Genomic DNA, 57,671 nt, shown 5'->3' with positions numbered 1-57,671 from the left:
CGACAGGTCAATCTTGCGCAGAGCTGGCACTTCACGCCCCGGATAGGTAAAGGTCACATCACGGAATTCAACATCACCTTTAGCGCGCTCAATAACACGTTTCCCTTCGTCTTTCTCTTGCTCAGAATCGAGAATAGAGAACAACGTTTGGCAAGCAGCCATACCGCGCTGGAACTGAGCGTTGACGTTTGTCAGGGATTTCAATGGGCGCATCAGAGCGATCATTGAAGAGAAGACCACGGTGATGGTACCGGCTGTCAGCGTTTCCATCACACTCGGGAAGCTTGCTGCGTAAATCACAAAAGCCAGAGCTAAAGAGGCAATCAACTGAATGATAGGGTCAGAAATAGATGAGGCCGAAACCAGTTTCATACCCTGGCGGCGCATACGGTTACTGACTTTATTAAAACGTTCTGTTTCCACTTCCTGGCCGCCGAAGATCAGCACTTCTTTATGGCCTTTCAGCATTTGCTCCGCACTGGTGGTGACCTGCCCCATCGTGTTCTGCATGTTTTTGCTGATATTACGGAAACGTTTGGAAACCATACGAATCGCGAAGGAAACGATAGGAGCCAGTACAATCAGAATCAAAGAAAGCTGCCAGCTATACCAAAACATCAGCACAAATAGGCCAATGATAGATGCGCCTTCACGCACGACCGTTATCAATGCGCTAGATGAAGAGGAAGCAACTTGTTCGGAATCGTAAGTAATGCGCGAGAGCAGCGTACCAGTGGACTGCTGGTCAAAAAACGAAACCGGCATGCCCATCATGTGGCTGAACAAGCGACGGCGCATGTTCATAACTACCTGCCCAGAGACCCACGAGATGCAATAGCTGGAGACGTAACTCGTCGCACCACGCAGCACCATCAGCCCGATAACAACCAGCGGCATCCATAGCAGCACTGATTTATCAGTTTTTCCAAAACCATCATCCAGTAACGGTTTAAGCAAAGACAGCATATAGGTATCACTGGCAGCGTTTAGGATTAACGCAATACCAGCCACAATCAGACCCGGCTTGAAAGGAGCAATCATCGGCCAAAGGCGGCGGAAGGTCTGCCATGTGGAAAGATCTTTATCGTTATGCATTCAGTAAACCAGCATTAGATGAAATAGCCGCATATTCTACCCATTATCCCGGGATACACCAAACCACTGATGATACCAACGGGGTGAAATTTGTTCTCTGAAGCCATTGATTTGCCATTTATCACTATTTATATCGATAGTCAGCTGGCCTGATTGCGCCGTGTCATACCATTTATATCCTTGCGCCTGGTAGCGTTTAACCACTTTCCCGGAAGGTAAATGCCAGGCGTTATAACGCGATGTAGAGGCAAGTGCAGCACCTCCAGAAACTGCACGCAGCAGCGGTGCAACCGAAGATGTGCGACTACCATGATGAGGAACCTGAATAATATCAGCATGTAAGATATCCCATCGTCTCTTGAGCATAGCTAATTCAGCTTCAACTTCCACATCACCGGTTAACAAGATACGAAAGTTCCCGTCGCTGACCATCACCACACAAGAGCCATTATTACCCGTCTTTACTGGCTGATCTGGAGGCCACAACGCAGTAAACTTCAAACCCCGCCATTGCCATTCCTCCCCTTGAAAACAAGGGTGATGCCCTGCCCAACGCAGTGGACTGTGAATTTTTAACGCTGGCCATTCGCGCTGCAAACTGATTAAACCACCGCGATGATCAAGATGCTCGTGGCTAATGACGACTTGCTCTGGGGTTAGATTATGCCAACGCAGCCATGGAATAATAACTTGCTGAGCCGCATCACCACCGGGCCAGGCGTTCCCGGTATCGTATAGAAAGACCTTTCCTTGCCGGATAATCGCAATCGCCAGACCGTGCCCGACATCTAACATGGTGATTTGCCACGAGCCGTCTTTTTTCTCAGGCCGCATTGTGGAAACAACCAGGGACAGGATCAGCGCTATCACCGAAAACGACGAGCTGCGCCATAACGCCAACCTATGGATAATAATCGCCAGCCAGCCACACAAACTCAAAAGCTGAAAACGGTCATCCACTTCCAGCCAGCCGTCAGGTAATAGCGACAACGATGTAAAAAGTAGCGCCAGCAGACGATCTACACCCCACCACAAATGTTCTCCTATCCACGGGATACTGGTAAGCACTAATCCCGCTAATAACAATGGCACGACGATAAAAGTAATCAGCGGTACTGCGAGTAAGTTCGCTATTAACGCGCTAAGGCTAATACCGTGGAAAATGAAAATTTGTAGTGGCATCAGCAAAACCATGATGCCAACCTGCAGGTGCATTAAAGCGAGTGGATAACGATAAAACCATTTCGTCGTTAGTACACTTTGTGGCAGTGGCATCCATTGATACCAGAAAATGAGTGAGGCAACAGCCAGTGCCGATAGCCAAAAACTGTCTGACAAAACAGTAAGAGGGTCATAAATCAGAATACCCGTGATGCAGCAAAGCCAGACCTCCCACCCGGACCAGCATCGCCCCTGTAGCCGTAGAAAAAGCCAGATAATGACCCCAATCAGCGCTCTGACAGCCGGAGGGTTTCCCCCTGCCAGCCAGGTATAAGCAGCGGCGGCTATGACACTGGCTAAGAGTGGCATTCTGAAATGAACTCGATGTGCAGGAAAACTCAGTTGTATTAAACGAGCGATTAACCAACCCACCATCGCAGCCAGTGAGATGTGCATCCCTGAGATGGCCATAAGGTGTGCCGTGCCGCTCTGGCGAAGCAGGTTTTTCTGCTCATCATTCACTGCCGAGCGGTCACCAAATGCTAATGCCAAAATCACGCCCTGATTGGGGAGTGATTGAGTCGAAAATTGAACAGCGGATAACCATTGAGCCCGTAAACTGCAGCGCTGCGTAATGGGATCAGCCGAAATTATACGTGCACTCAATGGTTGATGTTGTGCAAGAGCATATCTTTGGCTATCAAAACCGCCTTCGTTCAGTTGCCCATGTACTGGCCGCAGTTGCAGTTTCATGCGCCAGCGTTGCCCTGCGCAGACGCTAGCCGGTAAGTAACCACTACGACTCCTGATACCAACAGGAGGAAAAATTACCTTTCCTTCTACCGATACCATTTCCCAATCGTGATTTTGCTTTCCATCAGTTCGGGTCATCACCGCTTCAACCGTAATAGGTTTGCCGGACCATTGTTCGACAGGCATAAGACTAGCTCTGGCGTTCAGTAACGCCCAGCAAAAGCACAACAAACCAAAAGCGATATAGCGCGCAGACAGATGCGGGATGAGTCCAGTGCATACTGCCGCAAAGAGGATGACTGCGATAATTGGCATATCAGGAATATTGGCCAGCCACGCCAGAGGCAGAATGCCAATAATTGCACTGCAACATAATCCGATTGAATTCCTCACGACTACCTCCTTGTTAAAGGCAGTGTGAAGTATTAAAAAATGACGTCAGCTATGGATAATCAGTTCTTCGAGAAGGGTTCCAGGCTTTCGGAGCTGCATGAAAATACAGCCGAATAATTTGCGAGCGGAATCGAAAACTGTGATTTTTGGCATAAAAAAACGGCACCCGAAGGTGCCGTTCTTGAGAATTAAATCCTAAGACTTAATTACCGTAAATGTTGGCGCGGTCACGTAATTCTTTACCTGGTTTAAAGTGCGGAACGTACTTACCTTCCAGATCCACTTTATCGCCAGTTTTTGGGTTACGTCCGGTGCGAGGTGCGCGATAGTGTAAGGAAAAACTGCCGAAACCCCGGATTTCAATACGCTCACCTTGGGCGAGTGTAGAGGCCATATGCTCCAGCATCTCTTTCACTGCATCTTCTACAGCTTTCGCCGGGATGTGAGATTGCTGAGTTGCAAGTCTTTCTATCAATTCTGACTTGGTCATGATTCCTCCGGTTTCCTTTCAGGAAAATTAACTTACACCTATCAATCGAACAAGGGCGGCCGTAGCCGCCCTGATTTAAGTGCTCAGACGATTACTCGCCTTTAGCTGCTTTGAATGCTTCAGCCATAGCGTTAGAGAAGTTCGGTGCATCTTCCTGTTTGTTGTTAACAGTAGCGATTGCATCTTTCTCGTCAGCTTCGTCCTTAGCACGAACAGACAGGCTTACAACACGGTTTTTGCGGTCAACGCCAGTGAATTTAGCTTCAACGTCGTCGCCTACGCTCAGAACCAGAGTTGCATCTTCAACGCGGTCACGGGAAGCTTCAGAAGCACGCAGGTAGCCTTCTACGCCATCTGCTAATTCAACTGTAGCACCTTTCGCGTCAACTGCTGTTACTTTACCAGTAACGATAGTACCTTTCTTGTTCAGTGCAACGTAGTTGTTGAACGGATCTTCTGCGAGTTGTTTAACACCCAGGGAGATACGCTCACGTTCTGCGTCAACTTGCAGAACCACAGCCGCGATTTCGTCGCCTTTCTTGTATTCACGAACTGCTTCTTCGCCTGCAACGTTCCAAGAGATATCAGACAGGTGAACCAGGCCGTCGATGCCACCGTCCAGGCCGATGAAGATACCGAAGTCAGTGATAGACTTGATTTTACCTTCAACGCGGTCGCCCTTGTTGTGGGTTTCAGCGAACAGCTGCCATGGGTTAGATTTGCACTGCTTCAGACCCAGGGAGATACGACGACGTTCTTCGTCGATATCCAGAACCATAACTTCCACTACATCACCAACGTTAACAACTTTGGATGGGTGGATGTTTTTGTTGGTCCAATCCATTTCGGAAACGTGAACCAGACCTTCAACGCCTTCTTCGATTTCTACGAAGCAGCCGTAATCAGTCAGGTTAGTCACGCGACCAGTCAGTTTGGTACCTTCTGGATAACGCTTAGCGATTGCGACCCATGGATCTTCGCCCAGTTGCTTCAGACCCAGAGACACACGAGTACGCTCACGGTCGAACTTCAGTACTTTAACGGTAATTTCATCGCCAACATTCACGATTTCGCTTGGATGCTTAACGCGTTTCCATGCCATATCAGTGATGTGCAGCAGGCCGTCAACGCCGCCCAGATCAACGAATGCACCGTAGTCAGTAAGGTTCTTAACGATACCTTTAACTTCCATGCCTTCTTGCAGGTTTTCCAGCAGTTGATCACGTTCTGCGCTGTTTTCTGATTCGATAACTGCACGACGAGAAACAACAACGTTGTTACGCTTCTGGTCCAGCTTGATGACTTTGAACTCAAGCTCTTTGCCTTCCAGGTGCAGAGTGTCACGTACCGGACGAACATCTACCAGTGAACCTGGCAGGAACGCACGAATACCGTTCAGCTCTACAGTGAAGCCACCCTTAACTTTGCCGTTGATGATACCGACCACAGTTTCAGCTTCTTCGTAAGCTTTTTCCAGCGTGATCCAAGCTTCGTGACGCTTAGCTTTTTCACGGGACAGCAGAGTTTCGCCAAAGCCATCTTCAACAGCGTCCAGAGCAACATCAACTTCGTCACCAACCTGGATTTCCAGTTCGCCAGCAGCATTTTTGAACTGCTCTACAGGAATTGCAGACTCAGATTTCAGACCAGCGTCAACCAGTACGATATCTTTGTCGATAGCAACTACTACGCCACGAACGATGGAACCCGGACGGGTTTCGATTGTTTTCAGGGATTCTTCAAAGAGTTGAGCGAAAGATTCAGTCATGTTGTTAATCTTCAAGGTTCTTTAGTTTAACGTCCATTTAGCGTCCCGCCGAATGGGGTTGTTTCACATACCCCGCCATTGGCTCCATGCCGACAGGGTTTAGGTTACAGGGGTAAAAAACTACCCGATATGTCAGGATACCACTATGGCAATATCATGACAAATATGACAAAACTTACACCAGCGCAATATTCACTATTGAGCTGGTGTTAAAATTTTCTGCGCATAAGTAAGCGCTTGTTTGATGACGTCGTCAATGGACATGCTGGTTGAATCCAGCACCAGCGCATCTGCGGCGGGCACTAACGGTGCTATTGCACGGTTACGGTCACGGTCATCACGTTCTTTAATTTCTGCCAAAAGGCGCTCAAAGTTAACACTAAAGCCCTTTTCCTGCAACTGTAGCATACGTCTACGCGCACGCTCTTCAGAAGATGCGTCAAGGAAGATTTTTACTGGTGCGTCAGGGAAAACCACGGTGCCCATATCACGGCCATCAGCAATCAGTCCCGGCGCTTCTCTGAATGCGCGCTGACGGCGCAGCAATGCTTCACGAACACGTGGGAAAGCAGCTATCTGAGAGGCTGCATTCGCAACTTCCTGAGTACGAATTTCTGCGCTGACGTCTTCTCCTTCAAGGATGACTTCCAGGTTGCCTTCATTGGCAACAAAACGCACATCAAGGTGGGCAGCAAGTGGGACTAGCGTGTCTTCGGAGGTTACATCAACCTGGTGATGTAAGGCCGCCAATGCCAGAACTCGATAAATTGCTCCAGAATCAAGCAGATGCCACTGTAACGCTTCCGCCATGGCTTTACACAGCGTGCCTTTACCTGCGCCGCTTGGACCATCAATTGTTATTACTGGGGCGGGTGCCGTCATCGTACTCTCCTCTTGCTGGAATTACGGACCTAAAATAGAAACGCCGCATATTATACGCTGCCAGAATCCTGACCGTTATCTTTCCTGCCAATTATCGTCTTTAATGAGGTTGAGTGTAGAAGAATTGCGCAACTTGAGGTGGGGCTGGAAAAAACCAGCCCCAAATTCAGAGAGGTAGTTTATTTTTTATCTGCTGCTATGCGGTCACGGACATGTTGTGCACGTTCAACTGATGGCGGATGTGAATCAAACATAGACTTCGATGCACCACCATCAAGCGTTGCAAGCTTATCAAAACTGCTTGCCAGTCCTTGAGTATTTATTTTGCGTTTTTTGAGGAGATCATATGAGAAATCATCCGCTTCTGACTCTTCACTGCGCGAGAACGTCGCATTAATCGCCGCTTCTGCTAAATCACCAAGTTGTGACTGAGATAACTGTGATGCCACTCCGCTGGTTGCAGAAACTGCATCCCTGGCCGCCATAGTGGCATAGGCTGTTTGCAGTTTTTCCTTTGAATGACCCAAGGCTACGTGACCCATTTCATGACCAAGAACACCTTCAACTTCGTTATCGGTCATCATGTCCATTAAGCCGCTGTAGACACGTACACAGCCGTTGGCCATCGCCCAGGCATTGATATCGCTGGTCAAATAAACTTTGTAATTCACTGGTGTTCCGTCGATCTGATTCCCAAGAGCCTTGGCAATTTTGTTCAAGCGTTTGGCATATTTGCTGGATTTACCCGCGAGTTGGTTTTCACTATCTGCCTGCTTACAGGACTGGTTTGCCACTGCCTTAACATCCGCATCGCTGAGTGTTGCGGCTTTGAAGGCCGACATTCCGGACGATGCCAGTTTATCGCCATTCATGTTCTTACACGCTACCAGAGACCCCGCCATTAACACTGCCAATACTACCTTTTTGAAAGTCTTCATAGTTATCTTCCGTTGATGAGCTATACATGAAATAAATCATCGATTTGTTGATCAAATCGGACGTGAGATTAACAGTGGTACAAGCGGGTGCAATGAAAGCGGAGGTACGAAAACGGAGTTGATCTTATGCAGGATATTGAGAATTTACTCCGGCACTCAACGTTACCGGAGCAAGTGGTGGTGCATTACTTGAGGGTGCTAATACGCGCTAACTGTTCGAAATAGTCCGGGAAAGTTTTTGCCGTACATTTCGGATCAAGGATGGTCACTGGAGTATCTGACAACGCCACCAGCGAGAAGCACATAGCCATACGGTGATCGTTATAAGTTCCAATTTCAGCAACTTGCAGCTGAGCTGGTGGAGTCACGGTAATGTAATCCTCCCCCTCTTCCACTATTGCGCCCACTTTACGCAGTTCAGTTGCCATAGCGCTCAAACGGTCAGTTTCTTTTACACGCCAGTTATAAATATTACGTAGAGTGGTCGTACCTTTGGCAAATAAAGCCGTAGTAGCGATAGTCATTGCTGCGTCTGGGATATGGTTCATATCCATATCAATGGCGTTTAATTCGCCGCGCTCGCAGGAGATGAAATCATCACCCCAGGTGACTTTCGCACCCATTTTTTCCAGCACATCGGCAAAACGGATATCGCCTTGAACGCTATTACGACCGATGCCCGTCACTTTTACCGTACCGCCTTTGATTGCACCAGCCGCAAGGAAGTAAGAAGCTGAAGAGGCATCGCCTTCCACCAAATAAGCCCCTGGAGAGGAGTACTGCTGGCTACTACGAATCACAAAACAGCGGTAGTCGCGGTTTTCTACATCCACACCAAAGGTTTTCATCAGATGTAAGGTGATGTCGATATACGGTTTCGATACCAGGTCACCTTTGATAGTGATTTCAGTGTCGTTTTCCGCCAACGGTGCCGTCATTAAAAGCGCGGTCAAAAACTGGCTGGAAACGCTGCCATCGACGGCAACCTGGCCACCGCTAAAACCACCACGCAAACGCAATGGCGGATAATTTTCTTGTTCCAGATAATCAATCTGAGCGCCGCCCTGACGTAAAGCATCAACCAAATGGCCAATCGGACGTTCTTTCATGCGTGGTTCACCGGTCAGCACGATGTTATTGCTACCCAGACACAGTGCCGCCGCCAGTGGGCGCATCGCCGTACCCGCATTCCCTAAGAACAGTTCCAGCTCGCCCGCGGCTTGCAATGGCCCACCCATGCCGGTCACTTCACAACGTGTACGATCGGCTGAAAGTGTATAACTTACTCCCAATGCTTTCAGTGCGTTGAGCATATGACGAACGTCATCGCTATCCAGCAAATTAGTCAGTTCAGTCGTGCCATGCGCCAGTGCTGCAAGCAGCAGAGCGCGATTAGAGACACTTTTTGAACCAGGAAGATTAATCGTGCCGTCGACCAATGCGATGGGTTGTAACGTCAGGGATTCCAGCATGGGGTAAATACTCTCAACTCAAACAGAATAAAAACCCCGCGAACCATGCCGCGGGGAGAATAACAACGAGCAGCAATTAACCGTGGCGACGCTCAAAGTCGATCATGAAGTTAGTTAACGCTTTAACACCTTCGAGTGGCATCGCATTGTAGATAGAAGCACGCATTCCGCCTACAACACGGTGGCCTTTCAATGCGTGTAGACCTGCAGCAAACGACTCTTCGAGGAAGAGTTTATCAAGCGCGCTATCAGCCAACTGGAATGGGACATTCATGCGCGAACGGTTGGCCGGAGCAACATCGTTACGATAAAAATCGCTTTTATCAATCACACCGTATAACAGGCTCGCTTTCTCACGGTTAATTTTGTCCATGACTTCCACACCACCTTGTTCCTTCAGCCATTTAAAGACCAGACCAGAAAGATACCAGGCGAATGTTGGTGGGGTATTAAACATGGAATCGTTTTCATTAAGCACGGTGTAGTCAAGAATTGACGGGCACGCTTTATGCGCCTTGCCGAGCAAATCTTCACGCACGATAACCAACGTCAAACCGGCTGGACCGATGTTTTTCTGAGCACCAGCGTAAATTACGCCGAAACGGCTAATGTCGAGCGAGTGCGACAAAATCGAGGATGAGAAATCGGCAACCACAACCTTATCGCCAAAGTCTGGCATTTCGTGAGTTGCGATGCCGTCGATGGTTTCATTCGGGCAATAGTGCAAGTAGGCACTATCTTCAGAAACCTGCCACTCGCTCATCGGTTTGAGCGCGCGCAGGCCATCAACTGTCACTTTCGCATCAATAACATTTGGCGTGCAGTATTTGTGCGCTTCTTTTACTGCACTACTCGCCCAATAGCCGCCATCAACATAGTCAGCGCTAGTTTTGTCACCCAGCAGGTTTAAAGGTACACCAGCGAATTGGCCGCGACCGCCACCGTGACAGAACAAAACTTTGTAGTTCGAGGGGATTTGCAGCAGAAAGCGAAAATCTTTTTCAGCTTCTTCAGCTACCTGAATAAACTCTTTACCACGGTGGCTAATCTCCATTACGGAGGTGCCTAAGCCTTGCCAGTCGCAGAGTTCACTTTGCGCACGACGAAGCACTTCAGCCGGTAGCATCGCCGGGCCGGAACTAAAATTGTATACCTGAGTCATTTCCCCTCACCACGCTAAGAGCAATAAGATTTTTTCACGGTATCGGTTTTATCATTCACTCGCGGAGGCTGCAATGGTTAATCAGGTGCGCTGCGGGAATGTGCGCAAAATCACACAACAGATTCATCTAATCGATGAATTAAACACCCGATAAATGCCCGTCAGGTCACTCGCGTGGCGGTACTGGCCTTAACCCAAACTTTATGAGCACAGCGCGGGCAAGCAATTTCATCATTTGCATTCAACGCCACGACTTCACTGCAATGGATACAGGCATAATCCGCATCTTCCGGCATTTTAATAAACCGTTCGCAGCAGTGCTCAGGCAAAATCGGTAAACCCGGCCTGACGAGTTTATCAGGAAAGAAATAGACGCTTATCTGGCCGTTGGTTTCAAGTATCGCCAGACGAACTTGCCCGAGATGCTCTACGCCCAGCAAGCGTAGCTCCATAAAAAACTCAAATTCAGTCATGTTTTGCGACTTCATTTTTTCCCAGGAAAACTCCCCCTCTTCGATAATGACGGAAGGTTTTCCTTCAAACAGGTTTTCAAGTTTTTCACTGTGGCTCATCAGCCACATCACCAGACGATAAAGCAGCCCCAATGTGACGAAAACAATCAACACAGGTAGCATCGGTACGTCATGATAAAACGCCACATCGCCTGCCGCCGAGCCAAGCGTTAAGATTATCAACACTTCAAACAACGACATCTGCCGAACGCCACGCCGCCCCGTTATCTTTAAAAACAGGAACACTAATATAAAGGTATAGAGGCTACGAAAAGCGACCTCCCAGAGAAAATCGAGTGGGACGTCGTTTAATGCCATACGTTGAAGATCAAAGCTCTTCATTTTTACCGCCATTACAGTGGGTTACTGACAGTAAGCATAGCCTGTTATGCTATCGCCGCCTGCTGGCTGCTGACAATGGTGTCAGTCGGCTAAAACCCGTATCATTGCGCGCTTTGCGTACGACAAAAGTGAAACCTCATGACTCAAACCTTTATTCCTGGCAAAGATGCCGCACTGGAAGATTCCATCGCTCGCTTCCAGACCAAGCTCGCCGATCTTGGCTTTAATATAGAAGAAGCTTCCTGGTTAAACCCTGTGCCAAACGTCTGGTCAGTGCATATCCGTGATAAAGACAGCGCGCTGTGCTTTACCAATGGTAAAGGCGCGACTAAAAAAGCCGCTTTGGCTTCAGCGCTGGGCGAATATTTCGAGCGTTTGTCGACTAACTATTTCTTTGCTGATTTCTGGTTAGGTAAAACCATCGCCAATGGCCCGTTTGTGCATTATCCAAACGAGAAGTGGTTCCCAATTCCTGAAGATGAGCAACTGCCGGAAGGCATTCTCGACGATCGTCTGCGCGCGTTTTACGATCCTGAGAACGAAGTCACCGCAGGTATGCTGATTGATCTGCAATCCGGCAATGAAGAGCGCGGCATCTGCGCACTGCCGTTTACCCGTCAATCCGATCAAGAAACCGTTTATATTCCGATGAACATCATCGGGAACTTGTATGTTTCTAATGGGATGTCTGCAGGGAACACCGCAAACGAAGCCCGTGTTCAGGGACTTTCAGAAGTTTTTGAGCGTTACATTAAAAATCGCATTATCGCGGAAAGCATTAGCCTGCCGGAAATCCCGCAGGAAGTGCTGGCTCGCTATCCTGGCGTGGTCGAATCCATCGCCACTCTGGAAGCTGAAGGATTCCCAATCTTCGCGTATGACGGTTCATTAGGTGGCAAATATCCGGTTATTTGCGTGGTGTTATTCAACCCAGCAAACGGCACGTGTTTTGCGTCGTTCGGTGCCCACCCTGATTTTGGTGTTGCGCTGGAACGTACCGTGACTGAACTGCTGCAGGGGCGTGGCCTTAAAGATCTGGATGTCTTCACTCCTCCGACCTTTGATGACGAAGAAGTTGCCGAGCATGCCAATCTCGAAACTCACTTTATCGACTCCAGCGGTCTGATCTCCTGGGATATGTTCAAGCAAGATGCCGACTATCCATTTGTTGACTGGAGCTTCTCTGGAACCACAGAAGAAGAATTTGCCACATTGATGGCAATCTTTAATGCAGAAGACCAGGAAGTTTATATCGCTGACTACCAGCATCTTGATGTTTACGCTTGCCGCATCATCGTTCCTGGTATGTCCGATATTTATCCTGCCGAAGATCTGCTGCTGGCTAACAACAGTATGGGCTATCACTTGCGTGACACCATTCTGTCATTACCAGGCAGTGAGTGGGAGAAGCAAGATTATCTCGATCTGATTTCTCAGTTAGATGAAGAAGGCCACGATGATTTCACCCGTGTCCGCGAGCTGCTTGGTCTGGCGACAGGTAAAGACAATGGCTGGTATACGCTGCGTATTGGTGAATTGAAAGCCATGCTGGCACTGGCTGGCGGTGACACCGAACAAGCGCTTATCTGGACGGAATGGACGATGGAATTCAACGCGTCTATTTTCAGCCCTGAGCGTGCGAACTACTATCGCTGCCTGCAAACCCTGCTGCTACTGGCGATGGAAGAAGACCGCCAACCGCTGCAATATCTGAATGCCTTCGTGCGTATGTACGGCGCAGAAACAGTAGAAGCGGCAAGTGCTGCTCTGAGTGGTGAAGCGCCATTCTATGGCCTGCAAGCTGTAGATAGCGATTTGAAAGCGTTCCCTGCCCATCAGGCGTTGTTAGCGGCGTATGAAAAACTGCAACGCGCAAAAGCGGCTTTCTGGAAATAAAGTAACAAAACTAAACTCAAAGGTGCGTAAACCATAATGTTTACGCTATATTACGGGGCGATTTTTATTGCCCCGTGTTTTTATTGGCAGCGTAATAATTTCATTTGTGACTCAATAGTTAAATATTGGTGAAATATTATTATATTAAACTACAAATAATGTTGCCAAATTATAGAAATACTCCATTCTAATTACCCCGACACAGGAGCGTTGAGGCTAAATATCAAATTACATTATAAATTTTAAACTTTATTTTTATCAAAAGTATCAACAACTTAAACTGAAAATCAGGTAAACACCTGCTTTTATCAGGCCTATAAGCTTGGCGAGATATGATCCATATCAAATTTTACTCTATAATGCTTTGTTAGTATCTCGTCGCCGAATTAAATAAGAGAGAGTTAGTGTGAAAGCTGACAACCCTTTTGATCTATTGCTCCCAGCCGCTATGGCGAAAGTCGCCGAAGACGCTGGCGTCTATAAAGCAACAAAGCACCCGCTGACCACGTTTTATTTAGCGATCACGGCGGGGATGTTCATCTCGATTGCCTTTGTCTTTTACATCACTGCGACCACCGGTACTTCGACCATTCCGTTTGGGATTGCGAAGCTGATTGGCGGTACTTGCTTCTCCTTAGGGCTTATCCTGTGCGTTGTCTGCGGTGCCGACCTCTTCACTTCTACCGTGTTGATTGTTGTTGCTAAAGCCAGTGGCCGTATCACCTGGGGTCAACTCGCGAAGAACTGGGTCAACGTTTACATCGGTAACCTGTTCGGTGCTTTGATGTTCGTGGTGTTGATTTGGTTGTCAGGTATGTACATGACAGCAAACGGTGCGTGGGGTCTGAATGTGCTTCAAACCGCAGACCATAAAATGCACCACACCTTTATTGAAGCTGTGTGCCTGGGTATTTTGGCTAACCTGATGGTCTGTCTGGCTGTCTGGATGAGCTACTCGGGTCGCAGTTTGATGGACAAGATGTTTGCTATGATTCTCCCGGTCGCCATGTTTGTTGCTAGTGGTTTTGAGCACAGTATCGCAAACATGTTCTTGATCCCTTTGGGTATCGTAGTACGCAACTTTGCAAGCCCGGAATTCTGGACCGCAGTTGGGTCGTCTCCGGACAATTTCACTCACTTGACCGTATTGAACTTCATCACAGATAACCTGATCCCAGTGACTATTGGGAACATTATCGGTGGCGGCGTACTGGTTGGGTTGACGTACTGGGTAATTTATCTACGCGGTGGTGATAAGCACTAAGTGCTAGCCGTCGTGTAGGGAATAAGAAATCCACATTAGAAGGTAGGTGTTAAATGTCCGAGCTTAATGAGAAGTTAGCCACAGCCTGGGAAGGTTTTGCCAAAGGTGACTGGCAGAATGAAGTCAACGTGCGTGACTTTATTCAGAAAAACTACACCCCTTACGAGGGTGACGAGTCCTTCCTGGCAGGTGCTACTGAAGCAACTACCACATTGTGGGACAACGTCATGGAAGGCGTTAAACAGGAAAACCGCACTCACGCGCCTGTTGACTTCGATACTGACCTCGCTTCCACCATCACCTCTCATGATGCTGGTTACATCAACAAGTCCCTCGAAACTATCGTGGGCCTGCAGACTGATGCTCCACTGAAACGTGCAATTATTCCGTTTGGTGGCATCAAAATGGTTGAAGGTTCTTGCAAAGTATACGGTCGTGAACTTGACCCAATGCTTAAGAAGATCTTCACCGAATACCGCAAAACCCACAACCAGGGTGTGTTTGACGTTTATACCAAAGACATCCTGAACTGCCGTAAATCAGGCGTAATCACCGGTCTGCCGGATGCTTATGGCCGTGGTCGTATCATCGGTGATTACCGTCGCGTAGCACTGTACGGCATCGACTTCCTGATGAAAGACAAATTCGCTCAGTTCAACTCTCTGCAGAGCAAACTGGAAAACGGCGAAGACCTGGAAGCAACAATTCGTCTGCGTGAAGAAATCTCCGAGCAACACCGTGCTCTGGGCCAGATCAAAGAAATGGCTGCTAAATATGGCTGCGATATCTCTGGTCCTGCTAAAAATGCTCAAGAAGCTATTCAGTGGACTTACTTCGGCTACCTGGCTGCGGTTAAATCTCAGAACGGCGCTGCAATGTCCTTCGGTCGTGTATCCACCTTCCTGGATGCCTTCATCGAACGTGACCTGAAAGCTGGTAAAATCACCGAGCTTGAAGCACAGGAAATGATTGACCACCTGGTCATGAAACTGCGTATGGTTCGCTTCCTGCGTACCCCTGAGTATGATGAGCTGTTCTCTGGTGACCCAATCTGGGCGACCGAATCTATCGCCGGTATGGGTGTAGATGGTCGTACTCTGGTTACTAAATCTAGCTTCCGTTTCCTGAACACCCTGTACACCATGGGGCCGTCTCCGGAGCCGAACATCACTATTCTGTGGTCTGAAAAACTGCCACTGAACTTCAAGAAATTCGCCGCTAAAGTTTCCATCGATACTTCTTCTCTGCAATACGAGAACGATGATCTGATGCGCCCTGACTTTAACAACGATGACTACGCAATCGCATGCTGCGTGAGCCCAATGATCGTTGGTAAGCAAATGCAGTTCTTCGGTGCTCGTGCTAACCTCGCGAAAACCATGCTGTATGCAATCAACGGTGGCGTTGATGAAAAACTGAAAATTCAGATCGGTCCTAAAGAAGCGCCAATCATGGCTGACGTTCTGGACTACGATAACGTTCTGGATCGTCTTGACCACTTCATGGACTGGTTGGCTAAACAGTACGTCACCGCGCTGAACATCATTCACTACATGCATGATAAGTACAGCTACGAAGCGTCTCTGATGGCTCTGCATGACCGTGACGTTGTTCGCACTATGGCTTGTGGTATCGCGGGTCTGTCTGTTGCAGCTGACTCCCTGTCTGCAATCAAATATGCGAAAGTTAAACCTGTTCGTGACGAAGACGGCCTGGCTGTAGACTTCGAAATCGAAGGCGAATACCCAATGTTCGGTAACAACGATTCTCGCGTAGATGACATCGCTGTTGACCTGGTAGAACGTTTCATGAAGAAAATTCAGAAACTGACTACTTACCGTAACGCTATCCCGACTCAGTCTGTTCTGACCATCACCTCTAACGTGGTTTATGGTAAGAAAACCGGTAACACCCCAGACGGTCGTCGTGCAGGCGCTCCATTCGGTCCAGGTGCTAACCCAATGCACGGTCGTGATCAGAAAGGTGCTGTTGCCTCTCTGACTTCCGTTGCTAAACTGCCGTTTGCTTACGCTAAAGATGGTATTTCTTATACCTTCTCTATCGTTCCTAACGCACTGGGTAAAGACGACGAAGTTCGTAAAACTAACCTCGCGGGTCTGATGGATGGTTACTTCCACCACGAATCGTCCATCGAAGGTGGTCAACACCTGAACGTGAACGTAATGAACCGTGAAATGCTGCTGGATGCGATGGAACACCCTGAGAAATATCCTCAGCTGACCATTCGTGTATCTGGTTACGCTGTACGTTTTAACTCCCTGACTAAAGAACAACAGCAGGACGTTATTACCCGTACCTTCACTCAAACCATGTAATTCACGGTTTGTCTGAAAAGGCGTAGAATAAAGGCTCCACCTCGGTGGGGCCTTTTCTTATGTCAGAACCTATTTTGCAAGATAACTGCTACGTTTAGGTTATCTTGCAAAATTGATTCGACGCGGCAATCTGTTTAAAGACCGCGCTCAACCTGGTTGATGCCATTGAGCATCAGCCAATACTGGAGAGAACACCGCAATGTCAGTAATTGGCCGAATTCATTCCTTTGAATCCTGCGGTACCGTGGATGGTCCCGGTATTCGTTTTATCACCTTTTTCCAGGGCTGCCTTATGCGCTGCCTGTATTGCCATAACCGTGACACATGGGATACACACGGCGGCAAAGAGGTTACCGTTGAAGAACTGATGAAAGAAGTGGTGACCTATCGACACTTCATGAATGCCTCTGGCGGCGGGGTTACAGCATCGGGTGGTGAAGCTATTTTGCAAGCCGAGTTTGTTCGTGACTGGTTCCGTGCCTGCCGTAAAGAAGGTATTCATACCTGTCTGGATACCAACGGTTTTGTACGCCGCTACGATCCAGTCATTGATGAATTGCTTGAAGTGACTGACCTGGTGATGCTCGATTTGAAACAAATGAACGACGAGATTCACCAGAATCTGGTTGGTGTTTCAAACCATCGTACTCTCGAGTTTGCGCGCTATTTGTCTGATAAAAATATTAACGTCTGGATTCGCTACGTTGTTGTTCCTGGCTGGTCAGACGATGACGATTCTGCGCATCGTCTTGGTGAGTTCACGCGAGATATGGGCAATGTAGAGAAAATTGAATTGTTGCCGTACCACGAGCTGGGCAAGCACAAATGGGTGGCAATGGGCGAAGAGTATAAACTCGACGGCGTGCATCCACCGAAGAAAGAGACCATGGAACGCGTTAAAGGCATTCTGGAACAGTACGGTCACAAAGTGATGTACTAGAAAATAGACCCTCGCATGAGGGTCTATTTTTATCAGGCATGAGCGACAGGCGTAGTGTGGTGCCCCGCTTTGCGCAGCAGCATCAATAAGTAAACAAATGCCACACCAGCAATCATCACAAACAATAAACTGTCCGAATAGCTTTGCATCAGCATCGATGTAAACGTTGGGCCAAGCAAGCTGCCTACGGTGTAACTCAACAGTAAGGCCTGATTCATTGCGACCAACTGATGGTGTTCAACTTTCTCGCAAGCCCAGGCCATTGCCACCGGGTAGAGTGTGAATCCAGCCGCCCCAAGAACAAATAACGTTGGCCCCATTGCGGCGTGACTCAGCATTGCCATGCAACCCAGAATCACAATAAACACCTGGACACGAAGCACTAATAAACGACCAAATCGATCGGCCAGACGACCAACCGGCCATTGTCCAACAATCCCCGCGCTGACCATTACCGCCATCCAGAAACCAATCCCGGCATCACTGACACCCTGATGGTTTAAATACAGCGGCATTAACCCATACAGAGAACCGAGAACAATCCCTGAAATAATACAGCCGTTCACCCCAAGGCGCGCATGACGCAAACGCAGCATTGGCCATACGGGAGTCGCCTCTTGATTTTCGCTGCGATCGTTTACAATGCGGGCGAAGAGCAGCGGAAGAATCGCGGCCAGTGTTAATGCAGTTATCCACGGCAAAACGCTGGCTATATCTGTCGGCATTTTGCTTATCATCAATTGGCCAAGTACCGTGCCGACGTAATAAACCATCATGTAAGCCGCCAGCAGGCGTCCACGGTTACGCGACGTCCCGCTGCACATCAGCGCACTCTCGACAACCACCCAAATCATCGCGCAGCCAATTCCTGCGATGAAACGCCACATCATCCAGCTCCAGAACCCGGTCATTAACCCAAGTCCTGCACAACCCGCCGCGAAAATCAGCGATGCAAGATAGTAGCTACGGTTGAATCCCTGGCGCTTTATCAGCCAGCCAGTCATCAGCGTACCCACCAGATTCCCGGTAAAATACGACGACCCGACCATCCCGACTTGCCATGTAGGAAGATTTTCGTGAGCTAACCAGAGTGGAACCAGCGTATTTAAAACCGCGATTGCCAGGGTCAAAAGCATCAGACCGCAGAGCAAAAGCGTGACTGGCCGGGTATAGATGGACATGTAAAAACCGCGAGGAAGAGAATAAATTTGTGCGCATCATGCCACCAGCAAAATGATTGTCAATCCAGTGCTGACGGGGCCTGACCCGATTCACAGTCTGTCGATTTGAAAAACTTATTCAACTTGTGAACTAAGCGTTGAGTGAAAAAGCTATCTCTCTGTTTTTGATGAGATCAGGGATTATGAATCGAAGCGGATTGGATGAAAAATTTCATGGTGAGTTGGATGATATTTTCTTATGCGAAAATAAAAAATGCGCCCGCAGGCGCATTTCATTGTGATAGCTGGTTAGCTGGCTATCGCCATGCCAACAGTCATATGCAGACCGTAGAAAACACCGCGGCCAATCAGTTCGCCCGCGATGACCAACACAAAAGCGAATGCCAACACTGCGGGGCTCGCCTGCCCACCTTTGAGCTGTGGAACAATCCAGCAAACCAAAGCCGCAGCTAACACCAGCAGTCTCCAGGACATCAACGCGCCGTATTCCGGTACCAATGCTGAAGCCTGCGCAATCGAGCTTTGAATCGTTGCCAGTTCCATGCCCTGCAACATCACCACCGCGGTACTGATCACAACAGCCAGCAGGGAAACTGCGGGAAGAATGCGCATCCCCCAGCCGGTTACACCCGCGACACGCAGCAATAAGTAACCCAATAGTGGCCCGCCGATAAACATCGTCAGGAAGAAACTGAGCGGTGTATACGCGCTATACCACGTTGGAACGGTATCAATCAGGTAAACCTTGCACATCATCCAGACAAAAACCACGCCAAGAATCATGGTCAGGATCATCCACATTTTCCCGATCGCCTGCGGCATTTTACCCACGACGGTAACCAGCCACCAAAACCCGCCGACCGCGAAGAAGACTGAACCGCTGGCAATTTCATTGCTCAACGCTGAATCACCTATGCGATTGAGTGAGTTGAAGGCGCGCAGCGGTGAACCGAGGTGAAGCACAGAGGCCATAAAGCCAATGCCCATGAGCACCCACAATACGATCATTGTCCATTGCACACGCTTTTGCTGTGCGCGATCGGAAACCCCTGTCAGCAACGCCAGCGCCATGACGATAAAACCACCCGCCACGCACTGCCCCAAAACTGTAAAGACCATTAACGGCCATTCATGCCATCCGTTACCCATCTCACACCTCCTTCGGGTTTGCCAGATAGCCGGTTTTATCCCCACAAGGACGGCTGTTGGCGTTGGGTTTAATGACAATATTTGGCTTCGTGAAATGTGCTGATGGCAGTGGAGCAATGGCTGCTTGCTCACCATATTTTTCACGCAGCTCTGCAATCGGCGCCATATCCAGCGCACGCAACGGGCAAGACTCCACACAAATTGGTTTCTTCCCTTCTGCAATGCGTGAATAACAGCCATCGCATTTGGTCATGTGCCCTTTTTCTGCGTTGTATTGCGGTGCACCGTACGGGCAAGCCATATGGCAGTAGCGGCAGCCAATACAAATGTCTTCGTTTACCACCACAAAACCGTCTTCTCGTTTATGCATCGCACCGCTTGGGCAAACTTTAGTGCAAGCGGGGTCTTCACAATGGTTGCAGGCAATCGACAGATAATAGGCAAACACGTTTTGCTGCCAGACACCGTTGTCTTCTTGCCAGTCACCGCCCGCATATTCATAAATTCGGCGGAAGCTGACGTCCGGGCCTAAGTTTTTGTAGTCTTTACAGGCCAGCTCGCAAGTCTTGCAACCAGTGCAACGGCTGGAATCGATATAAAATCCGTATTGGGTTGTCATCAGCTATTCCTTACGCCTTTTCGACCTGGACGAGGTTACTGTGGGATGGGTTACCTTTCGCCAGTGGCGATGGTCGCTGAGTGGTTAGCACGTTGATACAGCCAGCGTGGTCCACTTTATTAGCATCCGGGTTATACCAGGCTCCTTCCCCCATCGCGACGACACCTGGAATAATGCGCGGTGTCACTTTGGCGTTGATATTCACTTCGCCGCGGCCATTAAAAATGCGCACCATATCGCCGTTCTTAATCCCACGTTTCTGGGCATCAATCGGGTTAATCCACATTTCCTGGCGACAGGCAGCTTTCAATACTTCGACGTTGCCGTAAGTGGAGTGAGTGCGCGCTTTGTAGTGGAACCCGGTCATCTGCAATGGCCATTTTTCGGCCAGTGGATCGCCAAAGTTTTCGAAGCCTGCACTGTAAACCGGCAGCGGATCGATAACGTCCCCTTCGTTGAGTTGCCACGTCGCAGCAATCTCGGCCAATTGCTCAGAGTAAATTTCAATTTTCCCTGACGGCGTGGTCAGTGGATTTGCCGCTGGATCTTCACGGAAGGCTTTATAGGCGACGTGATGCCCTTCAGGATCACGTTGCTTGAAGATGCCTTGTTGGCGGAATTCATCAAAACTCGGCAGATCAGGGATAGCTTCCTGAGACTGTTTGTACAAATGACGCATCCAACCTTCTTGTGTGCGTCCTTCAGTGAACTGCGACTCCACGCCCATGCGTTTTGCCAGCTCGGTGGTCATCTCATAAATGGTTTTGCACTCAAAGCGAGGTTTAATGACCTGATCAGCAAAAATCACATACGACATGTTGCCGCATGACGCATCGAGACAAAAATCCATTTGCTCAGAAGCGGTACAGTCCGGCAGCAGAATATCGGCATATTTGGCTGATGAAGTCATGTGGTTATCAATCACCACAATCATCTCGCATTTTTTGTCATCCTGGAGGATGTCATGGGTACGGTTGATTTCTGAATGCTGGTTAATCAGACAGTTACTGGCGTAGTTCCAGACCATTTTGATTGGAACATCCAGTTTTTCTTTCCCACGCACGCCATCTCGGGTCGCCGTCATTTCTGGACCACGCTCGATAGCATCAGTCCACAGGAACATCGAGATGCTGGTTTGTACCGGGTTTTCCAACGTCGGCATACGAACAAACGGCAAGTCGTAAGATCCTTCGCGCGCGCCGCTGTTGCCACCGTTTATGCCAACGTTACCTGTCAGAATTGACAGCATGGCGATGGCACGAGAAACCAGTTCACCGTTTGAGTGGCGCTGTGGTCCCCAGCCCTGGCTAATAAATGCCGGTTTGGCCGTCGCAATTTCACGTGCCAGTTGTGTGATGCGCTCGGCAGGAATACCGGTGATTTTGGAAGCCCATTGTGGAGTTTTCGCCACGCCGTCTGCCCCCGTACCGAGAATATAGGCCTTGTAATGGCCGTTCGCTGGAGCAGTTTTGGGGAGCGTTTTTTCGTCGTAACCAACGCAGTATTTATCGAGGAAAGGCTGATCAACCAAATTTTCAGTAATCATGACCCATGCCAGTGCGGAGATCAGTGCAGTATCAGTACCTGGACGAATAGGGATCCATTCATCTTCACGCCCTGCACCGGTATCGGTATAACGCGGATCGATGATAATCATGCGCGCATTGGATTTCTCACGCGCTTGTTCGAGGTAATAAGTCACCCCGCCGCCACTCATCCGCGTTTCGCCGGGGTTATTACCAAACAGAACCACTAACTTACTGTTTTCAATGTCTGAAGGACTATTACCATCAGCCCAGCCACCGTAGGTGTAGTTCAGGCCAGCGGCAATTTGCGCGGTTGAATAGTCGCCATAATGGTTCAGATAACCGCCGCAGCAGTTCATCAAACGGGCGATTAAGGTTGATCCTGGTGGCCAGGAGCGAGTCAGTGTGCCGCCCAGCGTACCGGTACCATAATTCAAATAAATAGCTTCATTGCCGTACTCTTTGATGATGCCTTTCATGCTGTTGGCGATGGTGTCAAAAGCTTCGTTCCAGCTAATTTGCTCGAATTTCCCTTCACCACGCGCACCGACACGTTTCATCGGGTACTTCAGTCGGTCAGCATTGTAAACGCGGCGACGCATTGAACGACCACGCAAACAAGCACGAACCTGATGTAGGCCGTCATAATTATCATCGCCGGTATTATCAGTCTCAACGTATTTGATTTCGCCATCCACCACATGCATACGTAGTGGGCAACGACTACCGCAGTTAACCGTACAAGCGCTCCAAATGATTTTTTCTGCCGCCGTTACGGTGTTATCGGGGGTTTGCGCGAAAGCCATTCGGGCAAAGGGTAAGGAAAAGGCACTACTTGCAGCAGCTAAGCCACCGATTGCGGTAGTTTTGACCAGCTTACGACGGCTGACCTCTGCCGCGAGGATCGCGTTAGGGGTTTTCTCAGTCATAATGACCTACTTATTTTGCTCACAGTTAAAAAAAACTGGCAGCGGTAAAGCAGACATTGAACGGCCTGCTGCTCCATTGCACAGCCAAAAAGAGAAAGGAGTGTCGAGAAAATTAGAGTTATGCAGATTGGTTTTGCCGCGTCACATCATGTAAACCATGGCAACCAAATGATAAATGACTTTAATGAATATTTATAAATATCATCACTCGCTTTCTTCGGGCAATAATACTTATTAATAGGTATTTGTTATTGTTTGGAGTCAATAAAGGCGGATTATCCGCATATTTTCGGATTTTTTAAGACATAAAAAAAGCGCCCTAAGGCGCTTATTAAGAATGTTTTGACATCAATACATTAGCCGATGTACTCAAGCCCTTTCATGTACGGACGCAACACTTCAGGCACTTCAATACGGCCATCTGCCTGTTGGTAGTTTTCCAGTACAGCAACCAGAGTACGACCCACAGCCAAACCAGAACCGTTCAGTGTATGCACCAGACGGGTTTTCTTATCTGCTTTGCTGCGGCAACGAGCCTGCATGCGACGCGCCTGGAAATCCCCACAGTTGGAGCAAGAAGAGATTTCACGATAGGTGTCCTGCGCGGGCAGCCACACTTCCAGGTCGTAGGTTTTCATCGCGCCAAAGCCTATATCACCAGAGCAAAGCAGCACTTTACGGTACGGCAGATTCAACAGTTGCAGCACTTTCTCTGCATGACCAGTCAACTCTTCCAACGCATCCATGGAATCTTCTGGGCGCACGATCTGAACCATTTCGACTTTGTCGAACTGGTGCATACGAATCAAACCACGCGTATCACGGCCATAAGAACCGGCTTCAGAACGGAAGCATGGGGTATGAGCAGTCATTTTCAGTGGCAAAGATTCGTCATCGAGAATTTCGTCACGCACCAGGTTAGTCAACGGCACTTCCGCCGTTGGAATCAACGCGTAGTTGCTGGCACCTGCTTCTTCTTCCAGTGGACGAGTATGGAACAGATCGCCTGCAAATTTAGGCAGTTGGCCAGTACCGTACAGCGTGTCATGGTTCACCAGATACGGAACATAGTTTTCAATGTAACCATGTTGTTCGGTGTGCAAATCGAGCATGAACTGGCTCAGCGCACGATGCATACGAGCAATCTGCCCTTGCATCACAACGAAGCGAGAACCGGTCAGTTTAACCGCAGAGGCAAAATCCAGGCCTTTAGCCATTTCACCCAGCGTAACGTGGTCACGCACTTCAAAATCAAATTTACGTGGCTCACCCCAGCGGCTGATTTCAACGTTTTCGCTGTCGTCTTTACCCATCGGCACACAATCGTCCGGGATGTTAGGCAGCGTCAACGCGATATCGCGGATTTCTGCCAGTAAGACATCAAGCTCATTTTTCGCTGCATCCAGCTCTTCACCCAACTGGTTGACTTGCAAACGCAACGGCTCAATATCTTCCCCGCGCGCTTTCGCCTGGCCAATGGATTTCGATCGCGAGTTACGTTCAGCCTGCAGATTTTCAGTGTTGACCTGCAATACTTTACGACGCTCTTCTAAAGAGCGCAGCGTTTCTACATCCAGCTTAAAGCCTCGGCGTGCCAGTTTTTCAGCGACTGCGTCTGGCTCTGTACGCAGCAGATTGGGATCGAGCATGCTTATCCTGTGCTTATCGAATTAATGGAGGGGTGCGGTTACAGCCTGCAACCGCATTGATATTCTTGCTAACCTTACCGCAACGCCTGCATTAGCGGTAGCGTTTTGTCGGGCTATTTTGATCCTGTTCAGCAAGCCAGGCGAGCTTTTCACCAATCTTGCCCTCAAGACCTCTGTTTGTCGGCTGATAATAGCGTGTTTGTGCCATTTCCTGCGGGAAGTAGACCTCACCAGATGCGTAGGCATTGGGTTCGTCATGAGCATATCGATACTCCTGACCATATCCCATTTCTTTCATCAGTTTAGTTGGCGCATTACGAAGATGAACCGGAACGTCGTAATCCGGGCGTTCACGTGCATCGGCCATTGCCGCTTTGAATGCCGTGTAGACCGCATTACTTTTTGGGGCACATGCGAGATAAACGATAGCCTGTGCAATCGCGCGCTCGCCTTCTGCCGGGCCTACGCGGGTAAAACAATCCCACGCAGAAATAGCGACCTGCATGCCACGCGGATCGGCATTACCGACATCTTCGGAGGCAATAGCCAGCAAACGGCGTGCAACATACAGCGGATCGCCGCCCGCGGTAATAATGCGTGCATACCAATACAGTGCAGCGTCAGGTGATGAACCGCGCACTGACTTATGCAATGCAGAAATTAAATCGTAGAAACGGTCACCTTTGTTATCAAAGCGCGCGCTGCGTTCCCCTGCAATTTCTGTCAAAAGCGCAATTTGTAGAACACGGTTGCCACTCGCATCGGTTTCAGCCATATCCGCCATCATTTCGAGCGTATTCAACGCGCGACGGGCATCACCGTTTACCAGTTCTGCAATTGCAAGACGAGTCTCATCCGGCAGAACAATATTTTGCCCACCATAACCGCGTGCAGCATCGTTCATCGCCTGGTCGAGTACTTTTTCAATATCTTCCGTGGTGAGCGATTTGAGCAAATAAACGCGCGCACGTGACAATAGCGCTGAATTCAGCTCGAACGAGGGGTTTTCAGTGGTGGCACCAATAAACGTGATGGTGCCATCTTCAATGTGCGGCAAAAAAGCGTCTTGTTGGCTTTTGTTGAAGCGATGGACTTCATCGACAAACAGGATAGTGCGGCGCCCCGCGTTGCGGTTCTGTCGCGCGCGCTCTATGGCTTCGCGGATTTCTTTCACCCCGGAAGTCACAGCTGAAATACGTTCAACATCTGCGTCAGCATAGTGAGCAATCACTTCTGCAAGCGTGGTTTTACCCGTACCCGGCGGCCCCCATAAAATCATCGAATGGAGATGTCCCGCTTCGATAGCTTTTGGAAGCGGTTTGCCAGAGGCGAGCAGATGTTGTTGACCGATGTATTGTGCGAGGTTCTCCGGCCGCATACGCGCGGCCAGAGGCTGGAAGGTATTCTCAGAAAAATCGAGCGACAGGTTGCTCACTCATACCTCTACTTACGTTGATCGTCCACCGTCACGCCTTTAGGCGGGGTAAACGTAAACTTGCTCATATCCACTGCGCCATTTTGCTGAGTTTTCAGCGCATAGCTGCTGCGTTGATCATCTTGCTCAATGGCACTGAACTGGTGGATAGTCCCGTCGCGCCCAACATTTATGGTGAACTGCTTGAGATTGCCGGCGCTGGTTTTTGGCGTCAGCATGAAATCATCACCACTTTGCTTGATGTTGTACTGCTGCCAGTCGCTGCTTTGGTTACGTGCAATCAACATAAACGGCGTATTACCGGTCGCATCTTTCAACCAGGTCGCACTGACTTGCTCAACAAACGGGTTATAGAACCACAGTGTTTTACCATCTGAAACCAGAATGCTTTCATCGGGCTGAGTCATATGCCAGTTGAACAGATTAGGACGCTTAACCCACAAATCACCCTGACCTTCCTGGACTGCTGCACCACTGCCGTCGGTCACTTTTTGGGTGAAGCTGGCGTGGAAACTGCTGACTTTATCCAGACGCATTTTCAGGTCACCTGCGGCATCAGCCCAGACAGATGTAGCTGTTAGAGCAGTCAACAAAGCACAAGTAATAGCGATTTTTTTCATTATGATCCCTTAAAATTCATGCACCACAAAGCGACTGCACTGTGGCATTTCTGCTGCCCACTCTAGTTGAGAGATATTCAGGTGCAACAGAAGAAAAAACTGATTTTCCGGTAATTTACCCTTCTTTGCACAAGCGCCGCAACAACGACACTTGTGCTCAGGGTTACTCAAATGGCGGTGGAGCAAGTACTTCGCGGTTACCGTTATGACCTTGCGGGCTCACGATTCCCTGAGCTTCCATCTGCTCAACGATTCGAGCGGCACGGTTATAACCGATACGGAACTGACGCTGAACACCAGAAATAGACGCTTTACGTTTTTCGACCACAAAAGCAACAGCCTGGTCAAACAACGGATCGAGCTCTTCATCACCGTCAAGACCGCCACCCGCGCCACCTTCACTTTCGTTATCTGAAGTAATACCGGTGATATATTGTGGGCGACCACGTGCCTTCCAGTCCTGAACGACTGCATGCACTTCCTGATCTCGGACAAACGCGCCATGCACACGCACTGGCAATGTAGAGTTTGGCCCGGAATAAAGCATATCCCCCATTCCCAGCAGTGACTCAGCACCGGCCTGGTCAAGAATGGTACGGGAGTCAATTTTGCTCGACACCGTAAACGCCACACGCGTCGGGATGTTGGCTTTAATCAGGCCGGTAATCACATCAACCGACGGGCGCTGGGTCGCCAGCACAAGGTGAATACCCGCCGCACGAGCTTTCTGAGCCAGACGAGCAATCAACTCTTCGACTTTCTTGCCTACCGTCATCATCAGGTCAGCAAATTCATCCACCAGAACGACGATATACGGCAGTTTTTCAAGCATTGGATGGGCAACTTCCATGCTATCGCCCGGCTTCCAGAATGGGTCTGGAATTGGACGGCCCATGCGCTCGGCTTCCAGCACGCGTTCGTTGTAACCTGCCAGATTTCGCACGCCCAACGCTGACATCAGTTTGTAGCGGCGTTCCATTTCATTAACGCTCCAACGCAATGCATTAGCGGCGTCTTTCATATCTGTAACGACTTCAGTCAACAGATGTGGAATACCTTCATAAACTGAGAGCTCAAGCATTTTCGGGTCGATCATGATAAAGCGGACTTCTTCAGGCGTCGCTTTATACAACATGCTGAGGATCATGGCGTTTACGCCAACAGATTTACCGGAACCCGTGGTACCGGCAACCAGCAAGTGTGGCATCTTCGCCAGATCGGCAATAACTGGCTCACCACCGATATCTTTACCCAGCACCACGGTTAACGGTGAAGCACTTTCACGGAACTTGGCGCAATCCAGCACTTCGCGCAGGTAAACGGTCTGGCGTTTCTTGTTCGGTAACTCCAGACCAACATAAGGTTTACCCGGAATAACCTCAACTACACGCACCGCGACGGTTGACAGTGAACGCGCCAGATCTCGAGACAAATTGGAAATACGGGCGGCTTTTACACCAGGTGCTAAATCAAGCTCAAAGCGTGTGATGACGGGACCTGGAGAGTAATCCACAACATCGGCTTTAATCCGGTAATCCGCAAGACGAGCTTCCACCAGACGCGCCATTTGCTCGAGTGCAAAGGTATCCACTGGTTCAACTTCTGCTGGCGGAGATGTCAACAAGTCCAGAGATGGTAAAGGTGTGGTAGGACGCTGCAACGGACGATCATCACCATTTCTCATTAAGAAAGGATGGATCAAGCTTTCATGTACCGATGGTGCGGCAACCGGTGCGGGTTGTTGCTGTTGTTGCTGTGGCGCACTTTGCGGTTGCACAGCCTGCCAGCTTTGCTGAGGCTGAGTACGAACAGGTTCTTCAACCGGGCTCGGCGTAAACAATGGCTCGCTTGGCCCATCGTTGACTAACGTTTTCATTGGTGAGAAATCAAAATCATCCAGTGAGAACGGCACATTATTCGGCTCTTGCTGCTGGGATTGCTGCTGTGTAGCTGAATAGCGTTGCTGCTGTTGCGCCGCAAACTGACGTGCTAACTCAGCCTGCTCGGCTTCATCCTCATCTTGCTGCAAAGAGTCGTCTTCATGCTCTTCACCGTAACGCTGGTGTTGTTGAGCGGCGAACTGGCGAGCAAGTTCATGCTGCTGAAGTTCTTCGGCTTCGTCAGCATAGTCATCTTCGATGTCCATGCCATTCTGACGACGAGCTTCCTCTTCAGCCATTCGCTGTGAAGGCAACTTAATTCCGTATGACGCAAGCTCACGGCGAGTAGGAACACGCACACGATTTGGCCGAGGTAATTGCGGGCCAATACCTTCTTTGGTTTGTGGACGAGGCGCGTCACTGGCGATGCTAAATACCGGGCTGAAGGCCGCAGCGACGCCGACCACTTTTGCCACATCCTTTACATCCTGTGGAACAGAAGCACCAGGGGTTGGCACCGCGGGTGACGTATCGAAGCCACCTTGCGGAATTGTCGGAGTACTGCTTTGAGGCATTTGAACAGGCGTTGTCTGCGCAAACGCAGGGTTTTGATCATAACCATATGGGTCAGGCTTAGGTTCATTAACTGGCTGATACCAGGCAGCCAGTTGTTCACGCTCACGCGCGCGTCGCTCTTCGATTTCTTCAAAATGGTAAAGCGGCGGGCGGGCTGCCGGTTTTATTTCTTCAACAGGCTCTGGCTGGGTGACAGGCTCTACCGAAGATGGTTCAAAATAAGCAGGTTCCGCATGCGGAGGTTCAACAGCAGGTGGCTCACTAACAGGTTCTGCCCAATGACTGGCTTCCTGTTGCGGAACGTACTGGTCCGCAGCGTACGGCGAAGTGTAATTCTCTGGTGCAGGCGCAATCACCGGTTCTGGTGTCACTGTGGTTGGAGCAGGCTCCCAGGCTATTGCAGGCGAAAACTCAACTTCTGGAGCCGGGGCCGTAACCGGTGGCACGGTTGCCGTTGGCATAACTGGAGCCGCATATGCCGTATTAGCCATCGCCGCGGCGGCTGTAGCAGCCACAGGCGCAACAATTGACTGGCCGTGTAGAAGCGGATCGTACTCTTCGCTTTCCGGCAGTGTGGCTTTGTTACCAGAAAACAGGACGTCATCTTCCGGAAGCGTCGCTTTGTTATTTGAGAACAAAACGTCATCGTCAGCGTCGTCCATACGCTTACCAGAAAACAGCGCAGAATCTGTTTTACGTGCGTTTGGATTGGCAAATTTTTCAGAGATACGCTGTTTACGGGCTAATGCGCCACGCAAAATACGCGCACGACGAGACTCACGCTTTTCAACATCTGGCGCATGCTCTTCGTCGTGTTTTTCATCTTCATAGTCGTAGTCATCATCCTGCCAGGTGTTATCCCGACGAGTACGATTACTGGCAAAAGTGAGCACGCTCAGGGTCGCGCTACCAATTTTTTCAGCAATGCTGACCCAGGACCAACCGGTAAACAGCGTTAACCCTGCCGCCCATACACACAACAACGCAATAGTGCCGCCGCTGCTGTTGAGAAGGGGCATCATTGCAGTGCTGAGCAAACTGCCGATAACCCCGCCCGAGGCGAAATACCAGATGTCATCTGCGTTAATTGCCGCAAGGCCGCAAGCGGTGAGCACCATCGCCAGTACACCAATCAGGCGCATAGAAACGGCGAAATAATCGATGAACTCTTCGCTATCTCTGTTGCGGAAAGTGAACCAACACGCACCGATAATGATGACCGGAATGGTGTAGGCCATTACGCCAAAGATGAACAGCAAAGTGTCAGCCATCCACGCCCCCGGCATTCCACCTAAATTATGAATAGGTTCGTGCCATGCGGTTTGTGACCAACTAGGATCGGAAGGATTGAAACTAAGCAACGCCGCCATCAAATAGACGGCAAAAATGGCAACAAGGAGCAGTAACGCCTCTAATGCCCGACGCCCGCTGCTGAGTTTCCTCAATGTAACTTCTTTTTCTTCGGTGTATTCCTGGCTCAAGTAAGACTCTCCAGGTCCTTAATAAATATGGAGAGCAACAGTGCCGGGCATTCCCGGCACTGTTGCTGTATGAATTACCAGGAGTGTAACCAAAATACGCAGATTTTGCACCTGGCCCGTGTTAACGGGTCTTAATAACCAGACGATTACTCTGTTTGACCTCTTCCATGACTACATAGGTACGGGTATCGTTCACACCTGGCAGTCGTAACAAGGTTTCGCCTAGTAATTTGCGGTACGCAGACATATCCGGTACACGGGTTTTCAACAGATAGTCAAAATCACCGGATACCAAATGACACTCTTGAATTTCTTCAAGTTTTTGAACTGCGGCATTAAATTGCTCAAACACATCCGGGGCGCCACGATTCAGAGTAATCTCAACAAAAACCAGAAGTGATGCATCCAGATAATGCGGGTTCAGCAGAGCGGTATAGCCCTGGATGAAACCCTGTCGTTCCAGACGACGCACGCGCTCAAGGCACGGAGTCGGTGAAAGCCCTACTCGTTTAGAAAGCTCGACGTTAGAAATACGCCCATCCTTCTGTAGTTCATTAAGGATGTTACGATCGATGCGGTCGAGATCTTTGCCAGGGCGCTTCTTGCTATCTACCATTATTATAGTCTCTCTGTGTTCCTTCCTTCACCTGCCATAACCCTGGTAACGTCACTGTTCCGGGAGTACGTGAGAAGACCGGTGCCCAACGGCTGCTAGCGACATCACTCATGGCGTCTGTCCACGCCATGAGTAGATTTCAATAACCCGGTAAATTTGCATCAGGTATGCGTGAATATTTCAAAACGCCACACCAAATGTTTTTCTTCCTCGAATGTTTTCGCAAATGCTTAGCGGATTGTCAAAGCAAAACATCTAAAATTAGTGGAACGTGCCATATATCTGGGCTACTTGACGATTATTCATCACTTTAGCAACCTGAGTATTTAGCCTGTTTAGGTGGATTTTTATGCGCTTTCGCGATATTCACCGCGGCTGATTGAACACAGCTATTGCACATATAGTTAACATAATCGCCAACACCAACCGTTCACCCTTTTTTTAACCCGCCAAATTCCCTACAATCCCTCGATTGTCTGCCAACGAACAATGAGGATCTCATGGGCACCGCTAAACACAGTAAATTGCTAATTCTTGGCTCCGGCCCTGCGGGCTACACCGCAGCAGTCTACGCGGCTCGCGCCAACCTCAAGCCCGTTTTGATTACCGGGATGGAAAAAGGTGGTCAGTTGACCACGACCACCGAAGTTGAGAACTGGCCGGGTGATCCTAACGACCTGACAGGCCCTGCGTTAATGGAGCGCATGCACGAACACGCAACCAAGTTCGAAACAGAGATCCTGTTCGACCACATCTCTAAAGTGGATCTGCAAAACCGTCCATTCCGTCTGACGGGTGACAGCGGCGAATATACTTGCGATGCGTTGATCATCGCGACCGGAGCTTCTGCCCGATACCTGGGTCTGCCTTCTGAGGAAGCGTTTAAAGGTCGTGGCGTTTCAGCCTGCGCAACGTGTGATGGCTTCTTCTATCGCAATCAAAAAGTTGCGGTAATTGGTGGCGGTAACACCGCTGTTGAAGAAGCGCTTTATCTGGCAAATATTGCCTCAGAAGTGCATCTGATTCACCGCCGTGACAGCTTCCGAGCCGAAAAAATCCTCATCAACCGTCTGATGGAAAAGGTGAAGAACGGCAACATCGTGCTGCACACCAACCGGACTTTAGATGAAGTTACTGGTGATCAAATGGGTGTCAGTGGTCTGCGTCTGCGTGACGTTCACAACACCGATACCACTGAAGAGTTAGAAGTTGCAGGTTTGTTCGTGGCGATCGGACATAGTCCAAATACGTCAATCTTTGCCGATCAGCTCGAACTGGAAAATGGCTACATCAAAGTGCAGTCTGGTATTCACGGTAATGCCACACAAACCAGCATTCCTGGTGTGTTCGCGGCAGGCGACGTAATGGACCATATCTACCGTCAGGCGATTACCTCTGCGGGCACCGGTTGTATGGCTGCACTGGATGCCGAACGCTACCTGGACGGACTTGCCGAACAGAATAAGTAACTCTCCCCGCCTTAACCGGCAGTTTGAAGATACGTAAAGGCGACTGAATAGGTCGCCTTTCTTTCGCCTGCGTTGTAACATTGCCCGCAAATTTTGCCTGATAATTAATTAGCTACCTGCACTGGCATCCATGAATAAAACCCGTCAACAAGAACTTAGCCGCTGGCTAAAAAAACAAAGCATTATCTCTCGCCGCTGGTTGGGGCTTTCCCGTTTTTTAGGGCTGGTCAGTGGGTTATTGATTGTTGCTCAAGCCTGGCTGCTTGCCCGGATGCTGCAACACATGATCATGGAAAACATTCCCCGGGAAGCTCTGCTGTTGCTTTTCGTTATCCTGATACTGATTTTTGTATTGCGCGCCTGGGTCGTGTGGCTACGTGAAAAAGTCGGTTTTTACGCTGGGTTGCACATTCGTCAGGAGATTCGCCGGCAAGTACTCGATCGCGTCCATCAAGCAGGGCCAGCCTGGATCCACGGGAAACCGGTCGGCAGTTGGGCAACCCTGGTGCTGGAACAAATCGAAGATATGCACGATTACTACGCACGTTATCTGCCGCAAATGTCGCTTGCGGTCATGGTACCCGTGTTGATTTTAATCGCCATTTTCCCATCTAACTGGGTTGCAGCCCTGATTCTGCTTTGCACCGCACCGCTGATCCCGTTGTTCATGGCGATGGTAGGTATGGGTGCCGCAGATGCTAACCGTCGTAACTTCCAGGCGCTTGCGAGGCTGAGCGGGCATTTTCTTGACCGCCTGCGTGGTATGGAAACCTTGCGTTTGTTTAACCGTGGCAATGCCGAAACGGAAAATATCCGCGCGGCATCTCAGGACTTCCGTCAGCGCACGATGGAAGTATTACGCCTGGCATTTCTGTCTTCTGGCGTGCTGGAATTTTTCGCTTCTCTGTCCATCGCACTAGTCGCGGTTTACTTCGGCTTTTCGTATCTCGGCGAACTGAACTTTGGTCATTACAGTACTGGCGTAACGTTATTTGCCGGTTTCCTGGCGTTGATTTTAGCCCCGGAGTTTTTCCAACCGCTACGCGATCTGGGCACTTTTTATCATGCTAAAGCACAAGCGGTGGGAGCGGCCGACAGCCTGATGACCTTCCTTGATGCGCCATTGCAGCAACGCAAACAAGGCACAGCAAAATTCAATAATAACGAGCCAATCAGCATTGAAGCTCGTGATTTGGTCATTCTATCAACTGAAGATAAAACTCTCGCAGGTCCACTGAATTTCACCCTTTCTGCCGGACAACGGGTGGTGCTGGTCGGGCAAAGTGGTGCAGGTAAAAGTTCACTGCTCAACGTGTTGTCTGGCTTTTTGCCCTATCAAGGCCAATTGCTGATTAATGGTGTAGATCTTTCGGCCCTTGACCAGAAATGGTGGCGTGAACAACTCAGTTGGGTTGGACAAAACCCGCAGCTTCCGGCTCCTACTATCCGCGAAAATGTGCTGTTAGCGGCACCCAGCGCCAGTGCTGAGCAGCTAACTGCTGCCCTGGACAAAGCCTCTGTCAGTGAGTTCCTCCCGTTGCTACCACAAGGGGTTGATACACCGCTGGGTGAAGCAGCTGCGCGTTTGTCTGTTGGGCAAGCCCAGCGGGTCGCCGTCGCGCGCGCATTGCTGATGCCATGTGGATTGCTGTTGCTGGATGAACCGGCTGCAAGTCTGGACGCCCACAGTGAGCAGCGTGTGATGGACGCGTTAAGTAGCGCTTCCCGTCAGCAAACCACATTGATGGTGACTCACCAGTTGGATTACATCAACGACTGGGACGAGGTTTGGGTGATGCGCGAAGGTCGTATCGTACAACAAGGGGATTTCGCCACGCTTGCCGCGCAGGAAGGCCCGTTTGCGACGTTACTGGCTCATCGCCAGGAGGAAATCTAATGCGAGCTTTACTCCCCTATTTAGCGCTGTACGGCCGTCATAAATGGCTACTGATGCTTGGCGTGGTGTTAGCGATTGTCACCCTACTGGCCAGCATTGGGCTGCTGACTTTGTCAGGCTGGTTCCTCTCGGCCTCGGCGGTTGTCGGTGTCGCGGGGATTTATAGTTTTAACTATATGCTACCTGCAGCAGGCGTTCGGGGCGGTGCAATTACCCGTACTGCGGGGCGTTATTTTGAGCGTCTTGTCAGCCATGATGCGACATTCCGCGTACTTCAACATTTGCGTGTTTCCACATTTAGCAAACTGCTCCCACTCTCCCCTGCTGGGCTGGCGCGTTTTCGCCAGGGTGAATTACTCAATCGCTTAGTTGCAGACGTCGATACCCTGGATCACCTTTACCTGCGTGTGATTTCACCAATGGTCGGTGCGTTTGTGGTGATCGTAGTGGTGACCTTTGGTTTGAGCTGGCTGGACGTACAATTAGCCCTCACCTTAGGCGCGATTTTACTGGCAACCTTAGTTTTGCTTCCGCCAATATTTTATTACGCAGGGAAAGCCACCGGCGAGGCGATTACCGCGCAACGCGGGCAATATCGCCAGCAACTCACCGCCTGGTTACAAGGCCATGCTGAACTAACCATTTTTGGTGCCTCCCAACGTTATCGTGAGCAACTGGATAAAACGGAGGATCACTGGCAAGAAGGGCAACGCCGCCAGGCCGAGCTTACAGCACTGTCACAAGCCATCATGCTGCTAATCAGCGGTATCGCCGTCATCTTGATGCTGTGGATGGCAGCCGAGGGCGTGGGTGGAAATACCACACCAGGCGCACTTATCGCGCTGTTTGTGTTCTGCGCGCTGGCTGCATTCGAAGCGCTGGCACCGGTCACCGGAGCTTTTCAGCATCTTGGCCAGGTTATCGCCTCCGCACTGCGCGTGACTGAAATTACCAGTCAAAAACCCGAAGTGATTTTTACCGAACAACCTCATGCAATTCCTGAGCGCGTGGCTCTGGAGATTAACAATCTGAGTTTTGCCTGGCCCGAACAGTCTCAAATGGCACTTCGGGGTATCTCGCTCAAGGTTGAGGCAGGCCAACACATAGCTATTTTGGGGCGTACCGGTTGCGGTAAATCGACACTGCTGCAATTGCTGACGCGCGCCTGGGAATGTCAGCAAGGCGAGATCCGCCTGAATGGTGAAGCGCTGAGCCAGTTTGATGAAACGGCATTACGCGCGTCCACCAGTGTCGTATCGCAACGCGTTCATTTGTTTAGTGCCACACTGCGCGACAACTTGCTGCTTGCTGCACCACAGGCCAGCGATGAAGATTTAAGTCGAGTCCTGACTTGCGTTGGCCTTGAGAAGTTACTGGACGATGCAGGCCTCAATAGCTGGCTGGGTGAAGGCGGTCGCCAGCTTTCGGGTGGCGAATTGCGCCGCTTAGCCATTGCGCGTGCTTTACTGCACGATGCCCCGCTGTTCTTACTTGACGAACCAACCGAGGGTTTAGATGCGGAAACTGAGCGCCAGGTTCTTGATTTGCTGGCTGAAGTCACCAAAGATAAAACAGTATTGATGGTCACCCATCGCCTGCGTGGATTGGCAGATTTCGACAGTGTAATTGTGATGGACAACGGGCAAATTATTGAGCAAGGTACTCACGCCGAATTAATGGCGAGCGGTGGACGTTATTATCATTTCCACCAGCGTTTGTAGACCCGGTAGTTAGTCTATTATCAATAATTATTGCTCCCTGGAGTTTGGACGTCATGCGCCTTATTCAGCTTTCCCGTGACTCAATCGCCTTCCCCTCACCGGAAGGCGCGTTGCGTGAACCTAATGGGTTACTGGCGCTCGGGGGCGATTTAAGCCCGGCTCGTTTGTTGATGGCTTATCAGCGCGGCATCTTTCCGTGGTTCTCGCCTGGCGACCCTATTTTATGGTGGTCGCCCGATCCACGTGCGGTGCTTTTTCCTGAGCAATTTCATCTCAGCCGCAGCATGAAGCGATTCCACAGAAACTCCCCATACCGCGTCACGCTTAACCATGCTTTCGAACGCGTGATTAGCGAATGTGCCGACGACCGCGATGAAGGCACCTGGATAACTCCTGATATCATTGACGCCTATAAACGGCTGCATGAGTTGGGGCATGCGCATTCGGTTGAAGTTTGGGAAGATAATGAGCTAGTCGGTGGCATGTACGGCGTGGCACAAGGTGCGCTGTTCTGTGGCGAATCCATGTTTAGCCGTCGGGAAAATGCCTCAAAAACGGCTCTGCTGGTATTCTGCCAGCACTTTATGAGTTATGGCGGCAAGCTTATTGATTGCCAGGTGCTTAATGCTCATACCGCATCGCTTGGGGCGATAGAAATTCCTCGCCGCGAATATCTGGAGCAGCTGTCCATATTTCGCCCACATCAGCTTGCATCTTATTGCTGGGTACCACAAATCCTGTCGTAACGATAATGTTTACGGCACATTACTGTTAAGAGTGTTATAATTAGCCCCGCAGAGTGAGCTCTGCTCATTACCCCGCCGCCGTATGGGATTAGCTTTAACAGGGACAGCCCATCGTTTATCTCTTCGCAGCCCTCATCGTAAGCGCCTATAGTGCAGCTTTTGAGTGGGTTTTGGGTAATGCGCAAATTGCACTTTCGCTGGTGATTTCACCAACAATTCTTTACATGATACGTGAACTTGGGCATTATCTTGCCGGTTCAAAACTATGGTAGTGATACCCTCGAGGATTAGATGGCCAAAGAAGACAATATTGAAATGCAGGGTACCGTTCTTGATACGTTACCTAACACCATGTTCCGCGTTGAGCTGGAAAACGGGCACGTGGTAACCGCTCATATCTCCGGTAAAATGCGTAAAAACTATATCCGCATCCTGACGGGTGACAAAGTCACTGTAGAGCTGACCCCGTACGACCTGAGCAAAGGCCGCATTGTCTTCCGTAGTCGCTGATAGTTTTATTTAGCGCTGCGGAAACAACGGGCGGCGTAAAAAATTAGTTTTAGAAATTCAATAATAGAAAGGCCAGGTGATTAACCTGGCCTTTTTTTATATCTGCGTACTTTGGATTAATGAGCCGTTTCCGGTTTATGTTTCTGCGCACCATGGAAATTATAAATCAGTTTCTGATTCTCTTTATCCAGAGCTACCGTCACTTGCCCACCATCCACCAGGGAACCAAACAACAGTTCGTTCGCCAGCGGTTTCTTCAGATTGTCCTGAATAACACGCGTCATTGGACGTGCGCCCATTGCGCGGTCATAGCCTTTTTCTGCCAGCCAATCACGGGCTTCCTGGCTCACTTCCAGCGACACACCTTTCTGATCCAACTGCACCTGAAGCTCAACAATAAACTTGTCGACTACCTGGTGAATCACATCTGTAGACAGATGGTTGAACCAAATAATGTTGTCCAGACGGTTACGGAATTCTGGGGTAAAGATCTTCTTGATCTCTTCCATCGCGTCAGTGCTGTTGTCCTGACGAATCAAGCCAATAGACTTACGCTCAGTTTCACGTACACCGGCGTTAGTGGTCATCACCAGAATCACGTTACGGAAATCCGCTTTACGCCCGTTGTTATCGGTCAGCGTACCGTTATCCATCACCTGCAATAACAGGTTAAAGACATCGGGGTGCGCTTTTTCGATTTCATCGAGCAGCAACACAGAGTGAGGATGTTTAATAACCGCATCCGTCAACAAGCCGCCCTGGTCGAAACCAACGTAACCCGGAGGTGCACCAATCAAACGGCTCACCGTATGGCGTTCCATGTATTCCGACATATCAAAGCGCAGCAATTCGATGCCCAGTGATTTCGCCAGCTGCACGGTGACTTCCGTTTTACCGACACCTGTTGGCCCGGCAAACAGGAATGAACCGACAGGCTTGTGATCGTGCCCCAATCCGGCACGGCTCATTTTGATGGCTTCGGTTAACGCCTCAATGGCTTTATCCTGGCCAAACACCAGCATTTTCAGGCGGTCATCAAGGCTACGCAGCGTATCGCGGTCGCTCGCTGATACGCTTTTCTCAGGGATACGGGCAATACGTGCGACCACGGTTTCAATGTCTGAGACATTGACCGTTTTCTTACGTTTACTCACCGGCATCAGGCGGCTGCGAGCCCCGGCTTCGTCGATAACGTCAATCGCTTTATCGGGAAGATGGCGATCGTTAATATATTTCACCGCCAGTTCCACCGCCGCACGAATCGCTTTCGCGGTATAACGCACGTCGTGGTGCGCTTCGTATTTCGGTTTCAGGCCGTTAATAATCTGCACGGTTTCTTCAACGCTTGGCTCAGTAATATCAATTTTCTGGAAGCGACGCGCCAGAGCACGGTCTTTTTCGAAGATATTGCTGAATTCCTGGTAAGTGGTTGAACCGATAACCCGGATCTTGCCACTCGACAGCAGCGGCTTAATCAAGTTTGCGGCATCAACTTGCCCACCGGACGCGGCACCCGCACCGATAATGGTATGAATTTCATCGATAAACAGGATGCTATTTTGATCCTGTTCGAGCTGTTTTAGCAGCGCTTTGAAACGTTTTTCAAAGTCACCTCGATATTTGGTACCCGCCAGCAGCGAACCGATATCCAGCGAATAAATGGTGCAATCGGCAATCACTTCCGGAACATCGCCCTGCACAATACGCCAGGCAAGACCTTCAGCAATCGCCGTTTTGCCTACGCCTGATTCACCCACTAACAGCGGGTTGTTTTTACGGCGACGGCACAGAACCTGAATGGCGCGCTCTAACTCTTTCTCGCGGCCAATCAGCGGATCGATCCCTCCCACACGTGCAAGCTGGTTGAGATTGGTGGTGAAGTTTTCCATACGTTCCTCCCCGCCTGCTTGCTCTTCATTGACCGGATTATCTGCACCCGGTGCCTGATTAGGTTCGTCTTTACGTGTACCGTGAGAGATAAAGTTCACCACATCAAGGCGGCTGACTTCATGTTTACGCAGCAGATACGCTGCCTGGGATTCCTGTTCGCTGAAAATAGCCACCAGCACGTTTGCGCCAGTGACTTCACTGCGACCAGAAGACTGGACGTGGAACACCGCACGTTGCAGCACACGCTGGAAGCTAAGCGTAGGTTGAGTATCACGCTCTTCTTCACTGGCTGGCAGAACCGGTGTGGTTTGTTCGATGAAGGCCTCGAGTTCCTGTCGTAGCGCCACCAGATCTACGCTACACGCTTCCAGCGCTTCGCGAGCTGACGGGTTGCTGAGCAAAGCCAGCAACAGGTGCTCGACAGTCATAAACTCATGTCGGTGCTCGCGCGCTCTGGCGAAAGCCATATTTAAACTGAGTTCCAGTTCTTGATTGAGCATAGGCACCTCCCCCAAATTTTGCCTTCTTCAGGCTTTTTCTAGCGTACACAGCAGCGGATGCTCATGCTCCCTTGCGTACTGGTTCACTAACGCGACTTTGGTTTCCGCTACTTCTGCAGTAAAAATGCCACAGATAGCTTTACCCTGATAGTGCACAGTGAGCATCAATTGCGTTGCACGTTCTACATCATAAGAAAAGAACTTTTGCAGCACGTCAATAACAAATTCCATCGGCGTGTAGTCATCGTTCATTAACATCACTTTATACATCGACGGTGGCTTTAGCGCTTCGCGCAGTTTGTCACCCACCAGCTGGTCGAAATCCAACCAATCGTTCGTCTTACCCATTGCAAATCGTCATCATGTTAAATCGCCCATTGTCATTAAGGCGAAGCCCATAGGTTGAGTGTAATACGCTTTCAGTGAACGCGAGTCATCGTGTTAAAAAGGCACAGTCACTAACAATAGAGAGTTCTGTCACATTAATCACAATAGCGTTAACTGCTTCAAATTTTTGACTCATTTTCATTCTTACCCCCCCGTGCAACGCTTGACGACATGGTTAAATTATCTACATTGTACAAGCGTGAGGTGGCGAGGTTTTGAACAGCCCGCCCTCACCCCACCGGTTCATTCCATCTCACTTATAAGATTTACGAAGGATGTAGAAGCATGGAGACGGGTACTGTTAAATGGTTCAATAACGCTAAAGGGTTCGGTTTTATCTGCCCAGAAGGCGGCGGCGAAGATATCTTCGCGCATTACTCCACCATTCAGATGGATGGTTACAGAACGCTTAAAGCCGGACAAACTGTCAGGTTTGATGTACATCAGGGGCCAAAAGGCAATCACGCTAGTTTGATTGTGCCTCTGGAACTCGAGGCAGCAGCGGTCGCCTGACCCTTTTGTTTCATTGTGTACATCCCCAGTTCAAAATGCCAGCCCACGAGCTGGCATTTTTATTTCGGGTCTATAACCAATCGTCATATCTCAGATGAAAATTATTCACGCGCCAGCGCATCAATTGGGTTCAATCTCGCCGCATTTCTCGCCGGTAACCAACCAAAAATAATTCCTGTTGCGGTCGAACAAGCAAATGCGGTGAACAACGCCATCGGTGAGAAACCAATTTCCCAGCCCGGCAAAACCAGTTGCAACGTGAAGGCAATCAGCAGAGATAACGAAATCCCCAACGCACCACCCACCAGACACACCAGCACAGCTTCAATCAAAAACTGCTGCAACACATCACTGGCGCGAGCGCCCACTGCCATGCGGATACCAATCTCTTTGGTACGCTCCGTTACCGACACCAGCATGATATTCATCACGCCAATCCCGCCCACCAGCAATGAGATGACCGCCACCAATGTCAGGAACATCTGTAGAGTACGTGTGGTCTTTTCCGCCGTTTTCAACAGGCCATCCATATTGTAGGTGAAGAAATCTTTCTTACCGTGACGTAGCTGCAACAAACGATTGAGCTGCAGCTCGGCTTCGTGGCTGTTATAACCCTCGTTCACCCGCACCGTGATCGAGTTCAGCCAACTTTGCCCCATCACACGACCCGCCATGGTGTTATACGGCAACCAGACACGCAGAATCTTGCTGCTGCCAAACATTGACTGCTTCTCTTGCGCCACGCCGATAACCGTCGCAGGCATATTCCCCACCAGCACGATTTCGCCAACCACTTTGGCTTTATCAGGGAACAACTGCCGTTTGGTATTGCTGTCGAGCACAACCACTTGCGCACGGCCTGTGAGTTGTTCATCGTTGAAGGTATTGCCTTCGCTAAACGTCATGCCGTAGACATTAAAATATTGGCTGCTGACACCATTGACGCTGGCGGCGGCATCAACGTTGCCATAGCGCACGCGTAAATTGCTCGACAACGAAGGCGTGGCTGAACTAACCCACGGTTGCTGGCTGATGGCCGCCAGGTCGTCGTATTTCAGCGCTTGCTGGTATTGCGGGTCGTCATCACCAAAATCTTTGCCGGGATAGACATCAATGGTGTTAGTGCCGATGGAGCGAATATCCTGCAACACCAGCTGTTTAGCCGCATCACCGACAATCACAATCGACACCACTGACGCGATACCAATAATAATCCCCAGCATCGTCAGCAGCGTGCGCATTTTATTCGCCGCCAGCGCCAGCCAGGCCATGGTCAGAGCTTCACGGAAGCTGCTGATGGTCTGCTGAAATGGCGAGTTAACCGGTTGGGTTTTCAGCTCTTTCTGGGCCGCGGGTGGTTGAGAGACCGACGGCGGGTTACTGATAATTTCCCCGTCACGTATTTCAATGACGCGCTGCGCCTGCGCGGCAATCGTCGGGTCGTGCGTCACAATAATAACCGTATGGCCCAGCTCGCGCAGTTGCTTGAGTGTGGCCATCACTTCTTCACCAGAATGGCTATCCAGCGCGCCTGTCGGTTCATCGGCAAGAATCACCTGCCCGCCATTCATCAGCGCGCGAGCGATACTGACACGTTGCTGCTGGCCACCAGAAAGCTGTGACGGCAGATAATCGACGCGATCCGCAAGCCCCAGACGCATCAGCAAAGCGCGCGCCCGTTGTTGACGATAAACTCGCGCCGTTCCGGCATACACAGCCGGGACTTCGACGTTTTGCGTAGCATTCAAATGCGAGAGCAAGTGATAACGCTGGAAGATAAAACCGAAATGTTCACGCCGCAGCGTGGCGAGCGCATCACTATCAAGCAACGCGACATCTTGCCCGGCCACTTTGTAACTGCCGCTGCTGGGTTTATCGAGGCAGCCGAGGATATTCATCAGCGTTGATTTGCCAGAACCCGACGCCCCGACAATCGCCACCATTTCACCCGCTTCAATGGTGATATTAACGCCTTTTAGCACCTCAACTTGTTCGTCACCCGACGGATAGCTACGGCGAATATCACGCAGCTCAAGCAGTGCTGTCATGGGGCGCTCCCGGCGGTGCTTTTGCCAATCACCACTTCTTCGCCTTCAGTCAAACCCGTAGCAACCTGTACCTGGGTGTCATTGCGCATACCGATGGTAATTTCACGATCGCGAGTTTCACCATTACGTAGCACTGACACTTTGTAACGGTTATCCCCTACCGGCTCGCCCAGTGCTGCAAGCGGAATGGTTAGCACCTCTTTCACGCCACCGAGTTGAATATGCACTTGCGCGGTCATTTCCAGGCGCAATACCCCTTGCGGATTCGGGACTTCAAAACGTGCATTATAGAAAATCGCATCGTTCACTTTCACCGGCGTTGGCAGAATATCGATTAACAAACCTTCATAGCGCGTTAGAGGGTCGCCCAGCACGGTGAACCAGGCTTTTTGGCCTGGTTTAAGATGAATCACGTCAGCTTCAGAAACCTGTGCTTTCACCAGCATGGTACCCAGATCGGCAAGCGTCAGAATGTTTGGCGCTTGCTGCGCGGCAATCACTGTCTGGCCTTGTTTGGTGGTGATTTCGGTCACTTCACCCGCCATAGGTGCAACAATCTGCGTGTAATCGAGGTTGGTTTTCGCGGTGTCTAAAGAGGCCTGATTGCGTTTGATTTGCGCGTCAATGGTGCCAATTTGTGCTTGCCTCACTTCAAGATCGGTCACTGCGGTATCGAGATCTTGTTGTGATACGGCCTGAGTTTTGGCCAGTGCTCTCTGGCGATTCAGCGTCACTTGCGCAAGTTTTGCCTGCGCCACAGCCTGCCGCCGCTGCGCACGCAACTCCATTAACGTCGCCTCAACTTCCTTGATCTGGTTTTGTGCCTGTTCGGGATCGATAACCCCCAACAGCTGATCCTTTTTCACTTTATCGCCGATGTTCACCGACAGCGTTTTCAACTGCCCACTGACCTGCGCACCGACATCAACTTTGCGCAATGCATCCAGCTTCCCCGTTGCCAGCACGCTTTGCTGCAACTCGCCTTTGCGCACAATCATCGTCTGATAAACCGGCGTCGGCGCGTTCAGAAACTTCCACAGCCAGACGCCCAACAACAGAACTAACAGGCCCAGAAGCCAATAGCGTTTTTTTATTTTTCCCTTGAATCTCATAGGTATCCTGCAAAAAGACTGGCTAATTAAATGAAGTATCAACAAAAGTTGTAAACCCGTATCGGCCTTACGGTGATTGAACCTACGTTGAATTCACAAATGGTGAAATAACCCCAATGTTTCTCAACCAGGTTTCAATCATGTCATCAATTGCCGAAAACGAATTCCGATCAACAGCTCAACTCAATGGCTGGCGGTTGTTTCTTTCTTTAGCAAAGGGACAATGGACGCCGGGGATTGCGTGGCAGAACCCAGCCTATCGTCGAAAATTCGTCCTGCGTTCACTGACCAGCCCACTTTCTACCGCTCGCTTGTTGAACGATTTATCGCATCAACCTTTGCTGGAAAAATTGCTGGCGGTGCAACCAGGGTTACCTTGTCGTCTTCATCGCCCTTATTTATCGGTGAATTTTAACCGTAAGGCGGCGGCAAGCGCATTGTCTTTCCACTACCGCGTACTGAACGCAGCACTGCCGAAACGCTTGTTACTACAACACTACTCAACTGACGGAGCACGTTTGGCAACAATAACGGGTAAAGATGAGAACTTCTACCATCTTGATTTCCGCGCCGACCCCTTTGTCGATAAAGAAGGTGAAGCCACACTAACACTGACCCGCCACGATGGCGTTGTTTTAGCAGGCTTGACCTTCACCCTATGCTGTCACCAGCAGAAATCGACGCTGTTTATTGGTGGCTTGCAGGGTGCCAAAAGTGATATCCCACATGAATATATCCAGGTCGCGACCAAAGCGTGTCACGGATTATTCCCGAAACGCCTGGTGCTGGAAGCGGCTTGCTTGTTAGCTCGTCATTTAGGGGTGAACCAGATTCTGGCCGTGAGTAACCGCGCACATATCTATCGCTCGTGGCGTTATGCAAAAAAGAAGCAGGGCAAAATCCATGCCGATTACGATAGTTTCTGGGAATCGATGAGCGGCGAATTAACCCCAGAAGGCTACTTTGAGCTGCCACTGGGAGTGGCCCGCAAACCTGTTGAAGAGATTGCCAGCAAAAAGCGCGCAGAGTACCGCCGCCGCTACAGTTTACTAGATGAGATGATGGAGCAAATCGAGCAGCGGCTATGAATTAACCGCCGGGCTAATCAGCCCGGCCACGCGCCAGCCATAACACTCGCGAGAACATTTTTCGCAACAGCGACGGCACGGCATCGACTCCACGCCTCCCCGCTTCCATCGCCACTTCTATCGCTAAGTCGGGCTTGGAAGAGCGATGAATAGCTTTCACAATAACGCGGCGCATATTCATCGGTACGTTTTCGGGGATTTGCGCCACGCGATGGAACACATCGGAAAATCCCTGACGATACATGAAGTGTTCCATGTCCATCGCCGGGAGCGCGGTAAGATGCTCACGTTCCTGGTCACGATCATTTTCCAAAATGCCACGCACCACTGACGCATATTTTTTCCCCGCTTCATCGCCATCCACCAGCACATGCCATTCAATGCCCATGCGCCGTGCAAACTTGATCAATGGACGCAGACCCGACTGTGCAAATTCGATAACTTTCACCCCTTCGGCATCGAAATGGTGCCCGCACTGACGTGCCAGTTCGTTCATCACCCACACCTCCGTTTCCCCTTCAACCAACAGCCAGCAGCGGGCAAACAATGAAGAAGCGCGATTAAAGCGGATATGAAAGGCAATACGACGGCTGTCTTCTGCATTCATGCCGCCAGGGCCGAGCCTCCAGGCCGCAACCCTTGACGATTCACGCACCAGGCGGCAAACGTTCTCGACAGGCGTGAGCGATAGCAATTCGCCCGAATTGGTAGTGGTGATTTTTTGCAGCGGCAGCAGATTGAGCAAATGCCAGGCCACCGACAACATAATCGGGTGCAGTCGGGTTTCAGGATCTTCCACCAGCAGCAATGGCCGCGCGTCTTTATCCAGAACCACGTTGCCTTTAGCCTGCAGCAAGGTTGAAAACATCCCCAGTAAAATCATTCGATGAGTGCGGCTGTTGGGTTTGTCGATCATGCGGTTGATGATGTCCAGATAACGCCAGCTGCGTTGTTCATCGTGCGAGCGGCGACGTAACAAGCGTTGATGCGCGGTAGCACCTTGCTCCGCAAAATAGTGCTCAAGCAATTGCACCATCGCCGACAAACCTTGCCGCAGCTGCGCATCGGTAAGATTTTGTGGACTCGAAACCAGTTCACGCGCCAGAAAATCAAGCTGGCGGGCGGTCATTTCGGTGTCTGGCATGGCGGGAATGCTGTCATTGCGTAAACGCCGCATAAAACGCGCATCACGCAAACGTAATACTGGATTGAGGCGGATGATTTGCTGGGCAAAAATGTCAATGTCATCAAGTTCGATAGCATGGCCTTTCTCATCGAGGAAACTGCGCAGCGTCAGAATAGAACCATCTTCCGCGAGCTCCCCCACCAGCCGATACATAATGCGATGAAAACCTTCCTCACCTGCCACCCATACCGGCGCAAGCGAACGATAACGTCGGCCAAGATGATGGCCGGGCGCGGTTTCCCGAAAGGTCAGTACAATATGTAAATGATGTTCCCGGCCCTGTACGTCCCCGGGCGGGAAATAGAAATCATCGCGATTGAAGTGATAGAGCGTTTGATGCGGCGACAATAATAGCGTTAATGCGTCCAGCAGGCTGGATTTACCCCAGGCGTTTTCACCGATCAGCACGTTATTTTGTTCAAGCATTAACGAAAGGCGGTTAATCCCCCGGAATCCGACAATCTCTACACGCTCAAGAAACATAACCCCTCCAGATTGGTTGATGCGCTTTCCTTTACCTGACCGGCTGCATAGTTCGAGTATAGCGACAGATTATGCGTACATCTCGGCCAAACTTTATACAATAAAAAACAGCCGATTTTTCCATTATTACCTACGCTTTATCTGACTGTTGTAAAACATTTTCATTCCTAGATGATTCTTATTTATTAATAAACTTTGTACACAATAAACGCGTATGTTGTTGAAAAGAATGGCATCGCATTGCCCCACGTCAATTTATGAGGATTTAATAGACTAGTTATGACATAGCGAACTCATTAATATCACTGCTCTTTTATTATTAACGTTACATCTTTCATGGTTGTAACAAACAATAATCGGGTAGGTGCCATTATATACCTCGCCCGGAATTCAATTTTTTGAAATGCAGAGGTGGTTATGTTTAGGAAATTAGCGGCAGAATTTTTTGGTACGTTTTGGTTAGTATTTGGTGGCTGTGGGAGTGCGGTACTGGCGGCGGCTTATCCGCAATTAGGAATAGGTTTTGCTGGGGTTGCATTAGCTTTTGGCTTAACCGTATTAACGATGGCTTATGCTGTCGGTCATATTTCCGGCGGTCACTTTAACCCTGCTGTTACTCTGGGTTTATGGGCCGGCGGTCGTTTCCCTGCCAAAGAAGTCATTGGCTATCTTGTTGCGCAAGTTATTGGCGGCATCGTGGCAGCCGGTATTCTCTATTTAATTGCCAGCGGTAAAAGTGGTTTTGATGCGGCGGCTAGTGGCTTTGCTTCAAATGGCTATGGCGAACATTCACCAGACCATTATTCCATGCTGTCAGCAATCATTATTGAAATCGTATTAACCTGCGGCTTCTTGATTGTTATTCATGGCGCAACAGATAAATTTGCTCCCGCCGGTTTTGCACCGATTGCTATCGGCCTGGCACTGACGTTGATTCACTTGATCAGCATTCCAGTGACTAATACTTCTGTGAACCCAGCGCGTAGTACTGCGGTGGCTATCTTCCAGGGGGGTTGGGCCTTACAACAGCTGTGGTTATTCTGGGTGATGCCAATTATTGGCGGTATCCTGGGCGGCGTTATCTACCGCACATTGCTGGAAAAACGTCACTAATTGACTCGCGTAGGGCGGATTCTTCTGCCCTACGCCAAAAGCTTTATCCCGCCGCATGTAATCTGCATAAAAAACCTCTTTTTTCGTAGCTTTACTCATTCCCTTTCTTTGGGTAGTGTGACATACGCCGTTACTTTTTTTGCAAGGATTGTCCGCACCATGTTTTCGGGATTGTTAATTATCTTAGTACCGCTGATCGTCGGTTATCTCATTCCATTAAAACAAACCAGTCTGCTCAAGCTTATTAATCGCCTGCTGAGCTGGATTGTTTATGTCATTCTATTTTTCATGGGCATCAGCCTCGCATTTCTCGATAACCTGGCCAGTAACCTGCTGGCGATATTTCAATATGCCGCGGTTAGCGTTGTGGTGTTATTGCTTTGCAATGCGGCAGCGTTGCTGTGGCTTGAGCGCTCTATGCCATGGCGACACAATCATGAACAAGAAAAGCTTCCTTCGCGCATAGCGATGGCGCTGGAATCTCTCAAACTGTGCGGCGTGGTGATTGCAGGATTTGCACTCGGTCTAACGGCATGGCCGATTCTGCAACACGCTACAGACGCCAGTGAATACACGCTAATCTTCCTGTTATTACTGGTGGGGATTCAACTGCGTAATAGCGGCATGACCTTAAAGCAGATCGTATTAAATCGCCGCGGCATGATTGTCGCCGTTGTTGTGGTGCTCAGCTCAATGGCGGGCGGCGTCATCAACGCCTTTATTCTCGACCTGCCAATCAAAACCGGCTTAGCCATGGCGTCAGGCTTCGGCTGGTATTCACTTTCCGGTATTTTGATGACGGAATCTTATGGCCCGGTGATCGGCAGCGCGGCGTTCTTCAACGACCTGGCGCGGGAACTGATTGCCATCATGTTGATTCCCGGTCTGGTGCGCCGCAGTCGTTCAACCGCTCTCGGGTTGTCCGGCGCAACATCAATGGATTTCACACTCCCGGTACTGCAACGCAGTGGCGGTCTGGAAATTGTCCCGGCGGCGATTGTTCACGGCTTTATCCTCAGCTTACTGACTCCGCTATTAATGGCTTTTTTCGCCTCCTGATACCTCATTGGCGGTAGGTTCCTGCCGCCAAAATTGCGCTAAATCAATCTCCTTTTAAGTTGCATTAAAAATACCTTTTCCCGGTGCAGTACTGAGCATAACCTTAAAGATGTATATCAAATATAACTTTAAAAGGTACGATTATGTTTTGTGTGCAATGTGAACAAACAATCCGCACCCCGGCAGGCAACGGCTGCTCTTACGCTCAGGGGATGTGTGGCAAAACGGCTGAAACTTCTGATCTCCAGGATCTGCTGATTGCTGCATTACAGGGGCTGTCTGCATGGGCGATTGCCGCACGTGAAGCCGGCATTATCGACCATGACATCGACAACTTTGCGCCACGCGCTTTCTTCTCAACCCTCACTAACGTTAACTTCGACTCGCCACGCATTGTCGGTTACGCGCAAGAAGCCATCGCGCTGCGCGAAAGCCTGAAAGCACGCACTCTGGCGATTAACCCAAACACCACCGTCACTAACCCAATGGCTGAACTGCAACTGGTCAGCAGCGATTTGGGCGACCTGCAACGCCAGGCGGCAGAATTCGCGCCAAACCGTGATAAAGCAGAAATCGGTGAAGATATTCTTGGTCTGCGCCTGTTATGCCTGTACGGCCTGAAAGGCGCCGCAGCGTACATGGAACACGCCCACGTACTCGGTCAGTACGACAACGACATCTACGCGCAGTACCATAAAATTATGGCGTGGCTCGGCACCTGGCCTGCAGATATGGGCGCGCTGCTGGAATGCTCGATGGAAATCGGCCAGATGAACTTCAAAGTGATGAGCATTCTGGATCACGGTGAAACCGAAAAATACGGCCATCCGACCCCATCGCAAGTGAATGTCCGTCCGGTTGCAGGCAAATGTATTTTGATCTCCGGCCACGACCTGAAAGATCTCTACAACCTGCTGGAACAGACTGAAGGCACAGGCGTAAACGTCTACACCCATGGCGAAATGCTGCCAGCACACGGTTATCCGGAACTGCGTAAATTCAAGCATATGGTCGGTAACTACGGCAGCGGCTGGCAGAATCAACAGAGCGAATTTGCCCGTTTCCCTGGCCCAATAGTGATGACATCCAACTGCATCATTAACCCAGAAGTCGGCTCTTATACCGACCGCATCTGGACTCGCAGCATCGTTGGCTGGCCGGGCGTTAGTCACCTTGAAGGCGATGATTTCACCTCAGTGATTACCCAGGCGCAACAAATGGCGGGCTTCCCGTACAGCGAAATCGAACATCTGATCACTGTCGGCTTTGGTCGTCAGACTCTGCTGGGTGCTGCCGATACACTGATTGATTTGGTCAGCCGCGAAAAACTGCGCCACATCTTCCTGGTCGGCGGTTGTGACGGCGAGCGCGGCGAACGTAGCTACTTCACCGACTTCGCCACCAGCGTGCCGAAAGATTGCCTGATTCTGACCCTTGCCTGCGGTAAATATCGTTTTAACAAACTGGACTTCGGTAACATCGAAGGCTTGCCGCGCCTGGTAGATGCCGGTCAATGTAACGATGCTTATTCAGCGATTATTCTTGCTGTCACCCTCGCAGAAAAACTCGGCTGTGGCGTCAACGATTTGCCGTTAAGCCTGGTTCTGTCCTGGTTTGAGCAAAAAGCGATTGTCATCCTTCTTACCCTGCTGTCGCTGGGCGTGACAAACATCGTCACCGGCCCGACAGCTCCAGGCTTCCTGACACCAAATCTGTTAGCTGTTCTGAACGAGAAGTTTGGCCTACGTGCCATTACCACCGTTGAGCAAGATATTGAACAGCTGATGAGCGCATAAGGAGCAACCATGACTATGCCAACGCCACTGTGCCCGCATCGTATGCAGGTGCACCATATTCACCAGGAAACGCCGGATGTCTGGACGCTGTCGCTGATTAATCACGACTTTTATCCCTACAAGGCCGGGCAATATGCGCTGGTGAGTATTCGTAATAGTGACGAAACACTACGCGCTTACACGATTTCTTCGACACCAGGACTCAGCCCGTTCATTACGTTGACTATCCGTGGCATCGAGAATGGCGTTGGCTCTCAATGGCTGACACAACAAGTGAAGGTCGGTGATTACCTGTGGTTGTCAGAAGGCCAGGGGGAATTTACCTGCGAAGAGCTGGCTGCCGAACGTTTCCTGTTATTAGCGGCAGGTTGTGGCGTAACGCCAATTATGGCGATGCGCCGCTGGTTAGCAAAACATCGCCCACAAGCCGATGTACAGGTTATTTATAACGTCCGCTCACCGGAAGACGTCATCTTTGCGCAGGAGTGGCGTAATTATCAGGTGACGCTGGTTGCTGAGAATAATGCGACGCATGGTTTTATCGCTGGACGCCTGACGCATAACATTCTGGCTAGCGTTCCGGACATTGCCTCGCGTACTGTCATGACCTGCGGCCCTGCGCCTTATATGGAAATGGTTGAGAAAGAAGTCAAAGCATTGGGCGTGAGTGAATTTTATTCGGAGAAATTCTTCACCCCCGTCGCAGCGCCCGTCGATAACGGTTTGAAGTTCACCACTTTAAAGCCGCTGCGTGAGTTCTACGCACCAGTCGGCAGCACCTTGCTAGCCGCGCTGGAAAGCAACAGTGTTCCGGTCAATGCCGCGTGCCGTGCAGGAGTTTGTGGAAGTTGCAAAACCCGAGTCGAATCCGGTGATTACACGGTCAGCAGCACGATGACGCTGACCGACACTGACATTGCTAATGGTTATGTGCTGGCCTGCTGTTGCCATCCGCAAGGTGATTTAGTTCTCGCTTGATCCCACTAGTGCCACTCTGATTTTGAGTGGCACTTTCTGCTCCGTATCTTCTGTTTCCTTGACTAAGCTTGTTTACGTTAACTGAATCGTGACAAGGAGCAGTAATGAAACAGACAGTAGCCGCTTATCTGGCAAAAACTCTCGAAAGCGCAGGTGTTAAACGTATCTGGGGTGTCACTGGCGATTCCCTCAATGGCCTGAGTGACAGCCTGAACCGCATGGGCACTATCCAGTGGATGCCCACCCGCCATGAAGAAGTCGCGGCGTTTGCCGCAGGCGCGGAAGCGCATCTTTCCGGCGAACTGGCGGTTTGTGCTGGTTCGTGCGGGCCTGGTAACTTGCATTTAATCAATGGCCTGTTTGACTGCCACCGCAACCGCGTTCCAGTGCTGGCGATTGCCGCACATATTCCGTCGAGTGAAATTGGCAGCGGTTATTTCCAGGAAACCCATCCCGAAGAGTTGTTCCGCGAATGCAGCCACTATTGCGAGCTGGTGTCATCCCCGGAACAAATTCCCCAGGTACTGGCGATTGCGATGCGCAAAGCGGTGCTTAATCGTGGCGTGTCAGTCATAGTTTTACCGGGCGACGTGGCGTTAAAACCCGCGCCAGAAACCGCCAGCACGCACTGGTATTCCGCGCCACAACCGGTCGTCATTCCGGCACACGAAGAGCTTAAAAAGCTTGCTCAATTACTGCGCTATAACGACAACATCGCTCTGATGTGCGGTAGCGGTTGTGCCGGTGCGCATGAAGAATTAGTGCAGTTTGCCGCCACCCTTAAAGCGCCGATTGTTCACGCGCTACGCGGCAAGGAGCATGTTGAGTATGACAACCCTTATGATGTCGGTATGACCGGCTTAATCGGCTTCTCGTCCGGGTTCCATACCATGATGAATGCCGACACGCTGATCTTGCTTGGCACCCAATTCCCGTATCGCGCGTTCTACCCGACGGACGCGAAAATTATTCAAATAGACATCAACCCTGGCAGTATCGGCGCTCACAGTAAAGTGGACATGGCGTTAATTGGCGATGTTAAAGCGACGCTTGCGGCACTGCTTCCACTTCTGGAAGAAAAAACCGACCGCAGCTTCCTCGATAAAGCGCTGGATAACTATCGCGAAGCCCGTGAAAGCCTGGATGAACTGGCACAAGCTGGCGATGGCAACGTTATCCATCCGCAATATGTCGCCCAGCAAATCAGCCACTTTGCCGACGAAGACGCCATTTTTACTTGTGATGTTGGCACGCCAACGGTCTGGGCTGCGCGCTATCTGAAAATGAACGGCCAACGCCGCCTGTTAGGGTCTTTCACTCACGGTTCAATGGCCAACGCCATGCCGCAAGCGCTTGGCGCAAAAGCCACTGCACCAAACCGACAGGTTGTCGCGATGTGTGGCGACGGCGGTTTCAGCATGTTGATGGGCGATTTTCTCTCGGTCGTGCAAATGAAGTTGCCGATCAAAATTGTGGTGTTTAACAACAGCGTGCTGGGTTTTGTGGCGATGGAAATGAAAGCAGGCGGCTACCTGACTGACGGAACCGAGCTGCATGCCACTAATTTTGCCAATATCGCCAACGCCTGCGGAATCACGGGTATTCGGGTTGAAAAAGCCGAGGAGCTGGATAACGCGTTGCAGCGTGCTTTTAGTATTGACGGCCCCGTTCTGGTGGACGTGGTAGTGGCGAAAGAGGAACTGGCGATCCCGCCGCAAATCAAGCTCGAACAAGCCAAAGGGTTTAGCCTGTATATGCTGCGTGCGATTATCAGCGGACGCGGTGATGAAGTTATCGAACTGGCGAAAACCAACTGGTTCCGGTAAAACATTCCTTTAATTGAGGATAATAATAAGGATCGACCGTGATTGACTTGCGCAGCGACACCGTAACCCGCCCGAGCGAAGAAATGCTCAAACGTATGATGGCAGCCCCAACGGGCGATGACGTTTATGGTGATGACCCTACGGTCAACGAACTACAAGATTACGCCGCCAAACTTAGCGGCAAAGAAGCGGCGCTATTTCTGCCAACCGGCACCCAGGCAAACCTGGTGGCGCTGTTGAGCCATTGCGAACGTGGCGAAGAGTATATTGTTGGGCAACTGGCGCACAATTACCTCTACGAAGCCGGTGGCGCTGCGGTGTTAGGCAGTATTCAACCGCAGCCTATCGATGCTAATCCAGATGGTTCACTGCCGCTTGATAAAGTCGCCGCGAAGATTAAACCAGACGATATCCACTTTGCGCGCACCAAACTGCTCAGCCTCGAAAATACCCATAACGGCAAAGTTCTGCCGCGTGAGTATCTGAAGCAGGCCTGGGAATTTAGCCGCAACCATAATCTGGCTTTGCACGTTGACGGCGCGCGTATCTTTAACGCCGTGGTGGAATATGGCTGCACGCTGGAAGAAGTGGTGCGCTACTGCGACACCTTCACGATTTGCCTCTCAAAAGGCCTCGGCACGCCGGTTGGTTCTTTGTTAGTCGGCAGCCACGAATACATCAAACGTGCGACGCGCTGGCGCAAAATGGTCGGCGGCGGTATGCGCCAGGCCGGTATTCTGGCAGCCGCAGGTTTGTACGCTCTTGAGAATAACGTGCAGCGCCTGAAAGAAGACCACGACAACGCGCACTGGCTGGCGGGTGAATTACGTGAAATTGGCGTCGATGTGACCCGTCAGGACACCAATATGGTGTTTGCGCGTGTTCCGGTTGAGCAGGCTGAAAGCCTTGGCAAGTTCATGAAAGAACGCGGTGTTCTGATGAGCGCAGGGCCAATCACTCGTCTGGTCGTGCACCTTGATGTGAATCGCCAACAACTGGCTGAAGTGGTTGCCCACTGGCAGGCATTTTTACAACGCTAAGTGAGGGTTCAGGGACGATGACACAGCCACAAAATATTCTGGTGCTCGGCGCAAGCGGCTATATAGGGCAGCATTTGGTGCCGCAACTTGCCCTGGCAGGGCATCATGTTACCGCCGCCGCAAGGCGGGTTGAGTGGCTGGAAAAACAACCCTGGGATTCGGTCGTCTGCCGCCATGTCGATTTGCAATGGCCGGAGACCCTCCCCGCGCTGCTGGAAGATGTCGATACGCTCTATTATCTGGTGCATAGCATGGGCGACGGAGCGGATTTCGTGGCCCATGAACGCCAGACAGCGCTCAACTTGCGCGATGCACTGCGCGCGCATCCGGTAAAACAGCTGATATTTCTCAGCTCGCTGCAAGCTCCGGAAGGTGATGGTGATTCTGAGCACCTGCGTGCTCGCCAGCTTACCGCCGATATTTTACGTGATGCTGGCGTACCGGTAACTGAAATTCGCGCGGGGATCATTGTCGGTGCGGGTTCCGCCGCTTTTGAAGTGATGCGCGATATGGTTTACAACCTACCGGTGCTCACTCCGCCACGCTGGGTTCGCTCACGTACTACGCCTATCGCTCTTGAGAATTTACTGCATTATTTAGTCGAACTACTGAAGCATCCTTCACAGGAAAACCGTGTCTTTGAAGCCGCTGGCCCTCAAGTATTGAGCTACCAACAACAATTCGAGCGCTTTATGGCGATTAGCGGCAAACGCCGCCCGTTGATCCCGATTCCGCTGCCGACCAGTTGGATCTCAGTGTGGTTCCTGAACATGATCACCTCCGTGCCGCCGACCATTGCCAAGGCGCTGATCCAGGGGTTAAAACACGATCTTCTGGCGGACGATCGCGAATTACGCGCGTTGATCCCGCAACAACTCCTGAATTTTGATGATGCAGTGCGCATCACGCTTGAAGACGAAAATAAACTCGCGAATTCACAAGACTGGGGATACGACGCACAGGCCTTTGCCCGCTGGCGTCCCGAGTATGGCTACTTCCCGAAGCAAGCAGGTTGTACGCTAAATACCACGGCTGAACTGGCAGATTTATGGCAAGTGGTGAATCAGATTGGCGGCAAAGAGGGTTATTTCTTCGGCAATATTCTGTGGAAAACCCGCGGCTACATGGATTTGTTAGTCGGGCATAAACTGGCAAAAGGCCGTCCGCCACGCGACATGCTCGAAGTCGGTGATCAAGTTGATAGCTGGAAAGTGATTATTGTTGAGCCGCAAAAAGAGCTGACGCTGTTATTTGGGATGAAAGCGCCAGGGCTTGGGAGGCTTTCATTCACCTTACGCGACCACGGCAAGCATCGTTCGCTTGATGTACGCGCATGGTGGCATCCGCACGGAACAGCCGGTTTGTTCTACTGGTTGGTGATGATCCCCGCGCATCTGTTTATTTTCCGTGGTATGGCCCGACGGATTTGTCAACTTTCCGAACAATTGTCACATAAAGTCCGTTAAGTTCTCCTAATCTTTGGTATTCCCATTGCAAGCGCTGCCATTTCACGGAAAAATGCGCAGCGTAAATCTCAATTATCATGAGTTGGTTGACATGAAGGTACTGGTAACGGGCGCCACCAGCGGCTTAGGCCGAAACGCGGTCGAGTTTCTTTGCGCTAAAGGCATCAGCGTTCGGGCTACCGGGCGCAATGAAGCCATGGGTAAACTGCTGGAAAAAATGGGTGCAGAGTTTATTCACGCTGACCTTACCGAATTGGTTTCCTCGCAGGCCAAGGTAATGCTGGCTGATGTCGATACGCTTTGGCATTGCTCGAGCTTCACCTCACCGTGGGGGACTCAGCAAGCGTTCGATCTGGCTAACGTCCGTGCCACTCGTCGCTTAGGTGAATGGGCCGTTGCCTGGGGTGTACGTAACTTCGTGCATATTTCCTCGCCGTCGCTCTACTTTGATTACCACCACCATCGCAATATCAGCGAAGAATTTCGCCCTGTCCGCTTTGCTAACGAATTTGCCCGCAGTAAAGCCGCCAGTGAAGAAGTGATTCAGCTGTTAGCGCAATCAAACCCGCACACACGCTTCACCATTTTGCGCCCGCAAAGTTTGTTTGGCCCGCATGACAAAGTCTTTTTCCCACGCCTGGTGCATATGATGCGCCACTACGGCAGCGTTTTGTTGCCACGCGGCGGCGATGCGATGGTGGATATGACTTATCTTGAGAATGCGGTGCATGCGATGTGGCTCGCCTCTCAGCGTTGCGAATCGTTACCCTCGGGGCGTGCGTATAACATCACCAATATGGAAGCTCGCCCGTTGCGCGTTATCGTGCAAAAGCTGATTGATGACTTAGAGATTAAGTGCCGCATTCGCTCTGTTCCGTATCCAATGCTGGATATTATCGCTCGCAGCATGGAGCGTTTTGGCGACAAATCCGCCAAGGAACCTGCACTAACGCATTATGGTGTATCGAAACTTAATTTTGATTTAACGCTGGATACCACACGTGCAGAAACAGAATTGGGTTATCAGCCGATTGTGACGTTAGATGAAGGCATTCGGCGTACCGCGCTGTGGTTACGTGACCACGGTCAAATATCAAAAAAATAAGTAATATCAAAGAAAATTGATTTAAGGATTTAGCATGGATTGTAGTCGCATAACACTAAGCATTATAATTCCATGCTATAACTCATCTGAGTATATTTCCGAATGCTTGCTTTCTGTCCTACCGTTTATTGATGAAAACATTGAAGTCATCGTGATAAACGACGGTTCTACAGATAATAGTCTGGATATCATTACAGACACTGTTCAACAATACCCTGGTAAAAACATTAAAGTTATAACCCAGGAAAATGCGGGACTTTCTGCATCAAGAAATAAAGGGATATATGTAGCGCAAGGCAAATACATATCCCTGTTAGACTCAGATGATTTTTACCATAGTGACTTCTGGTCAGAGATTTTACCCGTCCTCAACGATTCTACAGTTGATATTATTGAGTTTAATGCAGAGCAGTTTGAGCATGAAACCAGCAATATTGTCGAGCATATCGACTGTGCAGTTTTTACCAGGAAAAATCAGATATGTTCAATCAGTCAGCTCAAGCCAGCATTTCAGCGTTGTAAGTGGTATCCATGGGCCAGGGTTTACAAAACCTCGCTGTTTTTGGATAACAACGTGGAGTTCCCGACTGGAAGACTATATGAAGACATGAGTACTATCCCTGCTCTATATTTAAACAGTAAATGTATTTATGGTATTAGCAAATCCCTCATC

The 57,671-nt window shown here is 50.2% G+C and carries 43 protein-coding genes (1 of these 43 running past the window's edge); 20 read left to right on the top strand and 23 right to left on the bottom strand.

What is annotated here, in order from left to right; all coding sequences use genetic code 11:
- The 9 genes from msbA to MES37_RS04285 all read right to left on the bottom strand — a co-directional run.
- Positions 1 to 1,095, bottom strand: the 5' portion of a protein-coding gene (msbA, locus tag MES37_RS04325) for a lipid A ABC transporter ATP-binding protein/permease MsbA (RefSeq protein ID WP_064548225.1). It extends 654 nt beyond the left edge of the window; only the first 1,095 of its 1,749 coding nucleotides appear in the window; it begins with the start codon at positions 1,093 to 1,095; its stop codon lies off the left edge, out of view.
- A gap of 36 nt (positions 1,096 to 1,131) precedes the next feature.
- On the bottom strand, positions 1,132 to 3,402 hold the full coding sequence (locus MES37_RS04320) for a ComEC family protein (protein WP_337927073.1): 2,271 nt from the start codon (positions 3,400 to 3,402) through the stop codon (positions 1,132 to 1,134).
- Positions 3,403 to 3,604: 202 nt separating this feature from the next.
- Positions 3,605 to 3,892: an integration host factor subunit beta gene (ihfB, locus tag MES37_RS04315; protein WP_034456367.1), complete on the bottom strand. Its 288-nt coding sequence runs from the start codon at positions 3,890 to 3,892 to the stop codon at positions 3,605 to 3,607.
- A gap of 91 nt (positions 3,893 to 3,983) precedes the next feature.
- Entirely contained in the window at positions 3,984 to 5,660 is a 1,677-nt protein-coding gene (rpsA, locus tag MES37_RS04310) for a 30S ribosomal protein S1 (protein WP_034456368.1), read from the bottom strand.
- 195 nt (positions 5,661 to 5,855) lie between these two features.
- Positions 5,856 to 6,542 carry a (d)CMP kinase gene (gene cmk, locus MES37_RS04305; RefSeq protein ID WP_064548229.1) on the bottom strand — a complete coding sequence of 229 codons (687 nt, stop codon included), beginning with the start codon at positions 6,540 to 6,542 and terminating at the stop codon, positions 5,856 to 5,858.
- Positions 6,543 to 6,721: 179 nt separating this feature from the next.
- Positions 6,722 to 7,480: a M48 family metallopeptidase gene (locus tag MES37_RS04300; protein ID WP_064548231.1), complete on the bottom strand. Its 759-nt coding sequence runs from the start codon at positions 7,478 to 7,480 to the stop codon at positions 6,722 to 6,724.
- Positions 7,481 to 7,665: 185 nt separating this feature from the next.
- Positions 7,666 to 8,949, bottom strand: coding sequence for a 3-phosphoshikimate 1-carboxyvinyltransferase (gene aroA, locus MES37_RS04295; RefSeq protein WP_121815660.1), 1,284 nt, complete (start codon positions 8,947 to 8,949; stop codon positions 7,666 to 7,668).
- A 79-nt stretch (positions 8,950 to 9,028) separates the two neighbouring features.
- Positions 9,029 to 10,114, bottom strand: a complete 1,086-nt coding sequence (gene serC / locus MES37_RS04290; RefSeq protein ID WP_237930136.1) for a 3-phosphoserine/phosphohydroxythreonine transaminase — start codon at positions 10,112 to 10,114, stop codon at positions 9,029 to 9,031.
- 161 nt (positions 10,115 to 10,275) lie between these two features.
- Positions 10,276 to 10,968 carry a DUF421 domain-containing protein gene (locus tag MES37_RS04285; protein ID WP_064548235.1) on the bottom strand — a complete coding sequence of 231 codons (693 nt, stop codon included), beginning with the start codon at positions 10,966 to 10,968 and terminating at the stop codon, positions 10,276 to 10,278.
- A gap of 138 nt (positions 10,969 to 11,106) precedes the next feature.
- Between MES37_RS04285 and ycaO the strand changes: the two genes are divergently transcribed.
- The 4 genes from ycaO to pflA all read left to right on the top strand — a co-directional run bounded on the left by ycaO (position 11,107) and on the right by pflA (position 17,404).
- Positions 11,107 to 12,864: a 30S ribosomal protein S12 methylthiotransferase accessory factor YcaO gene (gene ycaO / locus MES37_RS04280; protein ID WP_064548237.1), complete on the top strand. Its 1,758-nt coding sequence runs from the start codon at positions 11,107 to 11,109 to the stop codon at positions 12,862 to 12,864.
- Positions 12,865 to 13,270: 406 nt separating this feature from the next.
- Positions 13,271 to 14,128, top strand: a complete 858-nt coding sequence (focA, locus tag MES37_RS04275; protein WP_064548239.1) for a formate transporter FocA — start codon at positions 13,271 to 13,273, stop codon at positions 14,126 to 14,128.
- A gap of 53 nt (positions 14,129 to 14,181) precedes the next feature.
- On the top strand, positions 14,182 to 16,464 hold the full coding sequence (gene pflB / locus MES37_RS04270) for a formate C-acetyltransferase (protein ID WP_064548240.1): 2,283 nt from the start codon (positions 14,182 to 14,184) through the stop codon (positions 16,462 to 16,464).
- A gap of 199 nt (positions 16,465 to 16,663) precedes the next feature.
- Positions 16,664 to 17,404, top strand: coding sequence for a pyruvate formate lyase 1-activating protein (pflA, locus tag MES37_RS04265; protein ID WP_064548243.1), 741 nt, complete (start codon positions 16,664 to 16,666; stop codon positions 17,402 to 17,404).
- Between the two features lie 32 nt (positions 17,405 to 17,436).
- Here pflA and MES37_RS04260 read toward each other — a convergent pair whose 3' ends face one another.
- The 9 genes from MES37_RS04260 to lrp all read right to left on the bottom strand — a co-directional run bounded on the left by MES37_RS04260 (position 17,437) and on the right by lrp (position 31,065).
- A complete protein-coding gene (locus MES37_RS04260) occupies positions 17,437 to 18,585 on the bottom strand; it encodes an MFS transporter (RefSeq protein ID WP_237930131.1) in 1,149 nt (382 codons plus the stop codon).
- A gap of 288 nt (positions 18,586 to 18,873) precedes the next feature.
- Positions 18,874 to 19,734, bottom strand: coding sequence for a dimethyl sulfoxide reductase anchor subunit family protein (locus MES37_RS04255; protein ID WP_232886482.1), 861 nt, complete (start codon positions 19,732 to 19,734; stop codon positions 18,874 to 18,876).
- Between the two features lies 1 nt (position 19,735).
- A complete protein-coding gene (locus MES37_RS04250) occupies positions 19,736 to 20,353 on the bottom strand; it encodes a DMSO/selenate family reductase complex B subunit (RefSeq protein WP_064548249.1) in 618 nt (205 codons plus the stop codon).
- 10 nt (positions 20,354 to 20,363) lie between these two features.
- A complete protein-coding gene (gene dmsA, locus MES37_RS04245; protein ID WP_237930129.1) occupies positions 20,364 to 22,808 on the bottom strand; it encodes a dimethylsulfoxide reductase subunit A in 2,445 nt (814 codons plus the stop codon).
- 356 nt (positions 22,809 to 23,164) lie between these two features.
- Positions 23,165 to 24,457: a serine--tRNA ligase gene (gene serS / locus MES37_RS04240; protein ID WP_064548253.1), complete on the bottom strand. Its 1,293-nt coding sequence runs from the start codon at positions 24,455 to 24,457 to the stop codon at positions 23,165 to 23,167.
- Positions 24,458 to 24,548: 91 nt separating this feature from the next.
- Positions 24,549 to 25,892 carry a replication-associated recombination protein A gene (locus MES37_RS04235; protein WP_133522495.1) on the bottom strand — a complete coding sequence of 448 codons (1,344 nt, stop codon included), beginning with the start codon at positions 25,890 to 25,892 and terminating at the stop codon, positions 24,549 to 24,551.
- Positions 25,893 to 25,900: 8 nt separating this feature from the next.
- Positions 25,901 to 26,512, bottom strand: a complete 612-nt coding sequence (gene lolA, locus MES37_RS04230; RefSeq protein ID WP_064548257.1) for an outer membrane lipoprotein chaperone LolA — start codon at positions 26,510 to 26,512, stop codon at positions 25,901 to 25,903.
- 163 nt (positions 26,513 to 26,675) lie between these two features.
- On the bottom strand, positions 26,676 to 30,449 hold the full coding sequence (locus MES37_RS04225; protein WP_237930128.1) for a DNA translocase FtsK 4TM domain-containing protein: 3,774 nt from the start codon (positions 30,447 to 30,449) through the stop codon (positions 26,676 to 26,678).
- Positions 30,450 to 30,570: 121 nt separating this feature from the next.
- Positions 30,571 to 31,065, bottom strand: coding sequence for a leucine-responsive transcriptional regulator Lrp (lrp, locus tag MES37_RS04220; protein WP_000228469.1), 495 nt, complete (start codon positions 31,063 to 31,065; stop codon positions 30,571 to 30,573).
- A gap of 500 nt (positions 31,066 to 31,565) precedes the next feature.
- Here lrp and trxB point away from each other — a divergent pair, with 500 nt between their 5' ends.
- From trxB to infA, 5 genes are all read left to right on the top strand, one after another.
- Positions 31,566 to 32,534: a thioredoxin-disulfide reductase gene (gene trxB / locus MES37_RS04215; RefSeq protein ID WP_064548261.1), complete on the top strand. Its 969-nt coding sequence runs from the start codon at positions 31,566 to 31,568 to the stop codon at positions 32,532 to 32,534.
- A 130-nt stretch (positions 32,535 to 32,664) separates the two neighbouring features.
- On the top strand, positions 32,665 to 34,431 hold the full coding sequence (gene cydD, locus MES37_RS04210; RefSeq protein WP_064548263.1) for a heme ABC transporter permease/ATP-binding protein CydD: 1,767 nt from the start codon (positions 32,665 to 32,667) through the stop codon (positions 34,429 to 34,431).
- Positions 34,431 to 36,152, top strand: coding sequence for a heme ABC transporter ATP-binding protein/permease CydC (gene cydC / locus MES37_RS04205; protein WP_237930126.1), 1,722 nt, complete (start codon positions 34,431 to 34,433; stop codon positions 36,150 to 36,152). The genes cydD and cydC overlap by 1 nt, the downstream gene beginning before the upstream one ends.
- A gap of 53 nt (positions 36,153 to 36,205) precedes the next feature.
- Entirely contained in the window at positions 36,206 to 36,898 is a 693-nt protein-coding gene (aat, locus tag MES37_RS04200; RefSeq protein ID WP_121813961.1) for a leucyl/phenylalanyl-tRNA--protein transferase, read from the top strand.
- A gap of 291 nt (positions 36,899 to 37,189) precedes the next feature.
- Positions 37,190 to 37,408, top strand: a complete 219-nt coding sequence (gene infA, locus MES37_RS04195) for a translation initiation factor IF-1 (RefSeq protein WP_002211347.1) — start codon at positions 37,190 to 37,192, stop codon at positions 37,406 to 37,408.
- A 116-nt stretch (positions 37,409 to 37,524) separates the two neighbouring features.
- Here infA and clpA read toward each other — a convergent pair whose 3' ends face one another.
- Complete coding sequence (gene clpA, locus MES37_RS04190) at positions 37,525 to 39,798, bottom strand: ATP-dependent Clp protease ATP-binding subunit ClpA (protein WP_064548268.1); 2,274 nt, start codon at positions 39,796 to 39,798, stop codon at positions 37,525 to 37,527.
- A 27-nt stretch (positions 39,799 to 39,825) separates the two neighbouring features.
- On the bottom strand, positions 39,826 to 40,146 hold the full coding sequence (gene clpS, locus MES37_RS04185) for an ATP-dependent Clp protease adapter ClpS (protein WP_034456405.1): 321 nt from the start codon (positions 40,144 to 40,146) through the stop codon (positions 39,826 to 39,828).
- Positions 40,147 to 40,470: 324 nt separating this feature from the next.
- Between clpS and cspD the strand changes: the two genes are divergently transcribed.
- The gene (gene cspD / locus MES37_RS04180; RefSeq protein ID WP_064548270.1) at positions 40,471 to 40,698 is read left to right on the top strand and encodes a cold shock-like protein CspD; all 228 of its coding nucleotides are present in this window, start codon (positions 40,471 to 40,473) and stop codon (positions 40,696 to 40,698) included.
- Between the two features lie 101 nt (positions 40,699 to 40,799).
- On the opposite strand, the gene macB is transcribed toward cspD, so the two are convergent.
- A complete protein-coding gene (macB, locus tag MES37_RS04175; RefSeq protein ID WP_064548272.1) occupies positions 40,800 to 42,746 on the bottom strand; it encodes a macrolide ABC transporter ATP-binding protein/permease MacB in 1,947 nt (648 codons plus the stop codon).
- Complete coding sequence (gene macA, locus MES37_RS04170; protein ID WP_133522492.1) at positions 42,743 to 43,858, bottom strand: macrolide transporter subunit MacA; 1,116 nt, start codon at positions 43,856 to 43,858, stop codon at positions 42,743 to 42,745. The genes macB and macA overlap by 4 nt, the downstream gene beginning before the upstream one ends.
- A 140-nt stretch (positions 43,859 to 43,998) precedes the next feature.
- On the opposite strand from macA, the gene MES37_RS04165 reads away from it, so the two are divergent.
- Entirely contained in the window at positions 43,999 to 44,946 is a 948-nt protein-coding gene (locus MES37_RS04165; protein ID WP_237930124.1) for a VirK/YbjX family protein, read from the top strand.
- A gap of 13 nt (positions 44,947 to 44,959) precedes the next feature.
- Here MES37_RS04165 and MES37_RS04160 read toward each other — a convergent pair whose 3' ends face one another.
- Complete coding sequence (locus MES37_RS04160) at positions 44,960 to 46,615, bottom strand: ATP-dependent endonuclease (RefSeq protein WP_064548278.1); 1,656 nt, start codon at positions 46,613 to 46,615, stop codon at positions 44,960 to 44,962.
- 417 nt (positions 46,616 to 47,032) lie between these two features.
- Between MES37_RS04160 and aqpZ the strand changes: the two genes are divergently transcribed.
- From aqpZ to MES37_RS04115, 9 genes are all read left to right on the top strand, one after another.
- Positions 47,033 to 47,728, top strand: a complete 696-nt coding sequence (gene aqpZ / locus MES37_RS04155) for an aquaporin Z (RefSeq protein ID WP_064548280.1) — start codon at positions 47,033 to 47,035, stop codon at positions 47,726 to 47,728.
- 159 nt (positions 47,729 to 47,887) lie between these two features.
- Positions 47,888 to 48,787 carry a lysine exporter LysO family protein gene (locus tag MES37_RS04150; RefSeq protein WP_064548282.1) on the top strand — a complete coding sequence of 300 codons (900 nt, stop codon included), beginning with the start codon at positions 47,888 to 47,890 and terminating at the stop codon, positions 48,785 to 48,787.
- A gap of 143 nt (positions 48,788 to 48,930) precedes the next feature.
- Positions 48,931 to 50,583, top strand: a complete 1,653-nt coding sequence (gene hcp / locus MES37_RS04145; RefSeq protein WP_237930122.1) for a hydroxylamine reductase — start codon at positions 48,931 to 48,933, stop codon at positions 50,581 to 50,583.
- A 9-nt stretch (positions 50,584 to 50,592) separates the two neighbouring features.
- The gene (hcr, locus tag MES37_RS04140) at positions 50,593 to 51,561 is read left to right on the top strand and encodes an NADH oxidoreductase (protein WP_133522489.1); all 969 of its coding nucleotides are present in this window, start codon (positions 50,593 to 50,595) and stop codon (positions 51,559 to 51,561) included.
- 104 nt (positions 51,562 to 51,665) lie between these two features.
- Positions 51,666 to 53,387, top strand: a complete 1,722-nt coding sequence (poxB, locus tag MES37_RS04135; RefSeq protein WP_064548288.1) for a ubiquinone-dependent pyruvate dehydrogenase — start codon at positions 51,666 to 51,668, stop codon at positions 53,385 to 53,387.
- Positions 53,388 to 53,425: 38 nt separating this feature from the next.
- On the top strand, positions 53,426 to 54,427 hold the full coding sequence (ltaE, locus tag MES37_RS04130; protein ID WP_133522488.1) for a low-specificity L-threonine aldolase: 1,002 nt from the start codon (positions 53,426 to 53,428) through the stop codon (positions 54,425 to 54,427).
- A 17-nt stretch (positions 54,428 to 54,444) separates the two neighbouring features.
- Complete coding sequence (locus tag MES37_RS04125; protein WP_237930121.1) at positions 54,445 to 55,893, top strand: SDR family oxidoreductase; 1,449 nt, start codon at positions 54,445 to 54,447, stop codon at positions 55,891 to 55,893.
- 91 nt (positions 55,894 to 55,984) lie between these two features.
- On the top strand, positions 55,985 to 56,998 hold the full coding sequence (locus tag MES37_RS04120; protein ID WP_237930119.1) for an NAD-dependent epimerase/dehydratase family protein: 1,014 nt from the start codon (positions 55,985 to 55,987) through the stop codon (positions 56,996 to 56,998).
- A gap of 34 nt (positions 56,999 to 57,032) precedes the next feature.
- Positions 57,033 to 57,671, top strand: a 639-nt coding sequence (locus MES37_RS04115; RefSeq protein WP_237930118.1) for a glycosyltransferase family 2 protein, incomplete at its 3' end; no start/stop codon positions are given.

The sequence above is a fragment of the Buttiauxella sp. S19-1 genome (assembly GCF_022134725.1).
GTDB classification, from domain to species: domain Bacteria; phylum Pseudomonadota; class Gammaproteobacteria; order Enterobacterales; family Enterobacteriaceae; genus Buttiauxella; species Buttiauxella ferragutiae.
This window is presented reverse-complemented; position numbering and strand designations above follow the sequence as displayed.

Bases quoted from the DNA above. Each gene is read 5' to 3' on its own strand.
- ihfB (WP_034456367.1), bottom strand. From the start codon at position 3,892: ATGACCAAGTCAGAATTGATAGAAAGACTTGCAACTCAGCAATCTCAC.
- rpsA (WP_034456368.1), bottom strand. From the start codon at position 5,660: ATGACTGAATCTTTCGCTCAACTCTTTGAAGAATCCCTGAAAACAATC.
- cmk (WP_064548229.1), bottom strand. From the start codon at position 6,542: ATGACGGCACCCGCCCCAGTAATAACAATTGATGGTCCAAGCGGCGCA.
- MES37_RS04300 (WP_064548231.1), bottom strand. From the start codon at position 7,480: ATGAAGACTTTCAAAAAGGTAGTATTGGCAGTGTTAATGGCGGGGTCT.
- serC (WP_237930136.1), bottom strand. From the start codon at position 10,114: ATGACTCAGGTATACAATTTTAGTTCCGGCCCGGCGATGCTACCGGCT.
- MES37_RS04285 (WP_064548235.1), bottom strand. From the start codon at position 10,968: ATGAAGAGCTTTGATCTTCAACGTATGGCATTAAACGACGTCCCACTC.
- ycaO (WP_064548237.1), top strand. From the start codon at position 11,107: ATGACTCAAACCTTTATTCCTGGCAAAGATGCCGCACTGGAAGATTCC.
- pflB (WP_064548240.1), top strand. From the start codon at position 14,182: ATGTCCGAGCTTAATGAGAAGTTAGCCACAGCCTGGGAAGGTTTTGCC.
- pflA (WP_064548243.1), top strand. From the start codon at position 16,664: ATGTCAGTAATTGGCCGAATTCATTCCTTTGAATCCTGCGGTACCGTG.
- MES37_RS04260 (WP_237930131.1), bottom strand. From the start codon at position 18,585: ATGTCCATCTATACCCGGCCAGTCACGCTTTTGCTCTGCGGTCTGATG.
- MES37_RS04255 (WP_232886482.1), bottom strand. From the start codon at position 19,734: ATGGGTAACGGATGGCATGAATGGCCGTTAATGGTCTTTACAGTTTTG.
- MES37_RS04250 (WP_064548249.1), bottom strand. From the start codon at position 20,353: ATGACAACCCAATACGGATTTTATATCGATTCCAGCCGTTGCACTGGT.
- dmsA (WP_237930129.1), bottom strand. From the start codon at position 22,808: ATGACTGAGAAAACCCCTAACGCGATCCTCGCGGCAGAGGTCAGCCGT.
- serS (WP_064548253.1), bottom strand. From the start codon at position 24,457: ATGCTCGATCCCAATCTGCTGCGTACAGAGCCAGACGCAGTCGCTGAA.
- lolA (WP_064548257.1), bottom strand. From the start codon at position 26,512: ATGAAAAAAATCGCTATTACTTGTGCTTTGTTGACTGCTCTAACAGCT.
- lrp (WP_000228469.1), bottom strand. From the start codon at position 31,065: ATGGTAGATAGCAAGAAGCGCCCTGGCAAAGATCTCGACCGCATCGAT.
- trxB (WP_064548261.1), top strand. From the start codon at position 31,566: ATGGGCACCGCTAAACACAGTAAATTGCTAATTCTTGGCTCCGGCCCT.
- cydD (WP_064548263.1), top strand. From the start codon at position 32,665: ATGAATAAAACCCGTCAACAAGAACTTAGCCGCTGGCTAAAAAAACAA.
- cydC (WP_237930126.1), top strand. From the start codon at position 34,431: ATGCGAGCTTTACTCCCCTATTTAGCGCTGTACGGCCGTCATAAATGG.
- aat (WP_121813961.1), top strand. From the start codon at position 36,206: ATGCGCCTTATTCAGCTTTCCCGTGACTCAATCGCCTTCCCCTCACCG.
- infA (WP_002211347.1), top strand. From the start codon at position 37,190: ATGGCCAAAGAAGACAATATTGAAATGCAGGGTACCGTTCTTGATACG.
- clpA (WP_064548268.1), bottom strand. From the start codon at position 39,798: ATGCTCAATCAAGAACTGGAACTCAGTTTAAATATGGCTTTCGCCAGA.
- clpS (WP_034456405.1), bottom strand. From the start codon at position 40,146: ATGGGTAAGACGAACGATTGGTTGGATTTCGACCAGCTGGTGGGTGAC.
- cspD (WP_064548270.1), top strand. From the start codon at position 40,471: ATGGAGACGGGTACTGTTAAATGGTTCAATAACGCTAAAGGGTTCGGT.
- macB (WP_064548272.1), bottom strand. From the start codon at position 42,746: ATGACAGCACTGCTTGAGCTGCGTGATATTCGCCGTAGCTATCCGTCG.
- macA (WP_133522492.1), bottom strand. From the start codon at position 43,858: ATGAGATTCAAGGGAAAAATAAAAAAACGCTATTGGCTTCTGGGCCTG.
- MES37_RS04165 (WP_237930124.1), top strand. From the start codon at position 43,999: ATGTCATCAATTGCCGAAAACGAATTCCGATCAACAGCTCAACTCAAT.
- MES37_RS04160 (WP_064548278.1), bottom strand. From the start codon at position 46,615: ATGTTTCTTGAGCGTGTAGAGATTGTCGGATTCCGGGGGATTAACCGC.
- aqpZ (WP_064548280.1), top strand. From the start codon at position 47,033: ATGTTTAGGAAATTAGCGGCAGAATTTTTTGGTACGTTTTGGTTAGTA.
- MES37_RS04150 (WP_064548282.1), top strand. From the start codon at position 47,888: ATGTTTTCGGGATTGTTAATTATCTTAGTACCGCTGATCGTCGGTTAT.
- hcp (WP_237930122.1), top strand. From the start codon at position 48,931: ATGTTTTGTGTGCAATGTGAACAAACAATCCGCACCCCGGCAGGCAAC.
- hcr (WP_133522489.1), top strand. From the start codon at position 50,593: ATGACTATGCCAACGCCACTGTGCCCGCATCGTATGCAGGTGCACCAT.
- poxB (WP_064548288.1), top strand. From the start codon at position 51,666: ATGAAACAGACAGTAGCCGCTTATCTGGCAAAAACTCTCGAAAGCGCA.
- MES37_RS04125 (WP_237930121.1), top strand. From the start codon at position 54,445: ATGACACAGCCACAAAATATTCTGGTGCTCGGCGCAAGCGGCTATATA.
- MES37_RS04120 (WP_237930119.1), top strand. From the start codon at position 55,985: ATGAAGGTACTGGTAACGGGCGCCACCAGCGGCTTAGGCCGAAACGCG.